Below are 56,002 nucleotides of genomic sequence, written 5' to 3'. Positions count from 1 at the left end.
GTTGAACTGGCCGGGATCGGTGCCCGGCTCGCCCCAGCTCTTGATCAGCTTGCCATCGGGTGTGAATTTGTGCACGCGCGCATTGCCATAGCCGTCGGAAACGTAGATCTCGCCCTTCGGCGACAGTGCGGTGTGGGTGCAGCGATGGAACGGCTCGCCGCTCATGAACGGTGCCGGCTTTGCGGGGATGCCGATCGTCAGCAGCACCTTGCCGTCGGTGGTGCATTTGCGCACGGTGTGGTCGCCGTCATCGGTGCAATAGAGATTGTCGTCGGCGTCGGTGTGCAGGCCGTGCGCGCGCGAGAACAGGCCTTCGCCGAAACTGCGCAGGAAATTGCCCTCGCGGTCCAGCACCACCATCGGGTGGGCGCCGCGGTTGAAGACGTAGACGCGGTCCTTGCTGTCGACCGCGACCGAGGCGACGTCGGTGAGCTGCCAGCCGTCCGGCAATTTCGCGAAGTTGTCGACGACGCGGTAACGGTGCTCGCCGCTGCCGAGAATGGCTGGCATGGGTGGTCCTTTCCTTTAGTTGCTTCTTCCGTGCAGGTCTGCATCCGCGTCGTCATTGCGAGCGCAGCGAAGGAATCCAGACTGTCTCCTCGGAAAAATTCTGGATTGCTTCGCTACGCTCGCAATGACGGTGTTGCTCAAGCTGTGCTCAGCGGCGTAGCCACAGCCTTTGGCAAAATCCCTTCCTCGATCGCCTTGATCTGCAGCGCCAGATATTTCGAGTTGATCCGGCATTGCGCGAGGCTCCCGGCGATGAACCAGAGGCCGGGCTGCTTGGTGCGCGCATACATGTTGCGCAGCTCGAAGCCGTCGCCAAAACCCCAGATCGGGCCGACGCGGTCGGCGATGCAATCGCCAAACAGCTTGCGCACCAGATATTCCTGCGGCTTGTAACCGGTCGAGAGCACGATCAGGTCGGCGGCAATGATCGAGCCGTCCCTCATCCGCGCGCCGTCGGCGTTGAAGCTTTCTATGTCGGAAAACTGCCTGAGCCCGATCTTGCCCTCGACGATCAGGTTGGAGCAGCCGACGTTGAAATAATAGCCGCCGCCGCGGGTGAGGTATTTGAACTGCCAGCCGGTGCCGGCCTCGCCGAAATCGAGCTTGAAGCCGACGCGCGAGAGGCCGTCGAGCAGCTCCCTGTCGAGCTGCTTCGACTGCTCGGTCAGCATCACATGCGTCTTCCTCGCGAGCGGCGTCGGCATCGAGGCCGCGATCAGATCGTTGTCCTCGAGCGTGCCCTCATTGTAGGTCGCATAGGCCAGCTGCGCCGACGGCTCGATGTTGGTGACCAGCGTGGGCGAGCGCTGCACCAGCGTCACCTCGGCGCCGCTGGAATGAAGATCCTGCGCGATATCGTGACCGCTGTTACCGGTGCCGATGACGATCGCGCGCTTGCCGGTCCAATTCTCGCCGTCCTCGTAGCGGCTGGAATGCAGCAGCGTGCCCTTGAAATTGTCGAGCGCCGGAATGTCTGGAATGTTAGCGATGCCGCTGACGCCGGTCGCCATGATCACATGGCGCGGATGCATAGTCCGCTTGCTGCCATCGGCGCGCCGCAGCGTGACAGTCCAACGGCCGCTCGCCTCGTCATAGGCGCCGCCCTCGAACTCGGTGCCGGTCCAGAAGTTCAGCTCCATGGCATCGACATAGGCCTCGAACCAGTTGGCGAGCTTGTCCTTGGGGATATAGACCGGCCAGCTCGGCGGAAACGGCATATAGGGGAGGTGATTGACCTGCACCTGGTTGTGCAGGGTCAGCGCGTGATAGCGCTTGCGCCAATTGTCGCCGATCCGCATCCCGCGATCGACGATCAGGGTATCGACCTGCAGCTGCTTCAGCCGCGCCGCAATCGCGAGCCCGGCCTGCCCGCCGCCGACCACCAGCACAGCGGGATCGCGCTCGGCATAGGCGCGCGCGGCATTGCGCTGGTCGAGCCAGTTCGGCCCGCGGAAGTCGCGCGAATAGGCCTGGCCGCGCGGCCGCGAGGTGCCGAGCTGTTCCTCGAAGCCTTTGAGCTCGTCGAGCGCGGTCAGTAGCGTCCATGCCTTCAGGCGGTCGCCGTCGGCCGTGTCAGGGATGAGCCGCACGATGCCGCTGCCGCGGCCGATCGCGGTCTCGAAGTGGAAGATCGCTTCGATGCTGTTGGTGCCGGCGCGCGTCACCCAGCGCGGCGGCGCCCGGTTCGGAGCGATCCTGAAATGGGTCGGCGCCGCCCTGGGCGCGCGCGCTGTCAGCTCCTGCGTGATCGCGTCGCGGCCCGCGACAGTCTGCAGGTTCCAGCTCAGCGCCAGCACGTCGCGCCAGAAGCCGTCAGCGAGGAAGAGCGGGTCCAGCGTCGCGGGATCAGGTCTGCCCAGGATGCGCTCGAAGTCGTCGAGCCAGCCTTGCGCGGCGATGGAAATATCCTGCGTCCGGTCCAGCATGCGCGACCTCATGGCCGTCTTCGCGGCGTTTCCTCAGAGATCGAACGCTATACGGTTTCGCCGTCCGCCAAAAGCCGCGAACCCGAGCGAGGCCGGCATGCGGCCCTGCCCGGATGGAATATGGCCCGGAATTCCACGCGTGCGGACGCGGCCGGAGAACGACTTAAGCGCCGCCCGGCCTCTGGTCCGCCCAATAGGGATCGCGCAGCTTGCGCTTGAAGATCTTTCCGGTTGCCTCGCGCGGCAGCGCATCCAGGAACTTGACCTCCTTCGGTACCTTGAAGTTGGCCAGCCGCTCGCGCAAGAAAGCCTGCACCGCGCCCGCGGAGAGCTGCGCGCCGGTCTCGGGCTCGATGCAGGCGCACAGCCGCTCGCCATATTCCGCGTCCGGGATGCCGAACACGGCGCAATCGCGCACCCCTCGCATGGCGATCAGCACGTTCTCGATCTCGGCGGGATAGATGTTGACGCCGCCCGAAATCACCATGTCGCGCTTGCGGTCGCACAGGAACAGATAGCCGTCCTCGTCGAGATAGCCGACGTCGCCGACGCTGACGAGCCCGTCGCGCCCGGCCTCGGCGCGCGCCTGCGCCTTGCCGTGATAGTCGAAATCGGGCACCGCGGTCTGGCGCATGTAGATCTCGCCGACCTCATTGACATCGCAGAGGCTGCCGTCGTCACGAAAAATCTTGAGGATGCCGCCTTCGATGGCGCGGCCGACCGTGCCGGGCTTCTTCAGCGCTTCTTCGGCCGAGTGCCAGACCGGGATGCCGGTCTCGGTCGAGCCGAAATATTCGTTGATGACCGGTCCCCACCATTCGATCATCGCCCGCTTCACCTCGGGCGGGCAGGGCGCCGCGCCATGCACCACGAAGCGCAGCGACGACAGGTCGTAGCGCTGCCTGACAGCGTCCGGCAGGCGCAGCAGGCGGACGAACATAGTCGGCACCATGTGGATATGCGTCACACGGTGGCGCTCGATCAGCGCCAGCAGCTCCTCGGCATCGAAGCGGGGCTGGAGGGCGATGGTGCAGCCGTTGCGGAAGGCCATCATGCCATAGGAATGCGGCGCCGAGTGATACATCGGCCCGTTGATCAGCACGACCTGGCCCTCGCGCGGCTTGATGCCGTAGGCGATCGCGCCGACCCGTTCGGACGCGGCGGCCTGCTCCGGCGGCATCGGCATGCGCCGCACGCCCTTTGGCATGCCCGTGGTCCCCGAGGTGTAGATCATCGCCGCGGCACGCCGCGGCGGCTCCTGGGTCTCGGTGTGGCCGTCGCGCCAACGGTCCCAATCGGTGAGGCCCGCCGGGACCTCGGTCAGCTCATGGGGAATGGCGAAGGTCGTCGCCAGCTCGGGCGGTGTCGCGACCACGAGCAGGCGGACATCCCCCGGAATGCCGCCCCGAATTTGCGGCAGCAGGTCGGCGTGGCAGATCAGGATCTTCGCGCCGCTGTCGGTCAGGATGTAGCGGACCTCCTCGGCCTTCAGGTGCCAGTTGATCGGCACCACCGGGCTGCCCAGTGCGGCGGAGGCCGCGACCACCTCGAACAAGGCGAAATCGTTGCGCAGCATCATGGCAACCGGCGCGCCTTCGGCAAGGCCGAGGGTACGCAGCCCGCTCGCCGCGCGTTTGATGCGCGCCTGGATCTCGTCATAGCCGATCCGGCGTTCGCCACTGATGATCATGGTGTGTCCTATTCCGTTCGAGGCTAGCGATCGTCCAGCACGTCGCCGAAGCCGACCCAGCTCTTGCCGTTGAAGCGCCGCAACTGCAGCTGCTGGAACGGCAGATAGTCGTCGGCGCCGGTGGTGACGGACATGCCGGGCAGCAGCAGCGGCAGCTTCACGTCCTTCAGCGAAGCGGACTGACGCAGGATGTTGTCGCGGCTGAAATCATCCTTGCATCCCTTCAGCACCGTCATCAGCAGCGTCGCGTAGTGGTAGCCGGCCGCATAGTTGGAGTTGGAGAGGTCCGCATTCGGCATGTACTGCTTCATGAAGGCGAAATATTCCTTCACGCCGGGATCGCTGGCCCATTGCGGGTCCATCGTGTCCTTCTGATTGCTCGACGAGATCAGGCCGACGGCGTTCTCGAGCCCGGCCGGCTCCAGAAAGGAGATCGACGAGGCCGAGGTCGGTACGAAGAACAGCTCGGGCTTCCAGCCGATCTCGGCGACGCCCTTGATCATCTGCGAGGTGAACTTGCCGAGCACGACACCGAACAGCACGTCGGCGCCCGATGCCTTCAGGGTCGAGAGCTGCGAGCTGATCGTCGGCGCGCTGGTCTCGTAGGTTGCTTCCGCAACGATCATGCCGGCGGCCTTGTCGCCGAGCGCGCGCTTGAAGCCGGCGACATAGTCGCGGCCGAAATCGTCGTTCTGGGAGAGAATGGCGATCTTGGCGCCCGGCTTGGTGCGCAGCACGTGCTTGGCGTAGACGACGCCCTCGGATTCATAGGCGGCCATGCCGGGCATGGTCCACGGATATTTCTGCGGATCGGCCCATTTGGTCGCGCCCGAAAGCACGAACAGCTGCGGCACCTTCTTGCCGTTGAGGTAGCGCTGCACGGCGCTGTTGGTGGCGGTGCCGAGCGAGCCGAACAACATCAGCACCTCGTCCTGCTCGACGAGCTTGCGGGTCTGCTCCACCGTCTTCGGCGGCGAATAGGCGTCGTCCAGCGTGATGAACTTGACCTTGCGGCCGTTGATGCCGCCTTCGGCATTGATCTTCTCGAAGAACGCCTCCTGCGTCCGGCCGATCGCGCCGAAGCCGGAGGCCGGGCCGCTATAGGGCAGAGTCTGTCCGATGCGGATCTCGTCCGTGCCTTCGCCATGGGCGCCGCCGCCGGCGAGCGCCAGCAGGGACAGGCCGATCAATGCGGCTGCCAGCTTCATGATGTCCTCCCGTTTTTGTTGCCAGTCCAATCCTGTTGTCGGACCACGCCGTCAGGCGCTGACGCGCATCAGGAAATCTTCTCTCGCCTGATCGAATTCACGCTTCATGCGCTCGACGAGCTCCGCCACGGGAGGAACATCGGTGATCTGGCCGATGCCCTGGCCCGATCCCCAGATGTCGCGCCACGCCTTGGACTTCATGTTGCCGCCGGAGCCAAAATTCATCTTTGATTTGTCTGCGGCGGGAAGATTGTCCGGATCGAGGCCGGCGGCGGCGATCGACGGGCCGAGATAATTGCCGTGCACACCGGTGAACAGGTTGGTGTAGACGATGTCGTGCGCGGCGTGCTGCGTCAGCGCCGACTTGTAGGTCTCATCCGCATTGGCTTCCTGTGTCGCGATGAAGCGCGTGCCCATATAGGCGAGGTCTGCACCCAGCGTCAGCGCCGAGGCGATGGCATAGCCGTCGCTGATCGCGCCCGACAGCAGGATGGCGCCGCCAAACCATTGCTTGACCTCGCGCACCAGCGCGAAGGGCGACAGCGTGCCGGCGTGTCCGCCCGCACCGGCGCAGACCAGGATCAGGCCGTCGACGCCCTGCTCGGCGGCTTTGCGCGCGTGCTTGACGTTGATGACGTCGTGGAACACCAGCCCGCCATAGGAATGCGCAGCCTCGACGATCTCCGCCGGCGGCCGCAGCGAGGTGATGATGATGGGCACCTTGTGCTTGACGCAGGTCTCCATGTCCTTCATCAGCCGGTCATTGGAGGCATGGCAGATCTGGTTGACGGCGTAGGGCGCGACCTTCTTGCCGGGATTGCGCGATTTGTATTCGCCGAGCTCGTCCTCGATCCGGCTCAGCCATTCGCCGAGCATCTCGACCGGGCGGGCATTGAGCGCGGGAAAGGAGCCGACGACGCCGGCCTTGCACTGGGCGATCACCAGTTCCGGGCCGGAGACGATGAACAGCGGCGAGCCGACCACGGGCAGCTCGAGCGAATCCTTCAAGAGAGTGGGCAGTGCCATCATGTCCTCCCGAAACGCGGCCCCGCCGGCGGGCGGATGACGAGGCGTTTCCGTTTTGATTGTCGCGCGGGGCGGATAGGCCGCCCGGGGCCGCGGATTTGATCCCATTATAAGGTTGGACGGCGCGGCCGGGCCGTTCAATAATGAACGGATCATCATTCAGGTATGAACAGGGCGGCCGATGGATTGGGACCTTTGCAAGACCTTCGTCGCGGTCGCCGATACCGGCAGCTTCACCGCCGCGGCCCGCCGGCTGCACACCAGCCATCCCACCGTCAGCCGCAAGATCGCGGCGCTTGAAGCCCAGCTCGGCACCCGATTGGTGGCGCGCGCCGCCGACGGCCTGGCGCTGACCGCGGATGGGAGGACCTTGCGCGAGCACGCCGAGGCCATGGCGGCCGCAGCGCTGCGGGCCGAGACCGCGGTCGCCGCGGGTGGACACAAGGCACGCGGCATCGTCAAGCTGTCGATCGGCGCGACGCTCGCCTCGCACTGGCTGATGCCGCGTCTGCCTGCCTTCCTGCGTGCGCACGATCATATCCAGCTCGAGATCATCACCCATCCGTTTCCGGCGAGCGTGCGCCGGCGTGAGGCGGACGTGGTGCTGCGGCCCTTCGACAGCGGCGAGGAGAACCTGGTCGGCCGCAAGATCGGCCGTCTCGGCACGGGCTTCTATGCCTCGCGCGATTATGCCGCCGGGCGGCCCCTGCCTGAACGGCGCGGCGATTGGAAGGAGCACAGCGTCATCGGCTTCGCCGACCAGACGTCCAATGCGCAGCTTGCGCGCTGGAGCGACGTCGTCACGCGGCAGGCGAGGGTGGCGATGCGCTGCTCGTCCCAGGGGGACATGCTGGCGGCGGTCCGCGCCGGCATCGGAATCTCCGCGCTGTCGTGCTTCGTCGCCGAAGCCTATTCCGATCTCGTGCGCGTCGCCCCGCAGAAGCTCGCCAGCGTCGCGGATCTCTGGCTGCTGGCCCATCCCGACCTCGTCGAGCTGCCGGCGGTGCGCGCCGTGATAGACTTCGTCGCCGAATGCGCCCGGACCGACCGCGCGCGGCTGCGCGGTTAGCCCGATCCCGCGAGCACGCCCTCGCGCTTCTTCACCGCGCGGTAATAGCTCCACCACAGATGCGCCGCAGCACCGCGCAGCGGACGCCAGGGCTCGGCGATCGGCGCCATCTGCTTCTCCGTCGGCCGCGCCTTGAGGCCGAGCCCGATGCGGATGCCTTCCTGCACGGCGAGGTCGCCGGCCGGCCAGGCATCGCCGTGGCCGAGGCAGAACAAGAGGTAGACGTCGGCCGTCCAGGGGCCGATGCCGGGCAGCGCGATCAGGGTGTGGTGCGCCGCGTCGGCATCCTCCTCCGCGAGCACGTCGAGGTTCAGCCGTTGCGCGGCGATCTCGCGGGCGAGATGCTTGAGCGTCTTGATCTTGGCGGCAGAGAGGCCGAGCCGTCCCAGCCGGTCGGTGCGGGCGCGGCGCACTGCCTCATGATCGAACGGATCGAACGCCGCCGACAGCCGTCCCCAGATCGCCGCGGCACTCGCGGTGGAGAGCTGTTGCCCGCAGACGATGTGGGCGAGCCCCGTAAAACCCGGCTCGCGCCGCCGCAATGCCGGCATGCCCGCGATCTCGAGCACGGATTTGAGACGCGGATCGCGCTTGATCAGCGCGTGAACGGCCTCTTCGAGATCGGACTGGGTTTCGAGGTGGATGGTCATGGTGTTTGGCGGGCTCTCTCCGGCGTCATGGCCGGGCTTGTCCCGGCCATCCACGTCTTTCTCACCGCGAGGCACTGTGTAGCATGAGCGGTGGTCGTGGCGCTTGTTCGTGAGGTTGACACGATCGGTCTGTGGTACCGAAGAACGGGAATGGCCGGGGACAAGCCCGGCCATGACGAGATCTATCGCACAATGCCACCCATTTACCGATTCGCCCCGAGCCCGAACGGCTTCCTGCATCTCGGCCACGCCTATTCCGCGCTGCTCAACTTCGATCGCGCGCGACAGACGGGCGGTCGGTTGTTGCTGCGGATCGAGGACATCGACGCGACGCGCTGCCGGCCGGACTATGAGACGGCGATCTACGAGGATCTCGCCTGGCTCGGAATTGCCTGGGAGACACCGGTGCGGCGGCAGTCCGAACATCTCGCCGATTATCGCGCCGCGCTGGAACAGCTCTCGGCGCTCGGTCTCGTCTATCCCGCCTTCGAAAGCCGGGCCGAGATCGCAACGCTGGTGGCGGCGCGCGAGGTCGACGGGCCGTGGCCGCGCGATCCCGACGGCGCGCCGCTTTATCCGGGCGCCGCCAAATCGCTCTCGGCTGACGAGCGCTCGCAGCTGATCGCCTCGGGCGCGCCCTATGCGCTGCGGCTCGACATGGCGGCCGCCTGCCGCCGCGTCGCCGGTCTGAGCTGGAACGAGCTCGGCGAGGGGCCGGATGGCGAGCACGGCATCGTCCCGGCGCGGCCGGAGGCCTGGGGCGACGTCATCCTGGCCCGCAAGGAGACGCCGACCAGCTACCATCTCTCGGTTGTCGTCGACGACGCGCTCCAGGGCGTCAGCGAGATCGTGCGGGGGCAGGACCTGTTTCACGCCACCGCGGTGCACCGCCTGCTCCAGGTCCTGCTCGGACTGCCCGAGCCGGCCTATCGCCATCACCGGCTGATTCGCGATGAGGCGGGTCGGAAGCTGTCGAAATCGGGTCGCTCGACCGGGCTGCGCGACTTGCGCGCGGCCGGCCTCACGCCTGCCGCGATCCGCCAGCTGGTGGGATTAGGTTAAGTTTCTCTGGGGGTTAGCTCAACGTCGCCGTGACTCCGGGTGTTCCTCCGTGCCATGCTTGGCCGCGCGGGGTTCGAAGAGGGTACTTCGAAGGGGATTCATGGCGGCGAAGACGCGTCCAGTGCGCACCACCCGGACATCCAGGCGGCGGCCGCTTCGGAAGCGGGCCGGGCCGGCCGGCCGGGTGCGCAAGCGCAGCACCAAGGCGGTTGCGCCGGATGTCGTCCAGGCGGCGCTGGCCGCTTTTGCCCATGAGGTCCGCACCCCCCTGACCGGCATTCTCGCGATCAGCGACCTGCTCGCGACCTCCGATCTCGGCGAGCGGGAGCGGCGCTGGGCCGACACCATCAAGGCCGGCGCCGAGCATCTGGCGAGCCTCGCCACGCTGTTCGTGGATGCGGCCAAAACGGGGAAAGGCGGCAGCACGCCGCGGCAGGACCTGTTCGATCTCAAGGCGCTCGCCCGCACCGCCGGCGATTCGCTGGCCGGCCGCGCCGCGGCCAAAGGTCTCCAGGCCAAGGTCGCGATCGCCGAGAACATCCCCGGGCTCGTGGTCGGTGATTCCGTCCGCCTGCGCGCTGCGCTCGAGAACTTGATCGACAACGCCGTGAAATTCACCGACCAGGGCGGTGTGGCCCTCGCGGTCGACCCGTGGCGTCCGGCCAAGGGTAAAACAATGGGCAAAGCAAAGGGCAGGGTCGGCGTCGCCTTTGCGGTGTCCGACAGCGGCATCGGCCTGACCATGGCCGAGATCAAGCGGCTGTTCCGCCCGTTCACCCAGGCCAATGTCACCATCGCCTCACGCTTCGGCGGCGCCGGCTTGGGGCTCTCCTCGGTCAAGCAATTGGCGCGGGCGATGGGCGGCGACATCACCGTCGCGCCGCGCCGCGGTGGTGGTGCCACCTTCACATTGACGGTGTCGCTGGACGCGGCGGGACCGGGCAAGACCCGCAAGGCGAGGGACGGCAGCGAGCCCGAGGCGGTCGCCGCGCTTCGCGTGCTCAGCGTCGAGGACAACCCGTTCGGCCGCGTCGTGCTCAACACCATCCTGACCGAGCTCGGCCATCATGCCGAGTTCATCGGTCGCGGCGAGGACGCCGTGAACCGGCTGGAGCAGGGCGCGTTCGACGCGGTGCTGATGGACATGGTGCTGCCGGGCATCGACGGCATTGAGGCGATCAAGCGGATCCGCAAGCTGCCGACGCCGCTGGCTCAGATCCCGATCATCGGCGTGTCCGGCCGCGGCGAGGACGAGGTAGCCTCGCGCGAAGCCGGGGCCGACGCCTTCCTGGTCAAGCCTGTGTCTCCGCGGGCGCTAGCGACTGCGCTGCTTGAAGCGACACGCCGTGAGGAAGCCGCGACTTGATGATCGCGGCGTTCAGCTCGCCGCCGTAAACGAAGATCGCGGCGATGAAGTACAGAAACACCAGCGCGATGATCACCGAGGCGAGCCCCGCATACATCGTCACGTAGTTGTTGGCGAAGCGCGCCAGATATTGTCCGAATACGATGCCGGAGATCAGCGACGCCACGATAGTAAAGACGATGCCGGGCAGAATTTGGAAGAACCTGCGCCGCCCCGCCGGCAGCCAGACATGCAGGATGATGAGCGCCACCACCAGCGCACTGATGGTGATGCCGTAGCGCAGCCAGGTGAGAATGCTTTCGTTGGATTCCACGAACAATGGAATGTGGCGCCGCGCGGCCTCGATGATCAGCGGACCGAGCACGATCAGGAACGCCATCGCGAGCGCGGTGAAAGCTGCGATCAGCGTATAGACGATGGATTCGAGCCGCAGCCAGTACCAGCTCCGCATCTCCACCACGGCATAGGCACGGTTGAGCGCCACCCGGAGCGCCTCGACGCCGTTGGAGGCGAAATAGACCGACAGCGCCGCGCCGATGGTCAGAATGCCGGTGCGGGTGGTGGTCAGCACGTCATGAACCTCGCCCGAGATCGAATCGGCGACCTGCTTGGGCCAGATCTGGAGCATCAGGCTGGCGGCCTGGTCGGCGAGTTCCTTGGAGCCGAAGAAGCCGGCGAGCGAGGTCAGCACGATCAGGAACGGGAACAGCGCCATCAGCGTCGACAGCGCGATGTGGCTTGCGATCGCCCAGCCGTCGTCGGCCAGGAACGTATAGAACGCGTCCTCCAGCACGCAGTAGATGTAGCGGACCGCTTTCACGTGGCACCTACAGCGCTGCTCTCTCCCCCTGCGCGCAGGGAGAGATCGGGAGAACAGGCAATGGGCGCAAATCGGAAATCATCGCGCTACCATCTGATATTATTGGCCCAAAAGCCAGTTCGCGAAGCGCCGCGCTTGTCATTCCGGGCTCGATGCTTCGCATCGCCCCGGACTGACGCCGGAGGCTGTCGCGGCACCATGGCGGACCGGCGCGCACGGTGTTATCTACCCTCAAATGGCATCTCTCCTGAGCACTTTCATCCTGCCGGCGGCAGCCGGCGCCGTGGCGCTGGTGCTGCTGCTCGGGCTCATCAACATGATGCGCGGCGGCTCGCCCAACACCTCGCAGAAGCTGATGCGCTGGCGCGTGCTGCTTCAGTTCGTGGCGATCGTCATCGCGATGCTCGCGGTCTGGGCTATGGGGCGTTGATCATGGTCGTACTCAATCGCATCTACACGAAGACGGGTGACGACGGCACGACGGCGCTCGGAACCGGCGAGCGGCGTCCGAAATACGATCTGCGCATCGAGGCCTATGGCACCGTCGACGAGACCAATGCCGCGATCGGCGTGGTCAGGCTCCACACCGGGGAGATGCCCGAGCTCGACGCGATGCTCGGTCGCATCCAGAACGATCTGTTCGATCTTGGTGCCGATCTCGCGGTGCCGGAGCGGGAAGGCAAGGCGGAGCGGCTGCGGGTGGTGGCGAGCCAGGTGGAGCGGCTCGAGCGCGACATCGATACGCTCAACGACAAGCTTGCCCCGCTGACCTCCTTCGTGCTTCCCGGCGGCACGCCGGCTGCGGCCCATCTGCATGTGGCGCGCACGATATGCCGCAGGGCGGAACGCCTGATCGTGGAACTGGCGGCCCAGCCCGGCGAGCCGGTCAGCGCGGCTGGCATCCAATATATGAACCGTCTGTCGGACTTTCTGTTCGTGGCCAGCCGAGCCGTGAACGGCAATGGTGCCGGCGACGTGCTCTGGGTTCCCGGCCAGAACCGCTGACCCATCGCGCTCCCGCATTTCAGAAGGCTAAAATTAGACCCGTTCGCGCGTTGACCGGGGCAGATCAGGCCTTTAGGTTCCGCGCCAGTTGATAACCCCCCTCCCAAATTGAGTGAAAGAGGATCGATGAAGGTCTTAGTGCCGGTAAAGCGGGTGGTCGATTACAACGTCAAGGTCCGCGTCAAGGGCGATGGATCGGGCGTTGAACTCGCCAACGTCAAGATGTCCATGAACCCCTTCGACGAAATCGCGGTCGAGGAAGCGCTGCGCCTGAAGGAAGCCGGCAAGGCCACCGAGGTCGTGGTGGTCTCGATCGGACCGGCGCAGGCGTCCGAGACGATCCGCACCGGTCTGGCCATGGGCGCCGATCGCGGCATCCTGGTGAAGGCGGAAGGCACCGTCGAGCCGCTCGCCGTCGCCAAGATCCTGAAGAAGGTTGCGGAAGAAGAGCAGCCGGGCCTGATCATTCTCGGCAAGCAGGCGATCGACGACGACTCGAACCAGACCGGCCAGATGCTGGCCGCGCTGCTCGGCTGGTCGCAGGCGACCTTCGCCTCCAAGCTCGAGGTCGAAGGCTCCGACTTCACGGTGACGCGCGAAGTCGATGGCGGCCTCCAGACCGTGAAGCTGAAGGGACCGGCGATCGTCACCACCGACCTCCGCCTCAACGAGCCGCGCTACGCCTCGCTGCCCAACATCATGAAGGCGAAGAAGAAGCCGATCGCGGAGAAGACGGTCGCCGATTACGGCGTCGACATCGCCGCGCGCCTCGAGGTTCTGAAGACGGCTGAGCCCGCGGGCCGCAAGGCCGGCGTCAAGGTCAAGGACGTCGCCGAGCTGGTGTCGAAACTCAAGAACGAAGCCGGGGTGCTCTGATGACGACGCTTCTGATTGCCGAACACGACGATGCGTCGCTCAAGGACGCCACCAACAAGGCCCTGACCGCAGCAGCCGCGCTCGGCGCGGATGTCGAGGTGCTGGTCGCCGGCCAGAACGCCAAGGCCGCGGCGGATGCCGCCGCCAAGCTCGCCGGCGTGAAGAAGGTGCTGCTCGCCGATGGCGACCTCTACGCGCACGATCTCGCCGAGCCGCTGGCTGCGCTGGTCGTGTCGCTGGCGTCCGGCTATGACGCGATCGTCGCGCCGGCGACCTCGCGCTTCAAGAACGTGATGCCGCGCATCGCCGCCCTGCTCGACGTCATGCAGGTCTCGGAGATCATCAAGGTGGTCGCGCCCGATACCTATGAGCGTCCGATCTATGCCGGCAACGCCATCCAGACGGTGAAGTCGAAGGACGCCAAGAAGGTCATCACGGTCCGCACCTCCACCTTCGCCGCAGCGGGCGAGGGCGGCAGCGCCCCGGTCGAGACCGTGGCGGCGGCGGCCGATCCGGGCCTGTCGACTTTCGTCGGTGAGGAAGTCGCCAAGAGCGATCGTCCCGAGCTGACCTCGGCCAAGATCATCGTCTCCGGCGGCCGCGCCATGCAGAGCCGCGAGAATTTTGCCAAGTACATCGAGCCGCTCGCGGACAAGCTGGGCGCCGGTGTCGGTGCCTCGCGCGCCGCGGTCGACGCCGGCTATGCGCCGAACGACTGGCAGGTCGGCCAGACCGGCAAGGTCGTGGCCCCCGAGCTCTATGTCGCGGTCGGCATTTCCGGCGCGATCCAGCATCTGGCCGGCATGAAGGACTCCAAGGTGATCGTCGCGATCAACAAGGACGAGGACGCGCCGATCTTCCAGGTCGCCGATTACGGCCTGGTCGCCGATCTCTACCAGGCGGTTCCGGAGCTGACGGACGAACTCGCCAAGCTCGGCAAGTAAAAGCCGTACAAAACACCGGCCGGAGGTATAAACTCCGGCCGGTGTTTCATTTTTGAGGCGTTTTCTTTCGCGTGGGGCACGCCTTCAAGCGATCCAATCTAGGTTTCGAGCCAAGGTTCTGATTAAATCAGGCTTCTGGTCAATCAGACCTCCCGGCTCAGGGGATAGGCAGGGCGCGATAAGCGCGCCGTTCCGGTGGATGACATTATGGCGGCAGTGATCAAGAAGGTCGGCGTGATCGGCGCGGGTCAGATGGGCAATGGCATCGCGCACGTCGCGGCGCTCGCCGGCTTCGACGTGGTGCTCAACGACGTTTCGGCCGACCGCCTCAAGTCGGGCATGGCCACCATCAACGGCAATCTGGCGCGACAGGTCTCCAAGAAGGCCGTCACCGAGGACGACAAGGCCAAGGCGGTCGCACGTATCAAGCTGGCCGAGAAGCTGGACGACCTCGCCGATTGCGATCTCGTCATCGAGACCGCGGTCGAGAAGGAAGAGGTCAAGCGCAAGATCTTCCACGAACTCTGCGCCGTGTTGAAGCCGGAGGCCATCGTCGCTTCCGATACGTCCTCGATCTCGATCACGCGCCTCGCCGCCGCCACCGACCGCCCGGAACGCTTCATCGGCATTCACTTCATGAATCCGGTGCCGTTGATGGAACTGGTCGAACTCATCCGCGGTATCGCCACCGACGATTCCACCTTCGAGGCGGCCAAGGAATTCGTCGGCAAGCTCGGCAAGCAGGTCGCGGTCTCCGAGGATTTCCCGGCCTTCATCGTCAACCGCATCCTGCTGCCGATGATCAACGAGGCGATCTACACGCTGTATGAAGGCGTCGGCAACGTCGAGGCGATCGACGCGGCGATGAAGCTCGGCGCCCACCATCCCATGGGTCCGCTCGAACTCGCCGATTTCATCGGCCTCGACACCTGTCTCTCCATCATGCAGGTGCTGCATGAGGGGTTGGCCGATTCCAAGTACCGCCCGTGCCCGCTGCTGGTGAAATACGTCGAGGCCGGCTGGCTCGGCCGCAAGACCCAGCGCGGCTTCTACGACTACCGCGGCGCCAAGCCGGTGCCGACGCGCTGACCCATTTCCGGCGCCGTAGGGTGGGCAAAGCGAAGCGTGCCCACGGCTTCAAATCCAATTGCGGACAGATGGTGGGCACGGCGCAAGTGCGCCTTTGCCCACCCTTACGGTACCTCCGCCGTAGGTCGATCGTGAGACATTTCATCTCCCGTTAACCCCTCGCGCCTAGGTTACGACCGGTACGAGGGTTCGCGTAATGGACATGATGGCAATGGTCAGCACCATGCTGGCCGCACAGCAAGGCGCGCTGCAGTCGAATATTGCGGCGACGCTGACCAAGCAGAACGCGGATATGGAGAAATCCACCGTCCTGACCCTGCTCGGCGCCGGCCAGCCCTCGCTCGCCAATGTCGGCGCTGGCGTCGGGGGCAATCTCAACGTCACCGCCTGAGCTTCAAAGCGACGCGGCGGCCTTGCCGGTCGCCGCCCGGATCAGCTTGAGCGCATCCTCGCTCGCCCATTCCGCCGGCCCCGCGATCGTCGCGATCTCGCAGCCCTGCGGGTCGACCAGCACCGAGGTGGGCATGCCCAGCGCCCGTCCAACGGCTTTAAGATCCTGAAAAACCTTAGCTTTCTGGTCACTGAAATAGCCGAGCCGGGTCAGATTGGCCTCTTTCAGGAAGGATTTCGGCTTCTCCGGGTCGCGGGTGTCGATGTTGATCGCCACCACCTCGAAATTCGGGCCCGACAGCTTGCCCTGGAGCTCGTCCAGCGCCGGCATCTCCTTTCGACAAGGCACGCACCAGGTCGCCCAGAGGTTCACCAGCAGCGTCTTGCCGCGGAAATCGGACAGTTTTTTCGGCTTGCCGTCGGAATCTTCGAAGGCGAGGTCGGGCAGTTTCAGCGGGGCGCTTGCCATGGTCAGCGCCGCCACCTCGCCATGGGCGAGCGGGGCGATTTTCTGCGCCGTCGCCACCGCCGACTTGCAGGTCGGATCGCCTGAAGGCGCCCGGCTCAGGCCGAACCCGTACAGCGCGGCGAAGCAGGCCAGCCCGCCGATCGCCACGGTGGCGATGACGAGGGGGATGCGGCGCGTAGCGGAGGGCTTCTGGTCGAGCATATCGTTTGTCATCCGGTCGCAGATATGGCTATCAGGGGCCTCTTAATACGGCTGGCTGCGGCCAGCAAACGTGCGGCAAATCAGGCGTGAGCAGGGGATCATGAGCAACAAGATGTGGGGCGGCCGGTTCTCGGAACGTCCCGACGAGATCATGGAAGAGATCAACGTCTCCATCGACGTCGATCGTCACCTCTTCGCCCAGGACATTGCCGCGTCCAAGGCCCACGCCGCGATGCTGGCCAATCAAGGCATCATCACGGCTTCTGATGCGAAAAATATCGGCAAGGGTCTAGACACAATTCTGTCAGAGATCGGCAACGGCGGCTTTAAGTTCAAGCGTGCGCTCGAGGACATCCATATGAATGTCGAGAGCCGCCTGTCGGAGCTGATCGGCCCCGCCGCCGGACGGCTGCACACCGCGCGCTCGCGCAACGACCAGGTCGCGACTGATTTCCGTCTGTACGTCCGCGACGTCATCGACGAGACCGATGCCGCGCTCGCCGCGTTCCAGCAGGCGCTGGTGGAGCGCGCGCTGGAGCACGCCGCAACCGTGATGCCCGGCTTCACGCATCTGCAGACGGCGCAGCCCGTGACCTTCGGCCATCACCTGCTCGCCTATGTCGAGATGGCCGCGCGCGACCGCGGCCGCTTCCAGGACGCCCGCAAGCGGCTGAACGAATCGCCGCTCGGCGCTGCCGCACTCGCCGGCACCTCGTTCCCGATCGACCGCCACGCCACCGCGAAGGCGCTCCTGTTCGACCGGCCGATGGCGAACTCGCTCGACGCCGTCTCCGACCGCGACTTCGTGCTGGAGACGCTGTCGGCCGCCTCGATCTGCGCCGTGCACATGTCGCGCTTTGCCGAGGAGATCGTGATCTGGACCTCGCCGCTGGTCGGCATGATCCGGCTCAGCGACAAGTTCACCACCGGCTCCTCGATCATGCCGCAGAAGCGCAATCCGGACGCCGCCGAGCTGGTGCGCGCCAAGACCGGCCGCGTCATCGGCGCGCTCAACGGCCTCCTGATCGTCATGAAGGGCCTGCCGCTGGCCTATCAAAAGGACATGCAGGAGGACAAGCAGGGCGCCATGGAAGGGTTTGCCGCGCTGTCGCTGGCAATCCGCGCCATGACCGGCATGGTCCGCGATCTCGTTCCCGACGAAGCCAAGATGAAGGCGGCCGCGGGCGAGGGTTACGCCACGGCGACCGACCTCGCCGACTGGCTGGTGCGGACGCTGAAGATGCCGTTCCGCGAGGCCCACCACGTCACCGGCCGCATCGTCGCCAAGGCCGCCGAGGGGGGCGTCGCGCTGCACGAGCTGCCGCTCGAGGAGATGCAGGCGATCGCGCCCAAGATCACGAAGGACGTGCTCGGCGTGCTCTCGGTCGAATCGTCGGTGAAGAGCCGGACCAGCTTCGGCGGCACCGCGCCGAAGAACGTGACGTCCCAGGCCAAGGCCTGGGCGAAGCGGCTGGAAAAAGAGCGAAAATTGGGCTGAGGGCAAAATTTCGCTTATGTTTCATGGTCATCCGGCTCTCGCCAGAACGCGCCAATCTCTGTATGGTGCGCCGCGCGTAGTGGGGATTTCGTCGTGACGTCAAAGTTTCGCCCGGCCGGCTCGGGGTGGGCCATCATTGTCTTGAGCCTGACGGCGCTCGCGCTTGCCGGCTGTGGCCGCAAGGGCCCACTGGATCTGCCGCCGACTGCCTCCAACGCGCCTGTGGCCGCCGGCGCCGCGCCCGTCGATACCGAGACCGCAGCCCAGAAGACGCCGAGCCTGTTCGACCCCACTGCCGGCGCGGATGCTGCGCCCGCAGCGCCCAAGGGCCGGAAGAAACCGTTTATTCTCGACCCGCTCCTGGACGAACCTCCCGGCAAGAAATAAGCCGGGACAACCGAGCCTGCGCCATGAACCATTTCGACTATCGCAACGGCGTGCTGTACGCCGAGGCGGTGAACCTGTCCGAGCTGGCAGCCACCGTCGGCACGCCGTTCTATTGCTATTCGACCGCAACGCTGGAGCGGCACTACCGCGTCTTCACCGAGGCCTTTGCCGGCGAGAAGGTGCTGGTCTGCTACGCCATGAAGGCGAACTCCAACCAGTCGGTGCTGCGGACGCTGGCCAAGCTCGGCGCCGGCGCCGACGTGGTCTCGGGCGGCGAGCTCAAGCGCGCTTTGGCCGCAGGCATTCCCGCCAGCAAGATCGTCTTCTCCGGCGTCGGCAAGACGGAAGCGGAGCTGCGCGCGGCGCTCGCCGCCGACATCCTCTGCCTCAACGTCGAATCCGAGCCGGAGCTCGAGCTGCTGTCGCGCCTCGCGGTCGAGATGGGCAAGACCGCGCGGATCTCGCTCCGCGTCAATCCCGACGTCGATGCCGGCACGCACGCAAAAATTTCCACCGGCAAGTCCGAGAACAAGTTCGGCATTCCGATCGTCCATGCCCGCGAGGTCTACGCGCGCGCGGCGAAGCTGCCCGGAATCAAGGTGACCGGCACCGACGTGCATATCGGCAGCCAGATCACCGATCTCTCCGGCATGGAGACTGCGTTCCGCATCCTCTCCGAATTCGTGCAGACGCTGCGGACGGACGGCCACGACATCAGCCACGTCGATTTCGGCGGTGGTCTCGGCATTCCCTATTACATGGACCGCGAGGCGCCCCCGGCGCCGGCCGCCTATGCCGCCATGGTCAAGCGCGTCAGCCACAATCTCGGCTGCACGCTGATGTTCGAGCCGGGCCGCATGATCGTCGGCAATGCCGGCATCCTGGTGACGAAGGTGATCTATGTGAAGCACGGCGACGGCAAGAACTTCGTCATCATCGATGCGGCGATGAACGACCTCATTCGCCCGACGCTGTACGAGGCGCATCACGACATCCTGCCGGTGAAGCAGCCCGCCAAGGGCGCCGCCACCATCAAGGCCGATGTCGTCGGCCCGGTCTGCGAGACCGGCGACTATCTCGCGCTCGACCGCACGCTGCCGACGCCCGCGCCCGGCGATCTCCTCGCCATCATGACCGCGGGCGCCTATGGCGCGGTGCAGGCCGGCACCTACAACACCCGGCCCTTGGTGCCCGAGGTGCTGGTGAAGGGCGACCAATACGCCGTGGTGCGCCCGCGCATCGAGGTCGAGCAGCTGATCGCGATGGATACGCCGGCGCCGTGGCTGTGAGGTGACGACGTCCACTCAACAAGCTCGGTGTCGTCCCCGCGAAGGCGGGGACCCATAACCACAGGGAGTGGTTGCTTGGCGAAGCTGTAACTCCGAGTCCTCGTAATCACATCCGCCTGTGGTTATGGGTCCCGGGCTCGCGCTTCGCGCGCCCCGGACGACGGAGAGAGTGTGGGATGGCTACTTTCCCGCCAATCCGCCCTTCGCTCCGCCCACCACGACGCCCGCTTTCTTCTCGATCGGCTTGATCGCCGCGGTGAAATCGGACTCGGCGCCTTCCGCGCTGATCACGGTCTCCCACAACCGCCCGACCGCGTCGGCAACTTCCATCGACAGGCCGAGCTGCTTCATCTCCTCCAGCGCCAGCCGCACGTCCTTCACCATCAGTCCCGTGGCGAAGCCGAAGTCGAACGTGCGCGGCAGCACCGCGCGCGGAAACTTGTCGCGGCTCGCCGTGTTCATGCCCGAGCCGGCATTGATGACGTCGATCATCACGGCGGGATCGAGCCCGGCTTTCACGCCCATCACCACGGCTTCCGACGTCGCCACGATCGCGGTGGCCGACAGGAAATTGTTGGCGAGCTTCATGGTTTGCGCCGCGCCCGGCTTCTCGCCGATGAAGAACACTTTTCCGATCACCTCGAGCGCGGGCTTGAGCAGCTCGAACTCGGCTTTCGGGCCCGACACCATCACAGCAAGCGTGCCCTTCTCGGCGCCGCCGACGCCCCCGGAGACGGGACAGTCGATCTGCACGATGCCGCGCTTGGCGAGCAGGCCGTGAATCTTCGCGGCCATCGCCGAGCCGACGGTTGAGAGATCGACGAAGCGTTTGGCGCGCTTGCCCTCGATCACGCCGCCAGCGCCGGTGGCAACGTCCAGGGAAGCCTGCAGCGAGGGCAGGCTCGCCATCACGGTCTCGACCCGGTTGGCGACGTCCTTCGGCGACGACGCGGCACTGGCACCTCGCGCGACCAGCCTGTCCATGACCTCCTTGCGCGTGTCGAACACGACGAGCCTGTGTCCCGCCTCGATCAACCGCCGCGCCATCGGGAAACCCATGTTTCCGAGCCCGATGAATCCGATGTCCATGGTGTTCTTTCCTCCCGTCGTCATTGCGAGGAGCGAAGCGACGAAGCAATCCAGGAATGTTTCCGCGGAGGATGTCTGGATTGCTTCGCTTCGCTCGCAATGACGGAGCAATACGATTCAGAGCGGTCAGCCTGTCTCACGCCTTGGCGTCGATCTCCGCGAACACCTCGCGCGCAATGCGGAAGCTGTCGACCGCGGCGGGCATGCCGCCATAGATCGCGACCTGCATCAGGATCTCGCGGATCTCCTCGCGGGTGACGCCGTTGGTCAGCGCGCCCTTGAGATGTGCGCGAAACTCGTGCTGGCGGTTGAGGATGGCGATCATGGCGATGTTGAGCATGCTGCGGGTCTTGCGCGGCAGCTCCTCGCGGCCCCACACCGTGCCCCAGCAATATTCGTTGAGCATCTCCTGGAACGGGCGGTTGAAATCGTCGACGTTCTTCAGGGCATTGTTGACATAGGCCTCGCCCAGCACCGCTTTGCGGACTTCCAGGCCCTTGTCGTGCATCTTCTTGTCCATGGCGTTTCCCTTATTTCCCTCGAGATTGGCGCGCGGAAATTACGGGGTTGCACCCGGCCAGTCACGTCCTCGTGTTATGCGGGAAAAGGAGGCGCTCCCGTACAGGAACGGATGCCTCAGTGCTGCCGTTGTGATAGGCTCTTCTCTACCGGGCAACCTGGAGAGTTGATTGAACGGCCTCACCCCCGAGCCGTCAGACCCGACCCGCGGCAGTGATGCGCTGTCGCGGCTGAAGCTGGCGCAGGCCCTTGATCGGGCAACTTATGCCATCGCATGGGAGCGTGCCTGGCCCAATGCGGCGCGCCTTCTGACCGTCGTCGGCCTGTTCCTGGTGGTGTCCTGGGCCGGCCTCTGGCTGGCGCTGCCGTTCATGGCCAGGGCCGTCGGCCTCGCCCTCTTCGCCGCGATCGCGGCGGCCGCCCTGTTCCCGCTGATTCGCTTCCGTTGGCCGCGCCGCGAGGAAGCGCTCGCCCGGCTCGACCGTGGCTCCGGCATCCGTCACCGCCCGGCCACCGCGCTCACGGACACGCTGACCTCGCAGGACCCGGTCGCGCTGGCGCTGTGGCAGGCGCAGCGCGAGCGGACGCTCGCCTCCATCAAGCGCATCCGCGCCGGTGTACCGCACCCGCGACTCGCGCTTCACGACCCCTGGGCGCTGCGTGCCCTCGTCATGGTGATGCTGGTTGCGACCTTCTTTGCCGCGGGTGACGAGCGTGCGATGCGCCTTGGCGCCGCCTTCGACTGGAACGGGGTGCTGGCGCCGGCCAATGTTCGCGTCGATGCCTGGGTCACGCCGCCGCTCTACACCGGCAAGCCGCCGGTCATCCTGTCGGCCGCCAACAAGGAAGCTGCGGCATTGCCCGCCGGCGGCCCGCTCGCCGTTCCCGCCGGCTCGACCCTGATCGTGCGCTCCTCCGGCGGCAACCTGGATGTCGTCGTTTCCGGCGGCCTCAAGGAGGTCGCCCCGACTGAAGCCAGCCCCAAGGGGACCAACGAAAAGCATTTCGCCATTTCCGGCGACGGCACCGCCCATGTCCGGGCGCCCTCCGGCCAGCCGCAATGGGCCTTCGCTGCCACGCCGGACCGTCCGCCGACGATCGCGCTCGCCAAGGACCCCGAGCGCCAGGCGCGCGGCGCGCTCCAGCTCTCCTACAAGATCGAGGACGATTACGGCGTCACCGGCGCCGAGGCGAAATTCGCCACGCGGTCGACCGACGCCCGGGACGGCGGCAAAGACGGTGCCAAGGATGGTACCAAGGATGGTGCGAAGGCCGCTGCCGGCGACGGCGACAGCAGGACGGCGCCGCGGCCGCTGTTCCAGCCGCCGCAATTCCCGCTCGCGCTGCCGAATGCGCGCACCCGCAACGGCGTCGGGCAATCCGTGAAGGATCTCAGCGAGGATCCCTATGCCGGCGCCGAGGTTACGCTCACTCTCACGGCCAAGGACGAGGCCGGCAACGAGGCTGTTAGCGAACCGTTCAACATGCGCCTGCCCGAACGGCTCTTCACCAAGCCGCTGGCCCGTGCATTGATCGAGCAGCGCCGCATCCTCGCGCTCGATGCCAACAAGAATTCCGACGTATATGCCGCGCTCGACGGGCTGATGATCGCGCCCGAGATGTTCACGCCGGAGCCCGGACAATATCTCGGCCTGCACAGCGTGGCCCGACAGCTCGAGGCCGCGCGTACCGATGATGCCCTGCGCGAGGTTGTGGCGAGCCTGTGGGCGCTTGCGGTGACGATCGAGGACGGCAAGATCTCCGACGTCGAGAAGGCGTTGCGCGCGGCCCAGGACGCGCTGAAGCAGGCGCTGGAGCGCGGCGCGAGCGACGAGGAGATCAAGAAGCTCACGCAGGATCTGCGTCAGGCGCTGAACGATTTCATGCGCCAGCTCGCCGAGCAGTTCCGCAACAACAATGACCCGCAGCAGCTGGCGCGGCCGCTCGATCCGAACACCAAGGTCCTGCGTCAGCAGGATCTGCAGAATATGATCGACCGGATGGAGCGCCTGTCGCGCTCCGGCGACAAGGATGCCGCCAAGCAGTTGCTCGACCAGCTCCAGCAGATGCTGGAAGGCCTCCAGATGGCGCAGCCGGGGCAGTCCGGCGAGAGCGACATGGAGCAGGCGCTCAATGAGCTCGGCGACATGATCCGCAAGCAGCAGCAATTGCGCGACAAGACGTTCAAGCAGGGCCAGGATTCCCGGCGCGACCGCTCGCGCGGCAAGCAGCAGCAGGGCGATCAATCCATGTCGGAGCTGCAGCAGGACCAGCAGGGGCTGCGCGACCGGCTGAAGAAGCTGCAGGACGAGCTTGCCAAGCGCGGCCTCACCCAGAAGGGGCAGAAAGGCCAGCAGGCACAGAAGGGCCAGAAGGGTCAGCAAGGCGATCAGGGCCAGCCCGGCCAGAACGGCGATCAGGACGGCGACCAGGGCGATGACGACGGCAGCCTGGATGCAGCCGACGGTGCCATGGGCGATGCCGGATCAAAGCTCGGCGAGGGCAATGCCGACGGCGCCGTGGACTCGCAGGGCAAGGCACTCGACGCGATGCGCAAGGGTGCGCAGAAGATGGCCGAGGCGATGCAGCAGGGCGACGGCGACGGCCAGGGCGACGGCCCCGGCCAGCGCGCCGGCCGTCAGCAGAGCGGCGGCAACCAGACCGATCCGCTCGGCCGGCCGCTTCATGGGCGCGAATATGGCGACGATTATACGGTCAAGATTCCCGGCGAGATCGACACCCAGCGTGTCCGCCGCATTCTCGAAGAGCTCCGCCGTCGTCTCGGCGATCCCTCGCGGCCGCAGATCGAGCTCGACTATCTCGAGCGGCTGCTGAAGGAGTTTTGAGAGGATAGGCCGCTACGTCCTCGTCATTGCGAGCGAAGCGAAGCAATCCAGAGTTTTTCCGCCGAGGCATTCTGGATTGCTTCGTCGCGAGGGCTCCTCGCAATGACGAAGTAGATGCCTTGCGCGCCAGTCCTTCAACGGCGAAGGCGGCTGTCGTTCGGACGCTAACCTTTCTTCGCGGCCAGCGCATCGGCAACCGCCGTGCGGATATCCGCGACCGAGAACGGTTTGGTCACGACGTCATGCACCAGCGCGTTCAGGTTCGAGGCCCGCTCGCGCTGGTCGGCAAAGCCGGTCATCAGCAAAATGGTCAGGTCAGGGAAATCGCGCGCGGCGGAGAGCGCCAGCGCGATGCCGTCCATCACCGGCATCTGGATGTCGGTGAGCAACAGGTCGAAGGCGCCATCCTCGCGGGTCAGGATCTCCAGTGCCTCGGCGCCGTCCTGAGCGGTGACGGTCTCATGGCCGTCCATGGCGATGGCGCGCGCCACCAGCGTGCGCATCGAATCCTCGTCGTCGGCGATCAGGATTTTCGGCATGAGACCAACCTTGGGACAAACGCCCTTGCGGGGGCGATTATACGCTGCCGCCGGCAATGTCGCGCCGGTTGAAGAAACGAACGTCGATGTTGCGGCCCTCCGGCGGCGGCGAGGCCAGGCGTGAGCGGAAGAAGGCGCGCTCGCCGGGCCGCAGCACGGTCTGCTCCAGCACCGCGTTCCAGGCATAGATCTCCGCGCCTTGGGCGTCGCGCACGGCAAAGCGCAATCGCGGAATGTCGAGCGGCTTCTTGCCCTCGCCGACGATCACGCCCTCGATCACCAGCACCTGCTTACCGTCCACGGTCTCGCTGGAGAGCTTGACGTCCTTGAAGGCGAGGCCCCGCAGGTTCACCTCCAGCCCGACCATCTGGTAGAACGCCGCCGTCTGGGGCAGCAGCCGCACCACGTCGCCCCGCCAGATCACCAGTGCCAGCACCAGCGCGCCCATCGCGGCACAGGCGGTGGGCAGGCCAAGATAGGATTTGCGCGGAGCCGCGGGGGCGACCGGACGGCTCACCCGCGCGCCGCGGCGGGGGAACAGGCCGCGGAACCAGGACTGGTGCTGCGCGCCGGCGACCTCCTCTTCGGCCTGCCGGGCCGCTGCTGACCATTCGTCCTCGGTTTCGCGGGCGTGCTCGTCCGGCCAGTCGCTGGCGATCGAGGGGCTATCGACGACGGGTGCATCAGTGGCTGCGTCGTCCTTGGCATAGGAGTTCCATTGTTCGGCGAGGTCGGACTGGTCGTCAGCTCGGCTCGCCGCGGCCATGGCCGGAACGGATGCCTCCTCGATGGCGTCCTCGGCATGGGCGATCCAGGTCTCCTTGCAACGGGAGCAGCGGACCGCCCGCCCGTTCGCCCCAAGGCTCGCGAGCTTGATGGCGTAGGATGTCATACAATGGGGGCAGACGATATGCATGGACGAGCCTTGATGCATGAACGAAGGTCTTGACGATGCCATGGTCGCGGAGAACCGGGCGCCCCTTATGCTACAGGGCGACCGTTAACGAACCGGAAACCATAACGGCGGCAAAACCCGTTGATCGCGTATGGCGGAGCGCCGCAATGCGACCCGCGCCCCCTCTCGAACGGAGCTGAGCTTGGTTCGGTTCGAAAATGTCGGATTGCGTTACGGTCTGGGGCCGGAGATCCTGCGCGACCTCAGCTTCCAGATTCCCGCGCATTCCTTCCAGTTTCTCACCGGACCGTCCGGCGCCGGCAAGACGTCGCTGCTGCGCCTGTTGTTCCTGTCGCATCGACCGACGCGGGGCCTCGTCAATCTGTTCGGTCATGACATCTCGCAGCTCGGCAAGGACGAGATCGCGGATTTGCGCAAGCGCATCGGCATCGTGCTCCAGGATTTCCGCCTGCTCGATCACATGACGACTTATGAGAACGTCGCGCTGCCGTTCCGCGTCATGGGCCGCAGCGAGTCGAGCTACCGCAAGGAGGTGATCGACCTGTTGCGCTGGGTCGGCCTCGGCGATCGCATGGACGCGCTGCCGCCGATCCTGTCGGGCGGCGAGAAGCAGCGCGCGGCGATCGCGCGCGCCGTGATTTCGCGGCCGCAGCTGCTGCTCGCGGACGAGCCGACCGGCAGCGTCGATCCGACGCTCGGTCGCCGCCTGCTGCGACTCTTCATCGAGCTCAACAAATCAGGCACCGCCGTCATCATCGCCACCCACGACATTGGGCTGATGGACCAGTACGAAGCACGGCGGCTGGTGCTGCACCAGGGACGGCTGCACGTCTATGAGTAGGCTGGACGAGCGCGGCGTGCTGGTCGATCTCGGACAGGAGCGTCCGCAGCTTCCGGCCAAGGCGCGCAACATGTCGCCGATCGTGCCGCGCGCCTCGATCCACGGCAGAGCGCTGGTTGCGGTGGTCGCCATCATGACGTTCCTCGCCTCGATAGCCACCGGCACGGTGCTGCTGGTGAGTGCCTCCGCCGCCGAATGGCAGTCGGATGTTGCGAGCGAAATCACGATCCAGATTCGTCCGCAGGCCGGCCGTGACCTCGAGCGCGACACCGCAGCCGTGGCGGAGGCGATGCGCGCGCAGGCCGGCATCGTCGAGGTCAAGCCGTTCACCAGGGAGGAGAGCGGCAAGCTGCTCGAGCCCTGGCTCGGCACCGGCCTGTCGATGGACGATCTGCCGGTACCGCGCGTGATCATCGCGCGCGTGCAGCCGGGTACGCCGCTCGATCTCGGCGCCTTGCGCGCGCGCGTCGCGCAGGTCGCGCCGGGCGCCAGTGTCGACGATCACCGCGCCTGGATCGAGCGCATGCGCCTGATGACGAACGCCACCGTGCTGGCCGGCCTCGGCATCCTCGCGCTCGTCATCGTCGCAACCATCATCTCGGTATCGTTCGCGACGCGCGGTGCCATGGCGGCGAACCGTCCGATCGTCGAAGTCCTGCATTTCGTCGGCGCCGGCGACCGCTACATCGCCAACCACTTCCTGCGTCATTTCCTCAGGCTGGGCCTGGAGGGCGGCGTGATCGGCGGCGGTGCCGCCATGCTGATGTTCGGCTTCTCCGAGTCCATCGCAGGCTGGTTTTCCGGGACGCCCGTCGGCGACCAGTTCGCCGCGCTGCTCGGCACCTTCTCGCTGCGCCCGTCCGGCTACATCGTGCTCGCGGTGCAGGCCGTGCTGATCGGCGGCATCACCGCGGTCGCCTCGCGCCAGACGCTGTTCGCGACGTTGAATGACGTCGACTAGGCTTGATAACCGGACTCCACTTCGCCTCAAAACGTCATAAAATCACATCGGGAAGGGATCACCGACATCGCATGACCTCGCCGACCGACGATCGATCGCCGAAACTGCCGCGCGGCTGGCTGCGCGCGACAATCGTGTCGACGATCGCGCTCGCCTTCGTCGGCGCGGCGGCGGGGTTCGTTGCATTCCTGTCGCAATTGCGCGGCGCCGAGACGGTGCCGGACCGCAAGGCGGACGGCATCGTGGTGCTGACCGGCGGCTCCTCGCGGGTATCGGATGCGATGGAGCTGCTGGCTGCCGGCTACGGCAGGCGGCTCCTGATCTCCGGCGTGCATCCGACCTCGACGGCGAGCGACATCTCCCGGACCTTGCCGGAGAACCAGTCCTTCATGACCTGCTGCGTCGATCTCGACCGCACCGCGCTGTCGACCCGCGGCAACGCGGCGGAGGCGCGGCGCTGGGCCGAGGGGCGCCGATTTACATCTCTGATCGTGGTCACCTCGAACTATCACATGCCGCGCGCGCTGGTGGAATTCTCGCATGCGATGCCACGGACGACGCTGATCCCGTTCGCGGTGGTCGGCGAAAAATGGCGCGAGGAGCCGTGGTGGACCTCGGGCTCGACGCTGCGGCTGCTCTTGTCCGAATACGTCAAGTACGTTGCGGCCGAGCTCAGGGTGCGGCTGGAGGATTTCGGGATTGACCTTTGGCCCGAGATGTCGGAGCAGCCTGCAGGTCAGCAACCGAAGCGGCCCGCCACCGCACAGGCCAATTGATCGGACCATCGATGTTTCTGATTTTCCTGCGCTCGCTCGTGTTCAACGTACTGTTCTATGCCGTGCTGGTCCTTCTCGCGATCGTTGCGCTGCCGACCTTTGCATTGCCGCCGCGCGCCATGCTCACGGTGGCGCAATGGTGGGCCAAGGCGACGCTGGTCCTGATGCGCGTGGTCTGCAACATCAAGGTGGAATTCCGCGGGGTGGAGAAGATCCCGACAGGACCGCTGCTGATCGTGGCCAAGCATCAGTCGTTCTGGGAGACCTTCGTGCTGCCGGGTTTCTTCAACCGGCCGATCTTCATCCTCAAGCGCCAGCTGATGCAGATCCCGGTGTTCGGCCAGTTCCTGGTCAAGACCGGGATGATCGGGATCGACCGCAATGCCGGCGTGAAGGCGCTGCTGGACATGACGCGCCGCGCGCGCGAGGCGGTGCGCAGCGGAAAGCAGCTCGTGATCTTTCCGGAAGGCACGCGCCGCGCGCCGGGCGCGCCGCCCGACTACAAGACCGGCTTTGCGCAGATCTATTCCTCCTGCGGCGTGCCGTGCCTGCCGGTCGCGCTCAATTCCGGCCTGTTCTGGCCGCGCCGCACTTTCATGCGCTATCCCGGCACGCTGGTGGTGGAGTTTCTCGAGCCGTTGCCGCCGGGTCTGTCGAAGGACGAGTTTCTCGCGCGCGTGCAAGCGGCGGTCGAGGACGCGACCGGTCGCCTCGTCGAAGCAGGGCGGAAAGAGCAGGAGCGGTTGATCGGCTCGGCGCCGAGCTACGCGCCGACGGGCTAGCGGCTTTCGCGATCTTCGTGCCGATCCGTCGCGTGCAGCGAGTGCGCATCACCATGCAGCATCAATGCAAGCTGATGCAGCTGGGTGTCGCGAAAGCCTTCGGCCTCGATCGCCTTCACCGTTGCGGTGACGTAATCGCGGTTGGCGCCGGACTGGCCGTGGCCCTGGACGACGTGGCGGTGCTGCTCGGCGAGCGAGAGGCGGCCGGCATATTGCACATGGCCGCGGTCGACGACGTAGGCGAGTGCGGAGACGCGCTGGCGCGCATCGTTCTCCAGCCACACCGAGCGCATCACCTCGCGATAGACCGAGGTGACCTGCTCCCGTGCGCGCAAATATGCGACCACCTCGGCACGGTTCTTCTCGGCGACGCGGAAGGCGATGCCGCGGCAGGCGCCGCCGCGGTCGAGCCCGAGCACCAGGCCCGGCTTCTCCGGCGTGCCGCGATGCACGAACGAATAGACGCAGAGCGCGCGGTGCTCGCCGACCAGCCGCGCCGGGACGCGTTCCTCGAAGTCGAAGCCCGGCCGCCACATCAGCGAGCCGTAGCCGAACACCCAGAGGTCGCCCGTGGCTGTGGTGACGGAGGGGAGGGTGATTTCCGACATTTCGGGCACGGCTACCAGAACCCTGCGCCCAAGCGAAGCGATTTCTGCGCCTTTCGTCGCAGGCCGGCACCGCTTACATTTGCCTGAATCTGGCGTCAAAGGGTCGCCGCATGTCCAATATGACCGTTGCCACAAGCCGCCGCTCCCGCTGGGGCCTCTTCATCGCCCCCGTTCTCGTCCTGGTCCTTGCCGTCGCCTGGAGCTGCTTCTGGTTCTATGCGGCGTCGCAGGCCGAAATCGCCGCCGACGCCTGGCGGGCGCAGGAGGCCAAGGCCGGCCGCATCTACGATTGTGCCAAACGCTCGATCGCCGGCTTCCCGTTCCGCTTCGAGGTCCAGTGCTCCGGCGCCAGCGTCGCCCTGGTCTCGCAGAATGCGAGCAAGACGCCGTTCACGGCCAAGCTCGACAACATCCTGGTCGTGGCCCAGGTCTACGACCCCAAGCGCATCATCGCCGAATTCTCCGCGCCCGCGACGCTGATCGACGGCGTCACGCAAAACACCTTCACGGTGAATTGGAGCAAGGGCCGCGCCAGCGTGGCGGGCCTGCCGGCGGTGCCGGATCGCGCTTCCATCGTGTTCGACGAGCCCAGCCTCAACCGTCTCGATGGCAGCGTGCAGGTGCCGCTTGCGCGGGCCAAGCAAGTCGAACTGCATGGCCGTCTCGCCGACGGATCACCATCGGATCATCCTGTAATCGAGACCGTGCTCCATGTCGCGCAGGGCAGCATCCAGGGCGTGCATCCGCTGCTCGCCGAGCCGTTCGAGGCGGACACTCGCGCCAAGATCACCGGCCTCTCCGACCTCACGCCAAAGCCCTGGCCGCAGCGCTTCCGCGAGATCCAGGCCGCCGGCGGTCATATCGAGATCGTGCAGTCGCGCATCCAGCAGGGCGAGATGATCGCGGTCGCGGCCGGCACGCTCGGCCTGTCGCCCAATGGCCGGCTCGACGGCGAATTGCAGATGACGGTGACCGGCCTCGAGCGCGTGATCCCGGCGCTCGGCATCGAGAAGATGCTGGAGGAGGGCGTGCCGCAGGCAACGCTCGACCGCCTCGCGCCCGGCGTGAAGTCGCAGGACCTCAACAATCTGTTCGGCGCACTCGACCGCGCCGTGCCCGGCCTCGGCAAGGTGATCAAGCAGAACGCCAATGCCGGCGTTGCCGCCGGCATCAATTCGATCGGCACCGAGAGCACGCTGGAAGGCAAGAAGGCGCGGAGCTTCCCGCTGAAATTCGTCGACGGCGCCGTGCTGCTCGGCCCGGTCAAGGTCGGCCAGATCCCGCCGCTGTATTGAAGACTCTCTCGTCATTCCGGGGCGATGCGTAGCATCGAACCCGGAATCCGTTTCACAGCGTGCGCTGCGGCCCGATGGATTCCGGGCTCGCCCCTTCGGGGCGCCCCGGAATGACGGGGGTGACGCTACGGCTTCTTCAGCGCCGCATGCGGCCGGCCGAAATCGGGCGCGGCTGAATCCTGGCCGATCTCGACGATGCCGCGGCGGATGGCGCGGGTGCGGGTGAAGTGGTCGAACAGCGCCTCCCCATCGCCGCGACGGATCGCGCGGGTGAGCTTTGCCAGATCCTCGGTGAAGGTGCCGAGCATCTCCAGCACGGCCTCCTTGTTGGCGAGGAAGACGTCGCGCCACATCGTCGGGTCGGAGGCCGCGATACGGGTGAAATCGCGAAAGCCGCCGGCGGAGAATTTGATCACCTCGGATTCCGTCACCTGCGCCAATTCGTCGGCGGTGCCGACGATGGTGTAGGCGATCAGATGCGGCAGGTGGCTGGTGATGGCGAGCACGAGGTCATGATGATCGGGCGTCATCACCTCGACCTTGGCGCCCATGGTGGCCCAGAACGCGCGCAGGCGGTCGGTCGCCGCGGCATCGACGCCTTCGGGCGGGGTCAGGATGCACCAGCGGTTGATGAAGAGCTCGGCGAAACCAGAGTCCGGCCCGGAATGCTCGGTGCCCGCCACCGGATGCGCCGGGACGAAGTGAACCGATTCCGGCAGATGCGGCGCCATGTCCCTGACCACCGCGCCCTTGACCGAGCCGACGTCGGAGACGATCGCCCCCGGCTTGAGATGGGCAGCGATCTCCTGCGCCACGGGTCCGCAGGCGCCGACGGGAATGCAGAGGATGACGAGATCGGCGTCCTTCACGGCCTCAGCATTGGTCGCCACGACCTGATCCACGATGCCGAGCTCGGCGACGCGTGCGCGCGTCTTCTCGGAGCGTGCGGTGGTGACGATTTCACCGGCCAGCCCCTGGAGCTTCGCAGCGCGCGCGATCGAGCCGCCGATCAGGCCGAAGCCGATCAGCGCAACGCGCTGGAAGTGCGCCTGCGCGCTCATTTGCCGCCCATGAAGTCGCGCAAGCCGTCGACCACGAGGCGGTTGGCCTCCTCGGTGCCGATCGTCATGCGCAGCGCATGCGGCAGGCCGTAGTTTTTCAGGCCGCGCAGCACGAGTCCACGCTTGGTCAGGAAGGCGTCGGCGTCGTCAGCGGTCTTGCCCTTGTCCGTCGGGAAATGGATCAGCACGAAATTGGCGACGCTCGGCGTCACCTTCAGCCCGAGCTTGCCGATCTCCTCGGTGAGCCAGTTGCGCCAGGTCTCGGTGAACTGCTTCGACATCGCCTGATGCGCGGTGTCCTCGATCGCGGCGACCGCGGCATACATCGCCGGCGTCGACACGTTGAAGGGACCGCGGATGCGGTTGACCGCGTCGATGATGTGCTCGGGCCCGAACATCCAGCCGATGCGCAGTGCAGCCAGGCCATGGATCTTGGAGAAGGTGTGCGTCACCACCGTGTTCTCGGTGGTGGCGACGAGCTCGATCCCCATCTCATAGTCGTTGCGCGAGACGTAATCGCAATAGGCGGCATCCAGCACCAGCAGCACGTGCGAAGGCAGGCCGGCACGCAGCCGCTTGACCTCGTCGAACGGCAGATAGGTGCCGGTCGGGTTGTTGGGGTTGGCGAGCCAGACCAGCTTCGTCTTCGGCGTCACCGCCTTCAGGATGGCGTCGACGTCGGCGGTGAGGTTGGTCTCCTTGGCGATGACGTTCCTGGCGCCGACCGCCATGGTCGCGATCGGGTAGACCAGGAAGCCGTGCGTGGTGGAGATCGCCTCGTCGCCTTGGCTGAGATAGGTGTGCGCGAGCAGATTGAGGATCTCGTCCGAGCCGGCGCCGCAGATGATGCGGTTGGGGTCGAGCCCGAACGAGCGGCCGATCGCCTCGCGCAGCACGCGCGAGGTGCCTTCCGGATAGTCTTCCAGATGGTCCGCCACGCGCTTGAACGCTTCGATCGCCTTGGGCGAGGGCCCGAACGGCGTCTCGTTGGCGGAGAGCTTGAACACCTTGCGGCCCGGCTCCGGCACCGGGCTCTTGCCGGGCGTGTAGGGCGCAATATCGAGAATGCCGGGATTCGGCACGGGGCGGGACATCTTGGACTCCGGATAGGCTGGGCTGCTCGCGAATTACGATTTCGGCCCGGTCGGGGGCACCGTATAGCGCGTTGCGTGGCTGCCGACGAGGGCCACAGAGCGAACCGAGGCCCCCGCCTCGATCAGGGCAGCCCTGATTTTGTCGATGCTGGTCGCGCTGGTGACCGAGACCAGCAGCGCCGCGCCGTCGAAGGCGGTATCGGGCACCGCAACGATCTCGGCGAGCGGCGACAGCGCGCGGGCGACCTCGGCGTTCCATCCGGAGACGCGCACGCTGAAGGTCTCGACCTCTGTCACCAGGGCGCTGTCGGCGACGCGCGAGATCGCGAACACCGGCAGCGAGGCCGGATGGTCGGCACGCTCGACGAAGGGCATCCGTGCGATGATCTTGGGCGCGCCGTCGGCTTCCAGCTCCAGCCACCACGGCGTGCGGCTCGAGGTCGCCGAGACCAGCGCCAGGTCGCCCTTGGATTTCGCCACCGCCTCGACCGCGGCCTGCGCGCTGAAATGCGCGACGTAAGGCACGGTGAAGCCGAAATGGAAGCGCACGGAATCGCGCATCGCAGGTTCGCTCACCGAGATGTCGGCATGCACGGAGAACGGCGCCTGCACATAGGTGAAGGTCGAGATGATGACGCGCCAGATGCTCTCGACCGTGTCGAGCGGCAGGATGCCGCGATGACGCTGCACGATCTCGCGCATCATGGAAGCCTCGCGCGCGGGGCGGAACGCCGAGCCGACCTCCTGGGTCTGCTTCACCTGGATCAGCCGGTCGATGATGTCGCCGCGCTGCATGAGGAGGCGATGCATGCCCTCGTCGATCGCGTCGATCTCCTTGCGCAGTTCCTGCAGCGATGGTGGCGCGGGCGGACGTTGGGACATGTCTGGTCGTCGATCGTTCCGATGGGGGATGTCCTGATTAGGCAGTCGTGGCGGCGAAAGCAAAGAGAAATGACGTGCTTTGCGGGCGACGCGACTGAGGCGAATTGGGCCGATCCGGGCCGCGACTTGACGAAAACCGCCCAAGACGGTAGCTTTTGCCCGTTCCGTGGTCATTTGAGCCGGCCGGCTTGCAGCCACGTTAAAAAACTCGCTAAACAGGCCGGGGACGCTTCCGATCCCGGCCGAACCTATCGTTCAGGCCGGGTTTTTCATGGCCTGATGTCAGCGGCGCGCTCGAGCAGCCAGTCGCAAACGAGGTCGATGTCCGAGATGGGTAGCGTCAAGTCGATACCGAGTCCTGCGATCAGCGCCGACGAGCGATCGCACGAAGTGGACCATCCAAGCTCGCTGATTGCGCATTTCGACACCGAGCAGCCGCTGCGGCTCGATTGCGGCGTCGATCTCACCCCGTTCCAGATCGCCTACCAGACCTATGGCGAGCTTAACGCCGATCGCTCCAATGCCGTGCTGATCTGCCATGCGCTGACCGGCGACCAGCATGTCGCCAACGTGCATCCCGTCACGGGCAAGCCGGGCTGGTGGGAGACGCTGGTCGGCCCCGGCCGCCCCATCGATCCCAAGCACTACTTCATCATCTGCTCCAACGTGATCGGCGGCTGCATGGGCTCGACCGGGCCGGCGTCGATCAATCCCGCCACAGACAAGGTCTGGGGCCTGGATTTCCCCGTCATCACCATCCCCGACATGGTGCGCGCGCAGGCGATGCTGATCGATCGACTCGGCATCGACACGCTGTTTGCGGTCGTCGGCGGCTCGATGGGCGGCATGCAGGTGCTGCAATGGACCGCGGCCTATCCTGAGCGCGTGTTTTCTGCGCTGGCGATTGCCTGCGCGACGCGGCACTCGGCGCAGAACATCGCCTTCCACGAGCTCGGCCGCCAGGCCGTGATGGCCGACCCCGACTGGCACGGCGGCGGCTATGCCGATCGCGGCATCCATCCGCATCGCGGGCTCGCGGTGGCGCGGATGGCGGCGCACATCACCTATCTCTCGGACGCGGCGCTGCATCGCAAGTTCGGCCGGCGCATGCAGGATCGCGAGCTGCCGACCTTCTCGTTCGACGCCGACTTCCAGGTGGAATCCTATCTGCGTTACCAGGGTTCGTCCTTCGTCGAGCGCTTCGACGCCAATTCCTATCTCTATCTGACGCGGGCGATGGACTATTTCGACATCGCCGCCGATCATGGCGGCGTGCTGGCCAAGGCCTTCGCCGACATCAAGACCCGCTTCTGCGTGGTCTCCTTCACCAGCGACTGGCTGTTCCCGACCTCGGAATCGCGCGCGCTGGTGCACGCGCTGAACGCTTCGAGCGCGCGGGTGTCGTTCGCCGAGATCGAGACCGATCGCGGCCATGACGCCTTCCTGCTCGACGTGCCCGAATTCTTCGACATCTCCCGCGCCTTCCTGCAATCGGCAGGCAAGGCCCGCGGGCTCAGCCTCGAGGACCGCTAGCGATGTCCGTCCAGGAAGTGCTGCCGCTGAACGGCGCTGCGACTGCGTCGTCCGGCCAGTTTCGCGCCGATCATCTGTTGGTCGCCGAGATGGTCAAGCCGGGCTCGAAGGTGCTCGACGTCGGCTGCGGCGACGGCGATCTGCTTCAGCTGCTGGAGACCCGCGGCATCGACGGCCGCGGCATCGAGCTGTCCCGCGAGGGCGTCAACCGCTGCGTCGCCAAGGGGCTCGCGGTGGTGCAGGGTGATGCCGATACCGATCTCGTCAATTATCCCGACGATGCCTTCGACTACGTGATCCTGTCGCAGACGCTGCAGGCGACGCGGCAGCCGAAGGTCGTGCTGGAGAATCTGCTGCGCATCGGCCGCCGCGCCATCGTCTCGTTCCCGAATTTCGGGTTCTGGAAGATGCGGCTCCAGCTCCTGATCGGCGGCCACATGCCGCGCACGGAGAATCTGCCGGCGACCTGGTACGACACCGCCAACATCCATTTCTGCACCATCAAGGATTTCGTGCAGCTCTGCGACGAGATCAACGTCAAGATGGAGCGCTCGGTCGCGCTCGATCTCTACGGCCGCCCGGTGCCGCTGAACCTGCCCTGGTGGGTGTGGAACATGTTCGGCGAGCAGGCGGTGTTCTTGCTGAGCAGAGGCGGGGGGAAGTAGTCCCCGTCGTCATTGCGAGGAGCTCTTGCGACGAAGCAATCCAGGCTGTCTCCGCGGAGGGATTCTGGATTGCTTCGCTGCGCTCGCAATGACGGAGTACTGGGCAGCGCATCTGCCTTAATGCGCCGCCAGCGACCGCGGATCCCGCACCGGCCATCGCCCCGCTTCCACCAGCGTCACGAACCGCTCCACGCTCTCGTTGAACAGCGCGGGCTCCTCCAGATTGAGCACGTGGCCCGACTTCGGAAACATCGCGAGCCCCGCCGCGGGCAGATGCTTCTTCAGGAACAGGCTCGGCCCGATGCACGGATCGTCCTCGTCGCCGCAGATGATCAGCGCGGGTGTTGCCGCGCCTCTGATCGCCTCCGTCATCGTGTAGATCGAGGGACGGCCGCCCTGGAATCCGCGCATCGTGCGCGCCGAACCCTTGGCATCGTGCCGCGCCAGCGCGGCGTAGAAATCGGCGTGCCCGCGCGGGTCCTTCACCAGGAACGGAATCCGGCTCGGCGCCTCGCGCGTGACTTTCGCGACCTCGGCGGAGCCCAGCGTCTCGAACTGCTCGGCATTGGCGCGGCACTGCTTGCGCCAGGCCTCGAGGTTATCGAGCTCCGAGCCGGAGCCGACGCCGGCCAGCGTCATCGACAGCGCGCGCTTCGGCGCGTTCAACCCGATCTGCAGCGAGGAATAGGCGCCCATCGACAGGCCGACGAGATGGGCGCGCTCGATGCCGAGATGATCGAGCACGGCAAGCGCATCGGTGTAGAAATGCGTGTAGCTGTAGACGTCACCGTCAGGCACGTCCGACGGCGTGTAGCCGCGCGCCGAATAGGTGATGCAGCGATGGCCACGCGAGAAGTAGCGCATCTGCGGCTCCCAATTGGTGTAGTCGGCCGCGAACTCATGCAGAAAAAGGATCGGCGTTCCCTGGCCCGCCTCCTCGAAATAAACGCGGACGCCGTCCCTGGTCGTGGCGTGGGGCATTAACCGTTTCCCTCTGTTTCAAGCCGTGCTTCAGGATCGCAGTTAACGCTGTTGTCGGCAATGCGGCAGCCGCAGCCGAGCACAAACACAAAATCATCGCAGCTATTCGCCGACGTCGCGTCTTTTTCTCGCCACATCGGGCGGCTTAACGGCCAAACGGATGTCGGCCATTGCACGGGCCGGCGGGAAGTGGGGGTGTCAGCTAGGGATGAAGAATGGTTGAGTTGTTTGCGTATCGCCTGTCGCGTTGTGTTGTCGCGCTGGCGCTTCTCTTCGCGGCGGTCGCCGCGTTCGGTTCTCCGGCCTCGGCGCGGCCGCATCATCGTCATAGCGCAGAGCGGCACGTGTACGTGCACCACGCCAGACATCATCATCACCGCCACCATGCGAGAGGCTCGCGCTTCGAGCGCAGCGCGGCGCAATTGCAGGCGAGCGGTTTCGCCGACACCCAGGCGAGCTACGATCCAAGCGCCAACAATGGCGGCGTGGCCGGCAACGCGCTTGTCCCAAGTGGCGGCTTCGGTGGCGGATCGGGCCTGGTGTCCGAGGCACGCCGCTACATCGGCGGCAATCCGACCGGGCGCGGCAGCCTGTGGTGCGCGCGCTTCATGAACATGGTGCTGGAGCATACCGGCCATAAGGGCTCAGGCTCCGACATGGCGAGCTCATTCGCGCGCTACGGCACGCGCATCTCCGGTCCGCAGGTCGGCGCCATCGCCGTGATGTCGCGCGGCGGCCGCGGCGGTCATGTCGGCATCATCACCGGCATCGACGCGCAGGGCAATCCGATCATGATCTCCGGCAACAACGGCAACCGCGTCCGCGAAGCCCCGGTCTCGCGCGGCCGGATCTATGCCTATGTGATGCCGAATTGAGGCTCGTGGCCGTCATTGCGAGCGAAGCGACTTGTCCGCCGAAGCCTTGGCGAAGGCGGAAGCAATCCAGAATCCCTCCGCGGAAATACTCTGGATTGCTTCGTCGCTTCGCTCCTCGCAATGACGGGAGTGCGTGGAGACAGGTGCCGTAGGGTGGGCAAAGGCGCGCAAGCGCCGTGCCCACCGGCGGTATGTCAGCGTTCGCTAGCGGCAACGGTGGGCACGCTTCGCTTTGCCCACCCTACGCTAGCTCAGACGAGCCTCGGCTCTTCCACCGCCACCACATCACCCACGCCGACGTCACCGCCTTCGATCACCTCGGCATAGATGCCGCAGTCCATGTGGCCGAGATGGCGCGAGAGCGTCGGTGGTATTTCGAGATCGCGCCTGGCGGTTTCAGGGTCGACATTGGTGGCCGGGCAGCGAACGATGCGCTTGATCACCTTCAGCCGGGCCTGTCCGATCGCGAGCGTCTGGCCGACGAGGTCGAGCTCCGACCAGGCCGGCCAGCCCTTGACGTAGAGATTGGCGCGGAAGCGCAGCGGATGCACGGCGACGCCCCCGAGCATGGTCTCGATGGCGCGCACGCTGCCGAGATTGATGATGGAGACGACCTTGCGGGCGACGTCGGAGAAGCTATGGTCGCGGCCGGACAGAATTTTGGGCGGGCCCTTCAACTCGGGCTGGAAGTTGTCGCGGAAATAGGCCTCGATCGCGGCGCGCCCGGCGGCGCTCTCGAGATCGCCGCAGGCGACGATCTGGCCGTCCTTGCGGATGGTCAGAACGTTGGTTTCGTCGTCGAACCGGCTGTCGAGCGCGGCCAGTCGCTCATTGCGCGCCAGCATCAGGAACTGGATTTTCGGCTTCCATTCGGGCGCCTCGGGGTCGAACCCGCTCGGGCCGTTCTCGATGGCGTAGCGGCGGTCGGCCGGCAGGGTCTGGCCGGTCCGCAAAGGGGCGCGCAGCAGGCGTTCCGGCGTTAGGCCCTTGACGGGATAGCGGTAGAGGCCGGTGATCTCGGCGGTATGGCTGGCTGTCATGCCGCTACTTAGGGGATTCGGCGGGCCGTCGCCAAGCGGGCGGATCAGCGCACGAAATTGTGAACTCGCCTCTACCGATCCGAGGGCGCGCTTCCCACATCTGGGTCAGGCCGGCGCCAGCGCCGGCTGATAAGCGACCGCTTGCTGTGTTGAGGAACGTCAACGCATCAGGCGGAAACCCAATGAAGATGCCGTTCGGGGTGCCTTAGAGGGCCCTGAGGGCAGGCCGAGGGACAGAAAAGATGAATATCGACAAATACACCGAACGCTCCAGGGGCTTCATCCAGTCCGCGCAGTCGCTCGCGATGCGCGAGGGGCACCAGCAGTTCTCCACCCTGCACGTGCTGAAGGTCCTGCTGGACGACAATGAGGGGCTCGCCGCCGGTCTGATCGACCGCGCTGGCGGCAATTCCCGTGCAATTCTGAAGGCGACTGAGGACGCCCTCAACAAGGTGCCGAAGGTCTCCGGCGGCGGCGCCGGGCAGATCTACCTCGCGCCCGAGCTGGCCCGCACTTTCGATGCCGCCGAAAAGGCCGGCGAGAAGGCCGGCGACAGCTTCGTCACGGTCGAGCGGCTTTTGCTCGGGCTGACGCTGGAGAAGACCAGCGAGGCCGGCGCCATCCTCAATAAGGGCGGCGTCACGCCGCAAAATCTCAACGCGGCGATCGAGGCGCTGCGCAAGGGCCGCACGGCCGACTCTGCCACCGCCGAGAACGCCTATGACGCCCTGAAGAAATATGCCCGCGACCTGACCCAGGCCGCGCGCGATGGCAAGCTCGATCCGGTCATCGGCCGCGACGAGGAGATCCGCCGCACCATCCAGGTGCTGTCGCGTAGGACGAAGAACAACCCCGTCCTGATCGGCGAGCCCGGCGTCGGCAAGACCGCCATCGCCGAAGGTCTCGCGCTGCGCATCGTCAACGGCGACGTGCCGGAGAGCCTGAAGGACAAGAAGCTGCTCTCGCTCGACCTCGGCGCACTGATCGCCGGCGCGAAGTATCGCGGCGAGTTCGAGGAGCGGCTGAAGGCCGTGCTGCAGGAAGTGACCGGCAGCGAGGGCACCTTCATCCTGTTCATCGACGAGATGCACACGCTGATCGGCGCCGGCAAGGGCGACGGCGCGATGGACGCCTCCAACCTGCTTAAGCCCGCGCTTGCGCGCGGCGAGCTGCACTGCATCGGCGCGACCACGCTCGACGAATATCAGAAGCACGTCGAGAAGGACGCGGCGCTGGCGCGGCGCTTCCAGCCGATCTTCGTCAGCGAGCCCTCGGTCGAGGACACCATCTCGATCCTGCGCGGGCTGAAGGACAAGTACGAGCAGCATCACGGCGTGCGGATCACCGATTCCGCGCTCGTCGCCGCCACGACGCTGTCCAACCGCTACATCACCGACCGCTTCCTGCCCGACAAGGCGATCGACCTCATGGACGAGGCCGCGGCGCGGCTGAAGATGCAGGTCGATTCCAAGCCGGAAGAGCTGGATTCGCTCGATCGTGAGATCATCCGGCTCAAGATCGAGCAGGAGGCGCTGAAGAAGGAAAGCGATGTCGGCTCCAAGTCCCGGCTCCAGACCCTGGAGAAGGACCTCGCTGAGCTCGAGGAGAAGTCGGCGGCGCTGACGGCGCGCTGGAGCGCGGAGAAGAGCAAGCTCTCCGATGCCCAGAAGCTGAAGGCCGAGCTCGACACACTTCGTGTCGAGCTCGCCAACGCGCAGCGCCGCGGCGAATTCCAGAAGGCCGGCGAGCTGGCCTATGGACGGATCCCGCAGCTCGAGAAGCAGCTCGCGGACATCGAGGCCAAGGAGAATTCTGGCGAGATGATGGAGGAGGCTGTCACCGCCAACCACATCGCGCAGGTGGTCTCGCGCTGGACTGGCGTGCCCGTCGACAAGATGCTGGAAGGCGAGAAGGAGAAGCTCCTGAAGATGGAGGAGCAGCTCGGCAAGCGCGTCGTCGGCCAGGCCGAAGCCGTGCGTGCGGTCGCAACCGCCGTGCGCCGCTCGCGCGCCGGCCTGCAGGACCCGAACCGCCCCACCGGCTCGTTCATGTTCTTGGGGCCGACCGGCGTCGGCAAGACCGAGCTGACCAAAGCCTTGGCGGAGTACCTGTTCAACGACGAGACCGCGATGGTCCGCCTCGACATGTCCGAATACATGGAGAAGCACTCGGTCTCGCGGCTGATCGGCGCGCCTCCCGGCTATGTCGGCTATGACGAGGGCGGTGCGCTCACCGAAGCGGTGCGGCGCCGGCCCTACCAGGTCGTGCTGTTCGACGAGATCGAGAAGGCGCATCCTGACGTCTTCAACGTCCTGTTGCAGGTGCTCGACGACGGCCGCCTGACCGACGGCCAAGGCCGCACCGTCGACTTCCGCAACACGCTGATCATCATGACCTCCAACCTCGGTTCGGAATATCTGGTGAACCAGCCGGAGGGCGAGGACACCGCGGCCGTGCGCGAGCAGGTGATGGGAATGGTGCGGGCGCACTTCCGCCCCGAATTCCTCAACCGCGTCGACGAGATCATCCTGTTCCACCGTCTGCAGCGCAGCGAGATGGGCCGGATCGTCGAGATCCAGTTCGCGCGTCTCCAGAAGCTCCTGACCGATCGCAAGATCGTGCTCAGCCTCGATGCCGCCGCCCGCGACTGGTTAGCTGCCAAGGGCTGGGATCCCGCCTACGGCGCAAGGCCGCTGAAGCGGGTGATCCAGCGCTACCTCCAGGATCCGCTCGCCGAGATGATCCTCGCCGGCGACGTCAGAGACGGCGACAACGTCGCGATCTCGGCTGAAGGCAACGTTCTGACCTTCAACGGCAAGGCGCCGCAGACCGCGGAGATCGCGCAGTTCGAGGCGCCGGTGGCGAAGCGGAAGCTGAACTGAGGAAATACACGCCCTTCGTGCCAAACTCGCGGAGGGCGTTTTTCAATCTGCGAAGAACGCGTCCACCACTGCCTGATCGCGGTCGTAGACCCAGCATTCGCTCAGCAGGCCTTCGCGCACGGCATAGACCAGCAGCCGTTCCAGTTCAGCCGTGCGACCGTCCCGGCTGAATGATTCCCGTGCGAGAATGGCGCCGCGCCGCGGTCCGGCCATCACTTCATCGATGCCGAGAAGTTTTCGGTTGGAGCGGCGTGCGACCTCGGCCAGAGTGGCAAGAGCGGCCGTCTTGCCGTGGTGAGTGCCGGCGAGCGGGTTATGGCCGGCATAATGCAGCATGAATTCATCGTGGTAGCAGGCGGCGATCGCGGCGCGGTCACCGGCCTGCCAGGCGGTCGCGTAGCGCGTGACGGCGGCGCGTATCGCGGCGATTTGTGCGGCGTCATCTACAAGAACTCTATTCATCGATGTGATCTCCCGGGTCATCGGCAGCGCTGTGCTGGTGCGCTATGATAAGGCATGACCTCGCCCCCCGACTTTCAGGAACTGGCTATCAGCACGCCGCCCAGCGGCGGACCGAAGAAGGCGCGGATGCTCGATTGGGACGCGCGGGTGATCTATCTCGGTCCAGCCTTCGGGTTGACTCCCCACCGCAATGCTACCGGCGTGCTGGCCGTCGCGCTCGACGGGGCGATAGGCGTAGCTACCGATCCAAGGGCGCGCTCGCCGTCTTATCGCCAGACCCGCAGCGTGCTGATCATGCCCAACAGTCTGCACCATCTCCGCATCGACGCCGGACCGACCGCCTTTCTGTATGTCGATCCCCTCGGGCGCGATATCGAGGCGCTTCGTTCACGAATGAAGGAGGTAGGATCAAGCGCCGCGTTCGACCTGATCGACGAGAGGTCGGTCGTCGCGCTGTTCCGCGACATTGCGGAACGACGCCTCGCATCAGAGGACGCGCGGCAAGCAGCCCGCGATATGCTTGGGATCGGATCAAATCCGCAGCCGGATGCGAGAATTGCCGCCGCCATCGAGCGGATGCGCGAGGAGCCCGGCGGTTCGCACACGCTTGCTGAACTGGGCCGCAAGGCCGGGCTTTCGTCCTCGCGCTTCCTGCATCTCTTCAAGGACGTCACGGGTGTGCCGCTCCGCCGCTACCGCATCTGGTCCCGGGTCGGCGCTGCCGCGCGGGCGGTCGCACAAGGCCAATCGCTGACCGAGGCCGCGCATGGCGCGGGCTTTTCCAGCTCCGCGCATTTCAGCACGGCCTTTCGCGACATGTTCGGCATGATGCCGTCGGAATTGTTCGCACGGCTGCGCGCGGAATAACGTCTGCAACGTGCTGTTCAAGCTGTGCCTCAAAGCCCTCTCCGCCGGCGCGGGGAGGGTTTTCGCTTTTGCGAAGCAGGTCGGGTATCCGCGTGTTGTGTCGTTGAAAAGCCACACGTACTGCGGTTATCCGCTCAGGATGTAAATTGATGTTGAACAACCATAGGCTCCGTTGCCATAATTCCATCTCGGTCGACGCGGCATTCCCGCGGCCAAGAACTCAAGGATTTCACACGAGTCTTTGAGTAACCGACAATTTTAGACTGAGCTCGCAATTTCGAGCTGCGATGATTGAACGCCACAGGCAGTTTTTGTTGTGTTTTGCGTGGAGGGGCGGCGGTGTTGACCGTTAGTTTGCTGGGGGCCAGCCGGGTTGCGCGCGGTAACGAGCAGATTTGGTTGGATCTCGGTCCAGCAGGACGGAGATTGGCCGGCTTCCTTTTCACCTTTCCGGACCGTCCGCACCGTCGCGAGCGACTTATCGACCTGTTTTGGCCGGAGTTGGACTCCGACAGAGGACGCCGAGCCGTGAACTCTGCGATCTGGCGTTTGCGAAAACTGCTCGCGTCGGCTCCGGAGTACAGAGAGGGCTATGGCCTCAGGACCGTCGGCTCGGAGACTATTCTCGAGAGGACGTCTTGGCTGGACGTCGACACCTGGGCTCTGCTTGAAGCGGCACAGGCCGCTCTCAACGGCGTTGAGGCGCACGTGGATCCTTCCACGATGAAGCAGGTTCTCGCCGTCCTGTACCGCTACGAGGGGCCATTCCTGGACGGCGAAGATGCCGACTGGATATTGGAGGAACGCGAGCGATTGCATTCCCTTTTTGTGCAGTCGGCGATGACCATCGTCCGTCATCTGGGACTTTGTGGCCACTATCATGATGCGATCCTGCTCGCCCGTCACGCGCTGCGCTTTGATCCCTATCGCGAGGAACTGGTTCGACATCTCCTGACGTTGCTTGCACTCGATGAGAGGCGTATCGACGCCATCAGGTACTACGATCACTGGATCGCCATGATCCGGCAGGAGCTGGGAATTTCTCCGCTTCCAGCAACGCGTGCGGTCATTGACGAGATCAGGAATCTGCATAACGCCGACGACGCCCAGCATTTGCGCGTCGGGCTGATGAGCCGCGATGAGCGGCGGCGTGCTGCAAACTAGGCGCCGCAGTCCACAAATCCATCTGATATCGCGAGCCTGACCAGGGCTTGGCCAAGCCATGGCCGGACAGGCCCCTGCCTTGCCCGGCCGTGTCGTGATTCTGTCGTGATCGCTTCGGAATTCTCGCCGCAGGCCGCCGTGAGCGAAGGGCCAGCATCCCGGAACGATCGCGCGATCTGCCCGAGTTCACGGCATGCGACGTTCGGCCCATGAGCTCACAACAGCCGCTCTTGGATCAGGTTTTCATTCTGCGCTTCTGGCGCGAAAGCGCCGACGCCGGCGAATACGCGCGTTGGCGGGTCCTGGTCCGCAACATCAACACCCGACGGCGCGACGTGGTCGACGACGTGCAACGCGCTTTCGCAATCGTCACCGCCAATCTGAACGTGGCGGAGGGCGCACATGAAGAGCATGCGACTTGGACCGTTGATCCGCCAACGCCCGAACAGTGAGAGACAGGTCGTGCGCAAGATCGATCATGCAATGAGCTGCCAGCTGCCATCCACGCGATGGTTCGATGGTTGGGGGCGTATGAATGCTCTTGAGCGATTTGATCGGGGCTCGCCACGAGACTCATTTGCTTCACGGGATTGCGTCGATGCGTAGCGTTTGGGGACTCATAGCGGTCGTGTGTTTGGGGCTGACCCTAGCCGGGTGCGACACGACCGACTCGCGCTATTTCCGATATGGAATCGGGACGGACCTCTATTCCGACGACATCGTTGCGACGACGCAGCTGCAAGAGGTATACCTCACAGAACTATGCCGGCAGGCACTCCCGCTCGTATCGACCTCGGATGTGCAATGCTTTAATGCCACGCCAAATGCAAACGCTTGGAATTTGATTGTCCAGGCAGGCTTGAATGACGTTGATCGGCGTTGTGACGCCTATTTGGCATGGCTCGACGACCGAAGGCGAACCAACGAAGCCGTTCTGAAGGAGCTCGGAGACATCACTGTCGCGAGCCAAGCCATCATGCGTGTGACGGGGGCGGGCGCGAACCCGATTACGCTGGCGGGATTGGCATTCGGACTTGCGGCCAACACGTTCACAAACGTCAATTCCCGTCTGCTGCTGGAGGTCGACAAGACCACCGTTCAGACCCTGGTCTTGCGGCGTCGGGAAGCCTATCGGCTTCAACTTCAGGGCATCGTGGTGGACAATCGGCCCGCAGCCATTCATGCGCTTCGGTCCTACCTGACCATCTGCACGCCATATGCGATCGAGACAGACATCAATTCAACGGTCACGGTGTTCCAGGTCGGTGGATCGGGGGCACTGAACAGGCCTCCGCTGATCAATGCGGAAACGGTTCGCGCGACGACGATCACGCGTGCGCGCGATCCGATGCCCGAGAGGAAATTCCCCCCGCCGCCGGTTGTCGGAACAGCATTTATCACAAGCGTTCAGGTCGCGCTTTGCGTGCGTAACGCGAACGGCCAAGCGGATCCGGCGACCGTTGCTGCGATCCGAAGTTATCTGGAGGCGATACCAGTGATTGTGCCAGATCCCATAGATCCGACATCTCCGACGTTGAGACCTGTTTTGCAGAGAGCAGTGTCGGATGTTCGTGAATGCAACACGCTTGGCTTCAGGAACGCTTTTGAAGTCGGACGTTATGGCGTAGCGAAGTCTGGCGCCGACAAGAGCATCAGACGGCTGCAGGCGAAAATAGCGGAATTCTTGAAGAACCGGCAATCGCAAGTGACCGTCCAACAGACCGGAAAGTTCGACGATCAGACGCGCAAAGCGATCGGCGCGATCCGCGCGTTGACTGGAACGACGGGCGAGGAGATCGATAAGGCGTTGGCAGAGAAGATATTGGCAGGAGCGTGAGAGCGCGTACACATGGACGCGGCTCACGATCGGTTTGCAATGCGATCATGCTCTTTTGTCTATGGAGAGACCATGCCGATCATGAAGGACGACGATATTTTGCGGATCGAGCCGGGCATGAACGCTGACTTGATCGAAAGTGGCTTTGCTGATGCGGACACGGAAGTGGAGGTTATCGGTACGGCGGAGGTGGATACTCCCGCCGGCAAGGTGAAATGGACCAAGGTCAAGCTGCTTGACAACGCCGTTGCGCCGGAGGGTTGGGTTCGGTCGGCGCATGTCGATCTTGAGGGCAGCGTACCCGGAGGTCCGATCGAGAAGCGAAAGTTCGCCGACCAGTGCTGGGTCGAAGCGTTGTTCTCGGATGCCAACCCCCATTACGTCGCGGCAGTCGCCGAGATGCGCTCGGCAACATCGAGCGACCAGCAAGCGGGAGCGCTGGGCCCGTTTTTCGGTCCCTTTCGCTTCACGCAAGCAGAATGGGATGCAGTCCGCGTGTTGCCCGAGCTTGGCAAGAGCGGCTTCAGCGCAAGAGACATTACGGACTGGCGGGTCCAGGTCGTGCTCTTCACGTTGATGACGCATCGCTCCGAGGCTGCTCTCATCGCGGAACTCGGTGCGATCACCGCCGGCCGCCGTCCGAGCGCCGCCGAGCTTTACCTCGCCCAGCTGATCGGCGCCAAGGCCGCCGTCGCCGCCGTGACCAAGACGCCATCTCCGACCATCAAGGAAGCTTTCGAGGGCGTTGCGGCTCCCGATCAAGCCAAGGACAGGCCGCTAGGTGCTCCCACGTTCGACAAGATCGCGGCGCGATTTGCCGAGTTGTTCGAGGCCGACGGATCGGTCAAGGGTGACGCCGCGATTGATCGGATCGTCGCGCGAATGGATCCGGTCCTGACGACCACCAGGGACGACATCATCGCGGCAGGGGTGGCGTTGCTGGGGGCTGTGCCTGAAGGCGGCACCGTGAACGGCGCCAACGCGCAGATGTCCGATGCATCGCAGCTCGCAGGAATGGGGACGACGTTTGCCGAGCGTGCGCCGGTCATCATGCGGTTCCTGTTGCGCGACTTCCCTCAGCTTCAGGACTTTCACGCTGCCGGCGTTCTTGGAAATATCGGCCGCGAGACCGGCGGCTTCCGATTGATGCAGGAAGTACGTCCGAAGAAGGGAAGGGGCGGGCTGGGGTGGTTGCAATGGACCGGCGACCGCCGCAAGAAGTTCGAGGCCTTTTGCGTGCCGCCCATCCCGGGTACCGAGACAAATGAAGGCAACTACGCCTTCATGAGACACGAAATGAAGGGGGACGAGAAGCCCGCTTTCGACGCGTTCGCTGCAACGACGAATCTCGCAAGCGCAACCGCGGTTTTCATGTCCAAGTACGAGAGACCGGGCGTTCCTGCACTGGATGAGCGGCAGGACTGGGCCAGGAAGGCACTGGATGTCTTCAGAGCGGCGCCTCCGGACCAACCCGGTGATGCGCAGGCAGCTGGAGGAACCATCGTCGACCAGCTTCGCGCGCAGATCAAGGCAGGCAAGATCACCTTCAAGGAGCCGGCACTGCAAAGCCAATTGCTTGGGCTGAATACGGGCACCAAAGTCACGCCCAAGTTGCAGGCGCTGGTCCTGAAGTTATCCGGCATGACGCCGGTCATCCGTATCAGCTCCCTGATACGTACGGGGGCCGGAAGCTTCCATGCCGCGGGGCGAGCGGTCGATATTGCGAACGAGGAAATCGCCGCTGCGCTGCTGCCCCAGATCGCGACCGAGGCACAGATAGCTGCGCTGGGGATCGACGAACTTATATTCGATGCGCGGCGCATCAACCCCAACAACGATCCCAACAAGTTCAACTTCGATCAGGGCAGGAAGCACAACTTCAATCCGAGCACGATCGGCGATCACGGCGACCATATCCATTTTGCCGTAACCGCTTAGTGATCCGATGGTCGTGTTCCGATGGCCGAAAGATTGACTGCACCGAGAGCGCGTTCCGATGACGCGAGGGATCACGTACCATGCGTGTTCGGCTTTTCGAGATTCCAGGCGCGAAGGCATTGGTGCTGCTTTGCTGGGCCATGCCTTTAGCCGTGCCGGCGGATGTGCACGCGAACGAGGGCAGATGTCTCGTCGTCGTCGACGGGCATACGTTCTTGAAGGGGCGATGCAATATCGAAATCGGGACGGGTGGAAGTTTCACCGTCGGCGTTGGCGACAAGTCGCGATCCAAGCATTTCGCTTACGTTACTCTCGATGGAGGAACCGATGCAGCGGTCGGCTATTGGAACGGCGTTGCGGCCGAAAGCCACGCTGACGAGCATCTTGGTCCGCTCAAAAGAAAGGGCGCCTGTTGGTCCAATAGCCGGGCGAGGATTTGCGCGTGGCGATAATCGAGAGTCAACTCGGAATCGACGAGAGCGCCGCTGCGTTAGCGGCACCGATTGTGTCGTGCTTTTGTTGCTTGTTGGATAGGCGCATGTCCATCCGATCTCATCTGTGAATTATGCCCGGCTCGACGCCTTCCTCCTCCTCCTCCAGCTCCGACAAAATATCCACCAGCTCGCGCACCCGGCCCTGCGCCAGCGGGCGCAGATCGTTGATCATCGGCTCGTCATTGGCGAGCCAGGCCTGGGCTTCAGCGAGTTCTTCGGCGGTCGCGCCGGTTCCGATGATCTGGGCAATGGTCACGTCGTCGGCACGGTCCACGGCCTTGACGACATCGTCGCGTGAGAGGCGCGTCATGGGCGATCCTCCTGCTGGCTTCGGTCAGCGTCTAACCGAGAACCGGCGTGCCGGTTCCCGGGCCAGGCCCGTGCGCGCCATTCCTACTTCTTCACCACCTTGTAGATCGCATTCTCGACGTCCGAGCTGAAGTAGATCGCGCCGCTCGCGCCGACGGCGACGCCGGTGGGGACATGTGTCGGCAAGCCGCCGGGTGCGCCGGTCAGGCCGATCGGGAGATTGGCGGCGATCTCGGTGATCTTGCCGCTCTCCGGTGCGATCTCGATCAGCCGCTTGGCGCCGACCTCCGCCACGATGAGCTGGCCTTCGGGACCTCTTGCGATGCCTTCCGGCATCTTCAGCTCCTTGGCAATCACGGTCTTTTCACCGTTGCTGTCGATCCTGGAGACGAGGCCCGCAAACGCCTCGGTCAGGTAGACCTCGTCGGTTTTCCCGCGAACGAGCCCGACCGGGCCTTCGAGCGCGCCGATCAGCGTGGTGCGGTCCTTGCCGTGCTCGCCGCTCACCTTGACCAGCGACTTGGTGCCGAGCTCGGCCACCAGGATGCTGCCGTCCGCGAGCACGACCGCGTCATGCGGCGCCTTGAAGTCGTGCAGCATCTCGCGCGTCGCGCCGGTCTTGCCGTCGATCACCTGCACGGTGCCGGTGAACCAGCTCGACAGGACCACGTCGTTGCCCTTCGCCGTCGCGCTCATCGGATATTCGAGCGTTGTGCCTGCGGCATGCATGCGCGCTTTCTCGGTGACCTCGCCGGTCGCCCCATCCACCGTGCGATAGGCGAACAGATCGGCGACGTGGATGGTGTCCTTGCCGTTCTCCGAGGTGACACCGATGCCGCCGGGCAAAGCGAGCTTGCCGATGATGATCTGCTTGGCCTGGCCGGTCGCGGGATCGACCTCCTGGATGCCGTTGTCGGCCATGTTGGAGACGTAGATGCGGTCCTTGTCGTCGATGGCGAGATTGTCGAGCGAGGGCTTCAGCTGCGCGACCATGGTCTTGGCGCCGGACTTCGGATCGACCCGGACCAGCTGGCCGAGCGCGGTGTCGATCACAAAGAGGTTGCCTTTGGAATCGAAGTTCACGGCGGCCGGGACCTTGAAGCCGTCGGCGACGACGGTCAGCTCGGCCTTGTCGACGTCGACCCTTGCGACCTGCCCCTTGAACCAGAGCGGGCCATAGAGCTTGTCATCGGGACCGAACTCGAAGCCGTTGAGGCCGCCCATCTTCTCCATGATCTGGCGTGGCGGTTTGACGCCCTCGACGTCGATCTCGTAGAGCGCATCGCCGAGGAAGACGGTGGTGGCGTAGAGCCTGCCGTCCTTGCGGAAGGCGAGCGAGTTGATGCCGGGAAGCCCGGACGCGAGCTTCTTGATCGGTCCGTCGCCCTTGCGCGCGTAGAGATCGCCGGCGAGGAAGCCGGTCCAGGCCATGGTGCCGTCGGGTGCGAATGCGATGTCATCGGCCATCCCGACCGGCGCCGGGATTGCAACCTTGGCGTTGCCGCCGGCGATGTCGACCTCATAGAGCGCAGCGCCAGCGACGCTGCCGGCAAACAAATGGCCGGCCTTGTCGACACCGAGCCCGTGCACACCGTGGAACGCCGAGCCCGGCACGAGCCTCGTGACCTCCCAGCCGTCGGCCGATGCGCTCGTTGTGGAGAACAGCGCAGCAATCAGGGCTGCGCAGGCGAGCCTGCTCTTCATGGCGTGACCTCCCGTTTTTTGGAAAGTATTCGCCCGTCCTGCGGCTTTGGCAAACGAAACTTGACGTTGTGACGCCGCGAAGCGGCCCGGCTGCGCAGCGTGCTTGTTTCAAATACTGTTTGAAAATGCCGGCCGATACCGGCGGGCTGCCGATTTACCGGTTGGTGACCTGCAGCGGCCCGCCGGTGGCGTCCGACATGCGGGCGATGGCGCCGCCGCGGCCGCTCATCATGCCGTCGAGCCGGTCGCGCTCCTTCTCGAAGCTTGCCAGCATCGGGCCCTCCAGCGAACGGCCGCGCGGCAGCTTCACGCGCATCGGATCGACGAAGCGGCCGTTAACCAGGATCTCGTAATGGACGTGCGGGCCGGTCGACAGGCCGGAGGAGCCGACGAAGCCGATCACCTGGCCCTGCCGCACCTTCTTGCCGACCTCCATGCCCTTGGCGAAGGCCGACATGTGGCCGTAGGCGGTCTCGTAGCCGTTGGAATGCTTGATGCGGATGTACTTGCCGTAGCCGCCCTCGGGGCCCGCCTTCTCGATCACGCCGTTGCCGGAGGCGAAGATCGGCGTGCCGTAGCTGGTGGACCAGTCGACGCCGGTATGCATCTTCACGTAGCCGAGGATCGGGTGGCGGCGGCCGCCGAAGCCGGAACGCATGATGGCGTTGTTGACGGGCTTTCTGACCAGGAACTTCTTCGCGCTCTTGCCGGTCTCGTCGTAATAGTCGACCAGGCCGTCGTCGGGGCTCTGGTAGCGGTAGTATTTCTTGGTCTCGCCGCCGACGGTGAGCGAGGCGAACAGCACCTCGTTCTTTTCGCTCGACGTCACGCCCTCGTCCTCGCCGGCGTAGAACACGTCGAAGGAATCGCCGGGCTGCACCTTGCGCTGGAAATCGACGTCGTAGGAGTAGATCTTGATCATGTCCTCGATGACGGGCATCGGGACCTTGTTGCGCATCGCGGTCTCGTAGATGCTCTGGTAGAGCCGCACGCCGGAGCCGTCGTCATCATCGTCGTCGTCGCTGCTGGCGTTGGCCGCAGTATCGGCGACGGTGTTCATGCTGGAGACGTCGACCGCGACGTATTTGCCGAGATCGGACAGCGCCGCGATCGCTTCGACCATCGTGTCGTTTGCAACCACGACGCGATAGGGCTGCAGGCGGGCGCCGGGGCTTGCGGGCGCCATCAGGATGCGAAGCTTCTCGCCTTCCTTCAGGCCGCCGTCGCGGCCGCGCGGTCCGAGTGTCGCGGTGATCGCCTTGATCTCGTCGGCATTGGCGCCGAGATCGCGCAGCACCGAAGCGACGCTGTCGCCCTTCTTGACCATGTGGACGCGTTCGCCGTTGGGATTGCCGCCGGTGATCTGCTCCTTGGTCTTGGGCAGCAGCGTGACGTTTTCCGGCACCACGCGCGTCTCGAAGCCGGCATAGGGATCCGACGGCGAGACCTCGGCTGCGTAGGCGGTTCTGATCTCGGAGGGGCCGGTCGCGCCGGAGATGTCGGCGGCCGCATTGGCGAGCGAGGCGTAGCGCACCCCGCCATTGCCGCGCCAATTGGCGGCATCGCGCACCCGCATCAGGATGTCGTCGAGCGCCACCACCGCGGAAATCTTGGCCTTCGGCAGCACCGGCGACAGGTCCTTGGTGACGAAGGACACTTCCGCGTCGGGCTCGACGGCTTCGGGATTGTTGGGATCGTCGGACGCCGTCTTCGGGTCGGAGCCGACATCGGTCAGCAGGCGCTGGGCGTTGAACGGCGGGATCTTCGCCGACAGATCGCTCGTCGTCATCGACAGATTGCCGGCGATCCGCACGAACGGACGCACCCGCATCACGTCACGGTTGCCGACGCGGGCCACGGTCGAGACGCGCATCACGTTGCGCGAGGCCGTGGATTCGCTCGGCGGCGGCAGGCGGTCGCTCTTGTGCAGCGTGGCGGCGCGATCGGCGGCGCCGAATGCTCCGCGCAGCGCGCCTTCGACCCGCTCCGGCACCTTGGCGAAGGTCATCTCGCCGTCGAGCGAAGCGAAAACGGCGCCGCCGATCAGGGCTGCGCCGCAAAGTCCGGTCAAAATTGTCCCGCTGAACCATTGCACCGAGACGCGGCGGCGGTCGATCACGGCAGCTTCAGAACCATCGACGGACAGCGGCGGCTCGTGGCCGAGATCGATGATCCCGGTCTCACGCCCGTAAGCGCCGCGTGACGTCCTGTGGTTCAACCCAAGTCCCCCAATCAACGACCCAAGATGCCCGTTCTCGAACCTGGTCCCGGCTGCCCTCTTGAACGGGGATCGCCGGAAAAGGCAAGCCGCACAGCTATCCGCGCCCAGAACGCCCCTTGATGGGGCCGGCCGAAATTACGAACAGCTGGACGGGTAAAGCTCTCTCGATGTCTTTCGAATGCCGAAGGAAGGTCGCGTCATTTGCAAGATCGCCTTCCTCTGACCCCATGAAAATCGCCGGCAGCCCCCACAGGCATCCCCGCGATTCAAGCTTGTCTCTTATCAGAACGCCGCGGGATTGTGGCTCAAGTACGGCGCCAAATATGGAAAAAGTTTCCTGAACGCCGGGCCGTAAAGACCCTGCGTGCAACCACTGGCGGAGCTCGGGCCGGGTGGGGACACGGCCCCCATCCGGCGGGGGAGCGGGCGTCTGGCCGGGAGCCCTCAGACTGGGAACGGGGCACGCCAGCCCAGGGGTTGCGGGGGCGGCGAGGAAGGGGCCGGGGAGGGGCCCCAAGGCGCCTTCCGGAGCCCGCCGGCGGGCAAACTTTTTTTCAGATTTTTTGCCGGGCCGGATCGTCCGACGCGCTCGGCGGTCATCTAACTGGCTGGAATCGTGGATGTTTTATCGCTGGTCCACTGTGCGACGATTTGTTGACGATTGGCGTTGACAGGCCGGAAGGTGGGGCCTATAACCCCAACCACTGAGCGCGGCGCCGCCGGGTCACTGACCAAGGCGAGCGAACGCGCCACTGATGCTCCTCACCTTGTTGAGTGACACAACAGCCGACACCAGTCGGTTGGAGTTCATCCATCGTCGGTAAGGGTGTCGGAACCCTTCCTCTCAGGAAGGTTGAGGCCTCTCCGGTCTCGGGCTGTTTGACAAGTGAAGATGAAGAAAGAGAAACGTGGACGGCGGAGTCCTTGCGGGTCTCGCTTCCGAAAAGCTTCGGCTTTTCTGATCGAGACCGGACGAAAGACTTCGGCGGTACACGTTTTCAAGGAAACACCATCGTTGCCAGCGATGTGAATCGCGGGCAGCACATCGACTTCGGTCGATAATGGTGGGACCTCGTCAAACGTTGTGATCAGCCGGTTCAAAGTTCAAGTCCAACTTGAGAGTTTGATCCTGGCTCAGAGCGAACGCTGGCGGCAGGCTTAACACATGCAAGTCGAGCGGGCGTAGCAATACGTCAGCGGCAGACGGGTGAGTAACGCGTGGGAACGTACCTTTTGGTTCGGAACAACACAGGGAAACTTGTGCTAATACCGGATAAGCCCTTACGGGGAAAGATTTATCGCCGAAAGATCGGCCCGCGTCTGATTAGCTAGTTGGTGAGGTAATGGCTCACCAAGGCGACGATCAGTAGCTGGTCTGAGAGGATGATCAGCCACATTGGGACTGAGACACGGCCCAAACTCCTACGGGAGGCAGCAGTGGGGAATATTGGACAATGGGGGCAACCCTGATCCAGCCATGCCGCGTGAGTGATGAAGGCCCTAGGGTTGTAAAGCTCTTTTGTGCGGGAAGATAATGACGGTACCGCAAGAATAAGCCCCGGCTAACTTCGTGCCAGCAGCCGCGGTAATACGAAGGGGGCTAGCGTTGCTCGGAATCACTGGGCGTAAAGGGTGCGTAGGCGGGTCTTTAAGTCAGGGGTGAAATCCTGGAGCTCAACTCCAGAACTGCCTTTGATACTGAAGATCTTGAGTCCGGGAGAGGTGAGTGGAACTGCGAGTGTAGAGGTGAAATTCGTAGATATTCGCAAGAACACCAGTGGCGAAGGCGGCTCACTGGCCCGGTACTGACGCTGAGGCACGAAAGCGTGGGGAGCAAACAGGATTAGATACCCTGGTAGTCCACGCCGTAAACGATGAATGCCAGCCGTTAGTGGGTTTACTCACTAGTGGCGCAGCTAACGCTTTAAGCATTCCGCCTGGGGAGTACGGTCGCAAGATTAAAACTCAAAGGAATTGACGGGGGCCCGCACAAGCGGTGGAGCATGTGGTTTAATTCGACGCAACGCGCAGAACCTTACCAGCCCTTGACATGTCCAGGACCGGTCGCAGAGATGTGACCCTCTCTTCGGAGCCTGGAGCACAGGTGCTGCATGGCTGTCGTCAGCTCGTGTCGTGAGATGTTGGGTTAAGTCCCGCAACGAGCGCAACCCCCGTCCTTAGTTGCTACCATTTAGTTGAGCACTCTAAGGAGACTGCCGGTGATAAGCCGCGAGGAAGGTGGGGATGACGTCAAGTCCTCATGGCCCTTACGGGCTGGGCTACACACGTGCTACAATGGCGGTGACAATGGGATGCTAAGGGGCGACCCTTCGCAAATCTCAAAAAGCCGTCTCAGTTCGGATTGGGCTCTGCAACTCGAGCCCATGAAGTTGGAATCGCTAGTAATCGTGGATCAGCACGCCACGGTGAATACGTTCCCGGGCCTTGTACACACCGCCCGTCACACCATGGGAGTTGGTTTTACCTGAAGACGGTGCGCTAACCCGCAAGGGAGGCAGCCGGCCACGGTAGGGTCAGCGACTGGGGTGAAGTCGTAACAAGGTAGCCGTAGGGGAACCTGCGGCTGGATCACCTCCTTTCTAAGGATGGTTCTTCAGAAGCTTGCTTCTATCGAACCGTTTTAGAAACATCAGTGGCCAACAGATCGCCAGATCGTTGAGCTGCATTGGCGGGATTTCGCCGTCTTCGTTTCTCTTTCTTCGCGGACGAACACGCGCTGGGCCTGCATCGAGCAGGATCCCACGGTCCCTGACGGGATATGCGTTAGGGGCTTGTAGCTCAGTTGGTTAGAGCGCGCGCTTGATAAGCGTGAGGTCGGAAGTTCAAGTCTTCCCAGGCCCACCACTTTCAGTGAGCATTCGTCTTCTGGTTACGGGGCCATAGCTCAGCTGGGAGAGCGCGTGCTTTGCAAGCATGAGGTCGTCGGTTCGATCCCGTCTGGCTCCACCAGATGGTTTGATCACCGAGATCTTGTACCGTCGTCCGCGAAACATCACTTCGCATCCTGCTAGTCTGGATAGACAGCAAGATGCGTGTTTTCTGACATCGTAAAGAGGAGATCGATCCGAGTTGGGTCGTGCAGCAGATTGTTGCGCGGATCCTCCATTATCTCCGGATCATTTTCGGCGCTCGCTCTCAGCCGTGAGGTTGAATGCGAGTTGTAAAATGATCCTTTTAGCGAAGCTTGACCGCCTCGCTATCGGAACGATCTTACGAAGCAAGCTGGTCTTTCTAGTCAATGTCCGGCTGCACGTAGCATTCATCGAGGGTGCGCGCCTTAGAGACTTCGGTTTCTTGGCAATCGTGCAGACAACATTCTGCCGAGT

The 56,002-nt window shown here is 64.8% G+C and carries 50 protein-coding genes, 2 tRNA genes, 1 rRNA gene and 1 riboswitch (1 of these 54 running past the window's edge); of the genes, 31 read left to right on the top strand and 22 right to left on the bottom strand.

Annotated elements, in window-relative coordinates:
• The 5 genes from ACNJYA_RS36040 to ACNJYA_RS36020 all read right to left on the bottom strand — a co-directional run.
• On the bottom strand, positions 1-510 hold the 5' portion of the coding sequence (locus ACNJYA_RS36040) for a peptidyl-alpha-hydroxyglycine alpha-amidating lyase family protein (RefSeq protein ID WP_439364787.1). Its footprint begins 468 nt before the window's first position; only the first 510 of its 978 coding nucleotides appear in the window; the start codon lies at positions 508-510; the stop codon falls past the left edge of the window.
• A gap of 137 nt (positions 511-647) precedes the next feature.
• Complete coding sequence (locus tag ACNJYA_RS36035; protein WP_439364786.1) at positions 648-2,435, bottom strand: flavin-containing monooxygenase; 1,788 nt, start codon at positions 2,433-2,435, stop codon at positions 648-650.
• A gap of 163 nt (positions 2,436-2,598) precedes the next feature.
• Positions 2,599-4,125: an acyl-CoA synthetase gene (locus tag ACNJYA_RS36030; protein WP_439364785.1), complete on the bottom strand. Its 1,527-nt coding sequence runs from the start codon at positions 4,123-4,125 to the stop codon at positions 2,599-2,601.
• Positions 4,126-4,148: 23 nt separating this feature from the next.
• Positions 4,149-5,333: an ABC transporter substrate-binding protein gene (locus tag ACNJYA_RS36025; RefSeq protein WP_439401661.1), complete on the bottom strand. Its 1,185-nt coding sequence runs from the start codon at positions 5,331-5,333 to the stop codon at positions 4,149-4,151.
• A 51-nt stretch (positions 5,334-5,384) separates the two neighbouring features.
• Entirely contained in the window at positions 5,385-6,359 is a 975-nt protein-coding gene (locus tag ACNJYA_RS36020) for an NAD(P)H-dependent flavin oxidoreductase (protein WP_439401660.1), read from the bottom strand.
• Between the two features lie 181 nt (positions 6,360-6,540).
• On the opposite strand from ACNJYA_RS36020, the gene ACNJYA_RS36015 reads away from it, so the two are divergent.
• Complete coding sequence (locus ACNJYA_RS36015; RefSeq protein ID WP_172785973.1) at positions 6,541-7,428, top strand: LysR family transcriptional regulator; 888 nt, start codon at positions 6,541-6,543, stop codon at positions 7,426-7,428.
• Here ACNJYA_RS36015 and ACNJYA_RS36010 read toward each other — a convergent pair.
• Positions 7,425-8,078, bottom strand: a complete 654-nt coding sequence (locus tag ACNJYA_RS36010; RefSeq protein WP_212256380.1) for a DNA-3-methyladenine glycosylase family protein — start codon at positions 8,076-8,078, stop codon at positions 7,425-7,427. The genes ACNJYA_RS36015 and ACNJYA_RS36010 overlap by 4 nt on opposite strands.
• 192 nt (positions 8,079-8,270) lie before the next feature.
• Here ACNJYA_RS36010 and gluQRS point away from each other — a divergent pair, with 192 nt between their 5' ends.
• Positions 8,271-9,140: a tRNA glutamyl-Q(34) synthetase GluQRS gene (gene gluQRS, locus ACNJYA_RS36005; RefSeq protein ID WP_439403513.1), complete on the top strand. Its 870-nt coding sequence runs from the start codon at positions 8,271-8,273 to the stop codon at positions 9,138-9,140.
• Between the two features lie 100 nt (positions 9,141-9,240).
• Complete coding sequence (locus ACNJYA_RS36000) at positions 9,241-10,506, top strand: ATP-binding protein (RefSeq protein WP_439401659.1); 1,266 nt, start codon at positions 9,241-9,243, stop codon at positions 10,504-10,506.
• Here the strand turns inward: ACNJYA_RS36000 and ACNJYA_RS35995 are convergent.
• Positions 10,433-11,326 carry a YihY/virulence factor BrkB family protein gene (locus ACNJYA_RS35995; protein ID WP_439401658.1) on the bottom strand — a complete coding sequence of 298 codons (894 nt, stop codon included), beginning with the start codon at positions 11,324-11,326 and terminating at the stop codon, positions 10,433-10,435. The two genes, ACNJYA_RS36000 and ACNJYA_RS35995, sit on opposite strands and share 74 nt — an antisense overlap.
• A gap of 235 nt (positions 11,327-11,561) precedes the next feature.
• Between ACNJYA_RS35995 and ACNJYA_RS35990 the strand changes: the two genes are divergently transcribed.
• The 6 genes from ACNJYA_RS35990 (at position 11,562) to ACNJYA_RS35965 (ending at position 15,631) form a co-directional block, all read left to right on the top strand.
• Positions 11,562-11,756 carry a twin transmembrane helix small protein gene (locus tag ACNJYA_RS35990; RefSeq protein ID WP_194391311.1) on the top strand — a complete coding sequence of 65 codons (195 nt, stop codon included), beginning with the start codon at positions 11,562-11,564 and terminating at the stop codon, positions 11,754-11,756.
• 2 nt (positions 11,757-11,758) lie between these two features.
• Positions 11,759-12,331 (top strand): cob(I)yrinic acid a,c-diamide adenosyltransferase, encoded by a 573-nt coding sequence (locus tag ACNJYA_RS35985; protein WP_212256294.1) that lies wholly within the window; start codon positions 11,759-11,761, stop codon positions 12,329-12,331.
• 126 nt (positions 12,332-12,457) lie between these two features.
• Positions 12,458-13,207, top strand: coding sequence for an electron transfer flavoprotein subunit beta/FixA family protein (locus ACNJYA_RS35980; protein WP_172785969.1), 750 nt, complete (start codon positions 12,458-12,460; stop codon positions 13,205-13,207).
• Positions 13,207-14,151, top strand: a complete 945-nt coding sequence (locus ACNJYA_RS35975) for an electron transfer flavoprotein subunit alpha/FixB family protein (RefSeq protein ID WP_439401657.1) — start codon at positions 13,207-13,209, stop codon at positions 14,149-14,151. The genes ACNJYA_RS35980 and ACNJYA_RS35975 overlap by 1 nt, the downstream gene beginning before the upstream one ends.
• 207 nt (positions 14,152-14,358) lie before the next feature.
• Positions 14,359-15,240, top strand: a complete 882-nt coding sequence (locus ACNJYA_RS35970) for a 3-hydroxybutyryl-CoA dehydrogenase (RefSeq protein ID WP_172785967.1) — start codon at positions 14,359-14,361, stop codon at positions 15,238-15,240.
• A gap of 196 nt (positions 15,241-15,436) precedes the next feature.
• A complete protein-coding gene (locus ACNJYA_RS35965) occupies positions 15,437-15,631 on the top strand; it encodes a hypothetical protein (protein WP_172789441.1) in 195 nt (64 codons plus the stop codon).
• 3 nt (positions 15,632-15,634) lie between these two features.
• Here the strand turns inward: ACNJYA_RS35965 and tlpA are convergent, their stop codons facing one another.
• A complete protein-coding gene (gene tlpA / locus ACNJYA_RS35960; protein ID WP_439403512.1) occupies positions 15,635-16,300 on the bottom strand; it encodes a thiol:disulfide interchange protein TlpA in 666 nt (221 codons plus the stop codon).
• A gap of 100 nt (positions 16,301-16,400) precedes the next feature.
• Between tlpA and argH the strand changes: the two genes are divergently transcribed.
• The 3 genes from argH to lysA all read left to right on the top strand — a co-directional run bounded on the left by argH (position 16,401) and on the right by lysA (position 19,474).
• Positions 16,401-17,798 (top strand): argininosuccinate lyase, encoded by a 1,398-nt coding sequence (argH, locus tag ACNJYA_RS35955; RefSeq protein ID WP_439401656.1) that lies wholly within the window; start codon positions 16,401-16,403, stop codon positions 17,796-17,798.
• Positions 17,799-17,891: 93 nt separating this feature from the next.
• Positions 17,892-18,185: an LPS translocon maturation chaperone LptM gene (gene lptM / locus ACNJYA_RS35950; RefSeq protein WP_172789438.1), complete on the top strand. Its 294-nt coding sequence runs from the start codon at positions 17,892-17,894 to the stop codon at positions 18,183-18,185.
• A gap of 23 nt (positions 18,186-18,208) precedes the next feature.
• Complete coding sequence (gene lysA / locus ACNJYA_RS35945; protein ID WP_439401655.1) at positions 18,209-19,474, top strand: diaminopimelate decarboxylase; 1,266 nt, start codon at positions 18,209-18,211, stop codon at positions 19,472-19,474.
• 180 nt (positions 19,475-19,654) lie between these two features.
• On the opposite strand, the gene ACNJYA_RS35940 is transcribed toward lysA, so the two are convergent.
• Together ACNJYA_RS35940 and ACNJYA_RS35935 are read right to left on the bottom strand one after the other, a co-directional pair.
• Positions 19,655-20,563 (bottom strand): NAD(P)-dependent oxidoreductase, encoded by a 909-nt coding sequence (locus tag ACNJYA_RS35940; RefSeq protein WP_439364775.1) that lies wholly within the window; start codon positions 20,561-20,563, stop codon positions 19,655-19,657.
• 136 nt (positions 20,564-20,699) lie between these two features.
• Positions 20,700-21,083 carry a carboxymuconolactone decarboxylase family protein gene (locus ACNJYA_RS35935; RefSeq protein WP_172789435.1) on the bottom strand — a complete coding sequence of 128 codons (384 nt, stop codon included), beginning with the start codon at positions 21,081-21,083 and terminating at the stop codon, positions 20,700-20,702.
• 169 nt (positions 21,084-21,252) lie between these two features.
• On the opposite strand from ACNJYA_RS35935, the gene ACNJYA_RS35930 reads away from it, so the two are divergent.
• On the top strand, positions 21,253-23,928 hold the full coding sequence (locus ACNJYA_RS35930; protein ID WP_439364774.1) for a TIGR02302 family protein: 2,676 nt from the start codon (positions 21,253-21,255) through the stop codon (positions 23,926-23,928).
• 164 nt (positions 23,929-24,092) lie between these two features.
• On the opposite strand, the gene ACNJYA_RS35925 is transcribed toward ACNJYA_RS35930, so the two are convergent.
• Together ACNJYA_RS35925 and ACNJYA_RS35920 are read right to left on the bottom strand one after the other, a co-directional pair.
• Complete coding sequence (locus ACNJYA_RS35925; protein WP_025033579.1) at positions 24,093-24,467, bottom strand: response regulator; 375 nt, start codon at positions 24,465-24,467, stop codon at positions 24,093-24,095.
• A 37-nt stretch (positions 24,468-24,504) separates the two neighbouring features.
• Positions 24,505-25,383, bottom strand: a complete 879-nt coding sequence (locus ACNJYA_RS35920; RefSeq protein WP_439401654.1) for an MJ0042-type zinc finger domain-containing protein — start codon at positions 25,381-25,383, stop codon at positions 24,505-24,507.
• 181 nt (positions 25,384-25,564) lie between these two features.
• Between ACNJYA_RS35920 and ftsE the strand changes: the two genes are divergently transcribed.
• The 4 genes from ftsE to ACNJYA_RS35900 all read left to right on the top strand — a co-directional run bounded on the left by ftsE (position 25,565) and on the right by ACNJYA_RS35900 (position 28,743).
• Positions 25,565-26,224 (top strand): cell division ATP-binding protein FtsE, encoded by a 660-nt coding sequence (gene ftsE, locus ACNJYA_RS35915; RefSeq protein ID WP_018646542.1) that lies wholly within the window; start codon positions 25,565-25,567, stop codon positions 26,222-26,224.
• On the top strand, positions 26,217-27,185 hold the full coding sequence (locus ACNJYA_RS35910; protein WP_172789432.1) for a cell division protein FtsX: 969 nt from the start codon (positions 26,217-26,219) through the stop codon (positions 27,183-27,185). Before ftsE ends, ACNJYA_RS35910 begins: the two co-directional genes overlap by 8 nt.
• A 71-nt stretch (positions 27,186-27,256) precedes the next feature.
• A complete protein-coding gene (locus tag ACNJYA_RS35905; RefSeq protein WP_172789431.1) occupies positions 27,257-27,961 on the top strand; it encodes a YdcF family protein in 705 nt (234 codons plus the stop codon).
• A gap of 11 nt (positions 27,962-27,972) precedes the next feature.
• A complete protein-coding gene (locus ACNJYA_RS35900) occupies positions 27,973-28,743 on the top strand; it encodes a lysophospholipid acyltransferase family protein (protein ID WP_172789430.1) in 771 nt (256 codons plus the stop codon).
• Here ACNJYA_RS35900 and ACNJYA_RS35895 read toward each other — a convergent pair.
• Positions 28,740-29,351 carry a gamma-glutamylcyclotransferase gene (locus ACNJYA_RS35895; protein WP_172789429.1) on the bottom strand — a complete coding sequence of 204 codons (612 nt, stop codon included), beginning with the start codon at positions 29,349-29,351 and terminating at the stop codon, positions 28,740-28,742. The genes ACNJYA_RS35900 and ACNJYA_RS35895 overlap by 4 nt on opposite strands.
• Before the next feature lie 110 nt (positions 29,352-29,461).
• Between ACNJYA_RS35895 and ACNJYA_RS35890 the strand changes: the two genes are divergently transcribed.
• Positions 29,462-30,646 (top strand): DUF2125 domain-containing protein, encoded by a 1,185-nt coding sequence (locus ACNJYA_RS35890; RefSeq protein WP_439401653.1) that lies wholly within the window; start codon positions 29,462-29,464, stop codon positions 30,644-30,646.
• Between the two features lie 125 nt (positions 30,647-30,771).
• Here the strand turns inward: ACNJYA_RS35890 and ACNJYA_RS35885 are convergent, their stop codons facing one another.
• The 3 genes from ACNJYA_RS35885 to ACNJYA_RS35875 are packed head-to-tail and all read right to left on the bottom strand — an operon-like array spanning position 30,772 to position 33,683.
• Entirely contained in the window at positions 30,772-31,707 is a 936-nt protein-coding gene (locus tag ACNJYA_RS35885) for a prephenate/arogenate dehydrogenase family protein (RefSeq protein WP_439401652.1), read from the bottom strand.
• Positions 31,704-32,801: a histidinol-phosphate transaminase gene (gene hisC / locus ACNJYA_RS35880; RefSeq protein WP_260381121.1), complete on the bottom strand. Its 1,098-nt coding sequence runs from the start codon at positions 32,799-32,801 to the stop codon at positions 31,704-31,706. The genes ACNJYA_RS35885 and hisC overlap by 4 nt, the downstream gene beginning before the upstream one ends.
• A 33-nt stretch (positions 32,802-32,834) precedes the next feature.
• Positions 32,835-33,683, bottom strand: a complete 849-nt coding sequence (locus ACNJYA_RS35875; RefSeq protein WP_172789425.1) for a chorismate mutase — start codon at positions 33,681-33,683, stop codon at positions 32,835-32,837.
• Positions 33,684-33,839: 156 nt separating this feature from the next.
• Positions 33,840-33,919: riboswitch (SAM riboswitch) on the top strand.
• A gap of 94 nt (positions 33,920-34,013) precedes the next feature.
• On the opposite strand from ACNJYA_RS35875, the gene metX reads away from it, so the two are divergent.
• Both metX and metW read left to right on the top strand, forming a co-directional pair.
• Positions 34,014-35,216, top strand: coding sequence for a homoserine O-acetyltransferase MetX (metX, locus tag ACNJYA_RS35870; RefSeq protein WP_212256383.1), 1,203 nt, complete (start codon positions 34,014-34,016; stop codon positions 35,214-35,216).
• Between the two features lie 2 nt (positions 35,217-35,218).
• Entirely contained in the window at positions 35,219-35,881 is a 663-nt protein-coding gene (gene metW, locus ACNJYA_RS35865; RefSeq protein ID WP_172789424.1) for a methionine biosynthesis protein MetW, read from the top strand.
• A 117-nt stretch (positions 35,882-35,998) separates the two neighbouring features.
• On the opposite strand, the gene ACNJYA_RS35860 is transcribed toward metW, so the two are convergent.
• Positions 35,999-36,862 (bottom strand): alpha/beta fold hydrolase, encoded by an 864-nt coding sequence (locus ACNJYA_RS35860; protein ID WP_439401651.1) that lies wholly within the window; start codon positions 36,860-36,862, stop codon positions 35,999-36,001.
• Between the two features lie 215 nt (positions 36,863-37,077).
• Between ACNJYA_RS35860 and ACNJYA_RS35855 the strand changes: the two genes are divergently transcribed.
• Complete coding sequence (locus tag ACNJYA_RS35855) at positions 37,078-37,737, top strand: NlpC/P60 family protein (protein ID WP_439401650.1); 660 nt, start codon at positions 37,078-37,080, stop codon at positions 37,735-37,737.
• Positions 37,738-37,988: 251 nt separating this feature from the next.
• Here the strand turns inward: ACNJYA_RS35855 and ACNJYA_RS35850 are convergent, their stop codons facing one another.
• Positions 37,989-38,777 (bottom strand): MOSC domain-containing protein, encoded by a 789-nt coding sequence (locus ACNJYA_RS35850; RefSeq protein WP_439364766.1) that lies wholly within the window; start codon positions 38,775-38,777, stop codon positions 37,989-37,991.
• 242 nt (positions 38,778-39,019) lie between these two features.
• Between ACNJYA_RS35850 and clpB the strand changes: the two genes are divergently transcribed.
• Positions 39,020-41,659 (top strand): ATP-dependent chaperone ClpB, encoded by a 2,640-nt coding sequence (gene clpB, locus ACNJYA_RS35845; RefSeq protein WP_439401649.1) that lies wholly within the window; start codon positions 39,020-39,022, stop codon positions 41,657-41,659.
• 42 nt (positions 41,660-41,701) lie between these two features.
• Here clpB and ACNJYA_RS35840 read toward each other — a convergent pair whose 3' ends face one another.
• Positions 41,702-42,142 carry a nuclear transport factor 2 family protein gene (locus ACNJYA_RS35840; RefSeq protein ID WP_246709097.1) on the bottom strand — a complete coding sequence of 147 codons (441 nt, stop codon included), beginning with the start codon at positions 42,140-42,142 and terminating at the stop codon, positions 41,702-41,704.
• Positions 42,143-42,175: 33 nt separating this feature from the next.
• Between ACNJYA_RS35840 and ACNJYA_RS35835 the strand changes: the two genes are divergently transcribed.
• From ACNJYA_RS35835 to ACNJYA_RS35810, 6 genes are all read left to right on the top strand, one after another.
• On the top strand, positions 42,176-42,988 hold the full coding sequence (locus tag ACNJYA_RS35835) for a helix-turn-helix domain-containing protein (protein ID WP_439401648.1): 813 nt from the start codon (positions 42,176-42,178) through the stop codon (positions 42,986-42,988).
• 528 nt (positions 42,989-43,516) lie between these two features.
• Complete coding sequence (locus ACNJYA_RS35830; RefSeq protein ID WP_439401647.1) at positions 43,517-44,152, top strand: bacterial transcriptional activator domain-containing protein; 636 nt, start codon at positions 43,517-43,519, stop codon at positions 44,150-44,152.
• A gap of 209 nt (positions 44,153-44,361) precedes the next feature.
• Positions 44,362-44,604: a hypothetical protein gene (locus ACNJYA_RS35825; protein WP_439401646.1), complete on the top strand. Its 243-nt coding sequence runs from the start codon at positions 44,362-44,364 to the stop codon at positions 44,602-44,604.
• 89 nt (positions 44,605-44,693) lie between these two features.
• Entirely contained in the window at positions 44,694-45,989 is a 1,296-nt protein-coding gene (locus tag ACNJYA_RS35820) for a hypothetical protein (protein WP_172789417.1), read from the top strand.
• A 72-nt stretch (positions 45,990-46,061) separates the two neighbouring features.
• Positions 46,062-47,927 carry a phage tail tip lysozyme gene (locus ACNJYA_RS35815; RefSeq protein ID WP_175421744.1) on the top strand — a complete coding sequence of 622 codons (1,866 nt, stop codon included), beginning with the start codon at positions 46,062-46,064 and terminating at the stop codon, positions 47,925-47,927.
• A gap of 80 nt (positions 47,928-48,007) precedes the next feature.
• Positions 48,008-48,379 (top strand): hypothetical protein, encoded by a 372-nt coding sequence (locus tag ACNJYA_RS35810; RefSeq protein WP_439401645.1) that lies wholly within the window; start codon positions 48,008-48,010, stop codon positions 48,377-48,379.
• 100 nt (positions 48,380-48,479) lie between these two features.
• Here the strand turns inward: ACNJYA_RS35810 and ACNJYA_RS35805 are convergent, their stop codons facing one another.
• From ACNJYA_RS35805 to ACNJYA_RS35795, 3 genes are all read right to left on the bottom strand, one after another.
• Positions 48,480-48,731 (bottom strand): hypothetical protein, encoded by a 252-nt coding sequence (locus ACNJYA_RS35805; RefSeq protein WP_172789724.1) that lies wholly within the window; start codon positions 48,729-48,731, stop codon positions 48,480-48,482.
• A gap of 83 nt (positions 48,732-48,814) precedes the next feature.
• Positions 48,815-50,434 (bottom strand): hypothetical protein, encoded by a 1,620-nt coding sequence (locus ACNJYA_RS35800; RefSeq protein ID WP_439401644.1) that lies wholly within the window; start codon positions 50,432-50,434, stop codon positions 48,815-48,817.
• Between the two features lie 154 nt (positions 50,435-50,588).
• On the bottom strand, positions 50,589-52,652 hold the full coding sequence (locus tag ACNJYA_RS35795; RefSeq protein WP_172789722.1) for a M23 family metallopeptidase: 2,064 nt from the start codon (positions 52,650-52,652) through the stop codon (positions 50,589-50,591).
• A 1,114-nt stretch (positions 52,653-53,766) separates the two neighbouring features.
• Here ACNJYA_RS35795 and ACNJYA_RS35790 point away from each other — a divergent pair.
• The 3 genes from ACNJYA_RS35790 (at position 53,767) to ACNJYA_RS35780 (ending at position 55,625) form a co-directional block, all read left to right on the top strand.
• Positions 53,767-55,255 (top strand): 16S ribosomal RNA (locus tag ACNJYA_RS35790).
• Positions 55,256-55,443: 188 nt separating this feature from the next.
• Positions 55,444-55,520 (top strand) — tRNA-Ile (locus ACNJYA_RS35785).
• 29 nt (positions 55,521-55,549) lie between these two features.
• Positions 55,550-55,625: transfer RNA gene (locus ACNJYA_RS35780), tRNA-Ala, on the top strand.
• Positions 55,626-56,002: the final 377 nt, after the last annotated feature.

The organism is Bradyrhizobium sp. BLXBL-01 (assembly GCF_051853025.1).
Lineage (GTDB): Bacteria > Pseudomonadota > Alphaproteobacteria > Rhizobiales > Xanthobacteraceae > Bradyrhizobium.
Note: the sequence above shows the minus strand (reverse complement) of the source record. Positions and strands in the feature narration are given on the sequence as shown.

Bases quoted from the DNA above. Each gene is read 5' to 3' on its own strand.
- ACNJYA_RS35810 (WP_439401645.1), top strand. From the start codon at position 48,008: ATGCGTGTTCGGCTTTTCGAGATTCCAGGCGCGAAGGCATTGGTGCTG.
- ACNJYA_RS35975 (WP_439401657.1), top strand. From the start codon at position 13,207: ATGACGACGCTTCTGATTGCCGAACACGACGATGCGTCGCTCAAGGAC.
- ACNJYA_RS36030 (WP_439364785.1), bottom strand. From the start codon at position 4,125: ATGATCATCAGTGGCGAACGCCGGATCGGCTATGACGAGATCCAGGCG.
- tlpA (WP_439403512.1), bottom strand. From the start codon at position 16,300: ATGCTCGACCAGAAGCCCTCCGCTACGCGCCGCATCCCCCTCGTCATC.
- ACNJYA_RS35935 (WP_172789435.1), bottom strand. From the start codon at position 21,083: ATGGACAAGAAGATGCACGACAAGGGCCTGGAAGTCCGCAAAGCGGTG.
- ACNJYA_RS35855 (WP_439401650.1), top strand. From the start codon at position 37,078: ATGGTTGAGTTGTTTGCGTATCGCCTGTCGCGTTGTGTTGTCGCGCTG.
- ACNJYA_RS35905 (WP_172789431.1), top strand. From the start codon at position 27,257: ATGACCTCGCCGACCGACGATCGATCGCCGAAACTGCCGCGCGGCTGG.
- argH (WP_439401656.1), top strand. From the start codon at position 16,401: ATGAGCAACAAGATGTGGGGCGGCCGGTTCTCGGAACGTCCCGACGAG.
- ACNJYA_RS35835 (WP_439401648.1), top strand. From the start codon at position 42,176: ATGACCTCGCCCCCCGACTTTCAGGAACTGGCTATCAGCACGCCGCCC.
- ACNJYA_RS35970 (WP_172785967.1), top strand. From the start codon at position 14,359: ATGGCGGCAGTGATCAAGAAGGTCGGCGTGATCGGCGCGGGTCAGATG.
- ACNJYA_RS36025 (WP_439401661.1), bottom strand. From the start codon at position 5,333: ATGAAGCTGGCAGCCGCATTGATCGGCCTGTCCCTGCTGGCGCTCGCC.
- clpB (WP_439401649.1), top strand. From the start codon at position 39,020: ATGAATATCGACAAATACACCGAACGCTCCAGGGGCTTCATCCAGTCC.
- ACNJYA_RS35875 (WP_172789425.1), bottom strand. From the start codon at position 33,683: ATGTCCCAACGTCCGCCCGCGCCACCATCGCTGCAGGAACTGCGCAAG.
- ACNJYA_RS35940 (WP_439364775.1), bottom strand. From the start codon at position 20,563: ATGGACATCGGATTCATCGGGCTCGGAAACATGGGTTTCCCGATGGCG.
- ACNJYA_RS35840 (WP_246709097.1), bottom strand. From the start codon at position 42,142: ATGACCCGGGAGATCACATCGATGAATAGAGTTCTTGTAGATGACGCC.
- hisC (WP_260381121.1), bottom strand. From the start codon at position 32,801: ATGTCCCGCCCCGTGCCGAATCCCGGCATTCTCGATATTGCGCCCTAC.
- ACNJYA_RS35860 (WP_439401651.1), bottom strand. From the start codon at position 36,862: ATGCCCCACGCCACGACCAGGGACGGCGTCCGCGTTTATTTCGAGGAG.
- ACNJYA_RS35895 (WP_172789429.1), bottom strand. From the start codon at position 29,351: ATGTCGGAAATCACCCTCCCCTCCGTCACCACAGCCACGGGCGACCTC.
- ACNJYA_RS36035 (WP_439364786.1), bottom strand. From the start codon at position 2,435: ATGCTGGACCGGACGCAGGATATTTCCATCGCCGCGCAAGGCTGGCTC.
- ACNJYA_RS35825 (WP_439401646.1), top strand. From the start codon at position 44,362: ATGAGCTCACAACAGCCGCTCTTGGATCAGGTTTTCATTCTGCGCTTC.
- ACNJYA_RS35990 (WP_194391311.1), top strand. From the start codon at position 11,562: ATGGCATCTCTCCTGAGCACTTTCATCCTGCCGGCGGCAGCCGGCGCC.
- ACNJYA_RS35805 (WP_172789724.1), bottom strand. From the start codon at position 48,731: ATGACGCGCCTCTCACGCGACGATGTCGTCAAGGCCGTGGACCGTGCC.
- ACNJYA_RS35885 (WP_439401652.1), bottom strand. From the start codon at position 31,707: ATGAGCGCGCAGGCGCACTTCCAGCGCGTTGCGCTGATCGGCTTCGGC.
- metW (WP_172789424.1), top strand. From the start codon at position 35,219: ATGTCCGTCCAGGAAGTGCTGCCGCTGAACGGCGCTGCGACTGCGTCG.
- ACNJYA_RS35925 (WP_025033579.1), bottom strand. From the start codon at position 24,467: ATGCCGAAAATCCTGATCGCCGACGACGAGGATTCGATGCGCACGCTG.
- ACNJYA_RS35980 (WP_172785969.1), top strand. From the start codon at position 12,458: ATGAAGGTCTTAGTGCCGGTAAAGCGGGTGGTCGATTACAACGTCAAG.
- ACNJYA_RS35985 (WP_212256294.1), top strand. From the start codon at position 11,759: ATGGTCGTACTCAATCGCATCTACACGAAGACGGGTGACGACGGCACG.
- ACNJYA_RS35815 (WP_175421744.1), top strand. From the start codon at position 46,062: ATGCCGATCATGAAGGACGACGATATTTTGCGGATCGAGCCGGGCATG.
- ACNJYA_RS35890 (WP_439401653.1), top strand. From the start codon at position 29,462: ATGTCCAATATGACCGTTGCCACAAGCCGCCGCTCCCGCTGGGGCCTC.
- ACNJYA_RS36010 (WP_212256380.1), bottom strand. From the start codon at position 8,078: ATGACCATCCACCTCGAAACCCAGTCCGATCTCGAAGAGGCCGTTCAC.
- ACNJYA_RS36015 (WP_172785973.1), top strand. From the start codon at position 6,541: ATGGATTGGGACCTTTGCAAGACCTTCGTCGCGGTCGCCGATACCGGC.
- ACNJYA_RS35850 (WP_439364766.1), bottom strand. From the start codon at position 38,777: ATGACAGCCAGCCATACCGCCGAGATCACCGGCCTCTACCGCTATCCC.
- ACNJYA_RS35920 (WP_439401654.1), bottom strand. From the start codon at position 25,383: ATGCATATCGTCTGCCCCCATTGTATGACATCCTACGCCATCAAGCTC.
- lysA (WP_439401655.1), top strand. From the start codon at position 18,209: ATGAACCATTTCGACTATCGCAACGGCGTGCTGTACGCCGAGGCGGTG.
- gluQRS (WP_439403513.1), top strand. From the start codon at position 8,271: ATGCCACCCATTTACCGATTCGCCCCGAGCCCGAACGGCTTCCTGCAT.
- ACNJYA_RS36000 (WP_439401659.1), top strand. From the start codon at position 9,241: ATGGCGGCGAAGACGCGTCCAGTGCGCACCACCCGGACATCCAGGCGG.
- ACNJYA_RS35910 (WP_172789432.1), top strand. From the start codon at position 26,217: ATGAGTAGGCTGGACGAGCGCGGCGTGCTGGTCGATCTCGGACAGGAG.
- ACNJYA_RS35800 (WP_439401644.1), bottom strand. From the start codon at position 50,434: ATGAAGAGCAGGCTCGCCTGCGCAGCCCTGATTGCTGCGCTGTTCTCC.
- ACNJYA_RS35965 (WP_172789441.1), top strand. From the start codon at position 15,437: ATGGACATGATGGCAATGGTCAGCACCATGCTGGCCGCACAGCAAGGC.
- ACNJYA_RS35900 (WP_172789430.1), top strand. From the start codon at position 27,973: ATGTTTCTGATTTTCCTGCGCTCGCTCGTGTTCAACGTACTGTTCTAT.
- ACNJYA_RS36020 (WP_439401660.1), bottom strand. From the start codon at position 6,359: ATGGCACTGCCCACTCTCTTGAAGGATTCGCTCGAGCTGCCCGTGGTC.
- metX (WP_212256383.1), top strand. From the start codon at position 34,014: ATGGGTAGCGTCAAGTCGATACCGAGTCCTGCGATCAGCGCCGACGAG.